The sequence below is a fragment of the Corallococcus sp. CA047B genome (assembly GCF_003612065.1).
GTDB lineage: Bacteria > Myxococcota > Myxococcia > Myxococcales > Myxococcaceae > Corallococcus > Corallococcus praedator.
Window position 1 is genome coordinate 1 of sequence record NZ_RAWD01000004.1, and the last position, 57,671, is coordinate 57,671.

At 69.1% G+C, this 57,671-nt stretch carries 37 protein-coding genes and 1 tRNA gene (1 of these 38 running past the window's edge); 24 read left to right on the plus strand and 14 right to left on the minus strand.

Going from position 1 to position 57,671, the window contains the following annotated elements:
* The 4 genes from D7X74_RS44935 to D7X74_RS01335 form a co-directional block, all read left to right on the plus strand.
* The coding region (locus D7X74_RS44935; protein WP_304984904.1) for a hypothetical protein at nt 1–560 on the plus strand (560 nt) is incomplete at its 5' end.
* Complete coding sequence (locus D7X74_RS01325; protein ID WP_120531065.1) at nt 557–2,203, plus strand: caspase family protein; 1,647 nt, start codon at nt 557–559, stop codon at nt 2,201–2,203. The genes D7X74_RS44935 and D7X74_RS01325, both read left to right, overlap by 4 nt.
* Nucleotides 2,203–3,123, plus strand: a complete 921-nt coding sequence (locus D7X74_RS01330; RefSeq protein WP_120531066.1) for a carboxypeptidase regulatory-like domain-containing protein — start codon at nt 2,203–2,205, stop codon at nt 3,121–3,123. Before D7X74_RS01325 ends, D7X74_RS01330 begins: the two co-directional genes overlap by 1 nt.
* A gap of 74 nt (nt 3,124–3,197) precedes the next feature.
* Nucleotides 3,198–4,127, plus strand: a complete 930-nt coding sequence (locus tag D7X74_RS01335; protein ID WP_120531067.1) for a DUF4382 domain-containing protein — start codon at nt 3,198–3,200, stop codon at nt 4,125–4,127.
* Between the two features lie 18 nt (nt 4,128–4,145).
* On the opposite strand, the gene D7X74_RS01340 is transcribed toward D7X74_RS01335, so the two are convergent.
* The gene (locus D7X74_RS01340) at nt 4,146–4,697 is read right to left on the minus strand and encodes a YceI family protein (protein WP_120531138.1); all 552 of its coding nucleotides are present in this window, start codon (nt 4,695–4,697) and stop codon (nt 4,146–4,148) included.
* 133 nt (nt 4,698–4,830) lie between these two features.
* On the opposite strand from D7X74_RS01340, the gene D7X74_RS01345 reads away from it, so the two are divergent.
* Both D7X74_RS01345 and D7X74_RS01350 read left to right on the plus strand, forming a co-directional pair.
* A complete protein-coding gene (locus tag D7X74_RS01345) occupies nt 4,831–5,739 on the plus strand; it encodes a LysR family transcriptional regulator (protein WP_120531068.1) in 909 nt (302 codons plus the stop codon).
* 108 nt (nt 5,740–5,847) lie between these two features.
* On the plus strand, nt 5,848–6,543 hold the full coding sequence (locus D7X74_RS01350) for a pirin family protein (protein ID WP_120531069.1): 696 nt from the start codon (nt 5,848–5,850) through the stop codon (nt 6,541–6,543).
* Nucleotides 6,544–6,597: 54 nt separating this feature from the next.
* On the opposite strand, the gene D7X74_RS01355 is transcribed toward D7X74_RS01350, so the two are convergent.
* A complete protein-coding gene (locus D7X74_RS01355) occupies nt 6,598–8,172 on the minus strand; it encodes a fibronectin type III domain-containing protein (protein WP_120531070.1) in 1,575 nt (524 codons plus the stop codon).
* An 8-nt stretch (nt 8,173–8,180) separates the two neighbouring features.
* Complete coding sequence (locus D7X74_RS01360) at nt 8,181–8,723, minus strand: DUF2378 family protein (RefSeq protein ID WP_120531071.1); 543 nt, start codon at nt 8,721–8,723, stop codon at nt 8,181–8,183.
* A 295-nt stretch (nt 8,724–9,018) separates the two neighbouring features.
* Here D7X74_RS01360 and D7X74_RS01365 point away from each other — a divergent pair, with 295 nt between their 5' ends.
* Nucleotides 9,019–9,381, plus strand: coding sequence for a cytochrome c oxidase assembly factor Coa1 family protein (locus tag D7X74_RS01365; protein WP_120531072.1), 363 nt, complete (start codon nt 9,019–9,021; stop codon nt 9,379–9,381).
* A gap of 9 nt (nt 9,382–9,390) precedes the next feature.
* Here the strand turns inward: D7X74_RS01365 and D7X74_RS01370 are convergent, their stop codons facing one another.
* On the minus strand, nt 9,391–10,503 hold the full coding sequence (locus tag D7X74_RS01370) for a mannosyltransferase family protein (protein ID WP_158622154.1): 1,113 nt from the start codon (nt 10,501–10,503) through the stop codon (nt 9,391–9,393).
* Between the two features lie 139 nt (nt 10,504–10,642).
* Here D7X74_RS01370 and D7X74_RS01375 point away from each other — a divergent pair, with 139 nt between their 5' ends.
* Both D7X74_RS01375 and D7X74_RS01380 read left to right on the plus strand, forming a co-directional pair.
* Nucleotides 10,643–12,562, plus strand: coding sequence for an SIR2 family protein (locus D7X74_RS01375; protein ID WP_120531073.1), 1,920 nt, complete (start codon nt 10,643–10,645; stop codon nt 12,560–12,562).
* The gene (locus D7X74_RS01380) at nt 12,559–16,923 is read left to right on the plus strand and encodes a WD40 repeat domain-containing protein (RefSeq protein ID WP_120531074.1); all 4,365 of its coding nucleotides are present in this window, start codon (nt 12,559–12,561) and stop codon (nt 16,921–16,923) included. The genes D7X74_RS01375 and D7X74_RS01380 overlap by 4 nt, the downstream gene beginning before the upstream one ends.
* 7 nt (nt 16,924–16,930) lie before the next feature.
* Here the strand turns inward: D7X74_RS01380 and D7X74_RS01385 are convergent, their stop codons facing one another.
* The 3 genes from D7X74_RS01385 to D7X74_RS01395 form a co-directional block, all read right to left on the minus strand.
* Nucleotides 16,931–18,163 carry an ABC transporter permease gene (locus tag D7X74_RS01385; RefSeq protein WP_120531075.1) on the minus strand — a complete coding sequence of 411 codons (1,233 nt, stop codon included), beginning with the start codon at nt 18,161–18,163 and terminating at the stop codon, nt 16,931–16,933.
* 6 nt (nt 18,164–18,169) lie between these two features.
* Nucleotides 18,170–19,396: an ABC transporter permease gene (locus D7X74_RS01390; protein ID WP_120531076.1), complete on the minus strand. Its 1,227-nt coding sequence runs from the start codon at nt 19,394–19,396 to the stop codon at nt 18,170–18,172.
* 166 nt (nt 19,397–19,562) lie between these two features.
* Nucleotides 19,563–21,254, minus strand: coding sequence for a DUF6798 domain-containing protein (locus tag D7X74_RS01395; protein ID WP_147444275.1), 1,692 nt, complete (start codon nt 21,252–21,254; stop codon nt 19,563–19,565).
* 231 nt (nt 21,255–21,485) lie between these two features.
* On the opposite strand from D7X74_RS01395, the gene D7X74_RS01400 reads away from it, so the two are divergent.
* Nucleotides 21,486–22,862, plus strand: coding sequence for an MFS transporter (locus D7X74_RS01400; RefSeq protein ID WP_120531078.1), 1,377 nt, complete (start codon nt 21,486–21,488; stop codon nt 22,860–22,862).
* A gap of 16 nt (nt 22,863–22,878) precedes the next feature.
* On the opposite strand, the gene D7X74_RS01405 is transcribed toward D7X74_RS01400, so the two are convergent.
* Nucleotides 22,879–23,751 (minus strand): glycosyltransferase, encoded by an 873-nt coding sequence (locus D7X74_RS01405; RefSeq protein ID WP_233595497.1) that lies wholly within the window; start codon nt 23,749–23,751, stop codon nt 22,879–22,881.
* A gap of 141 nt (nt 23,752–23,892) precedes the next feature.
* Between D7X74_RS01405 and D7X74_RS01410 the strand changes: the two genes are divergently transcribed.
* The 14 genes from D7X74_RS01410 to D7X74_RS01475 all read left to right on the plus strand — a co-directional run bounded on the left by D7X74_RS01410 (nt 23,893) and on the right by D7X74_RS01475 (nt 53,520).
* Nucleotides 23,893–25,221 carry a hypothetical protein gene (locus D7X74_RS01410; protein ID WP_158622155.1) on the plus strand — a complete coding sequence of 443 codons (1,329 nt, stop codon included), beginning with the start codon at nt 23,893–23,895 and terminating at the stop codon, nt 25,219–25,221.
* Nucleotides 25,222–25,521: 300 nt separating this feature from the next.
* The gene (locus tag D7X74_RS01415; RefSeq protein ID WP_370450700.1) at nt 25,522–31,923 is read left to right on the plus strand and encodes a MupA/Atu3671 family FMN-dependent luciferase-like monooxygenase; all 6,402 of its coding nucleotides are present in this window, start codon (nt 25,522–25,524) and stop codon (nt 31,921–31,923) included.
* A gap of 10 nt (nt 31,924–31,933) precedes the next feature.
* Entirely contained in the window at nt 31,934–36,517 is a 4,584-nt protein-coding gene (locus D7X74_RS01420) for a type I polyketide synthase (protein WP_199741742.1), read from the plus strand.
* Nucleotides 36,518–36,527: 10 nt separating this feature from the next.
* Entirely contained in the window at nt 36,528–40,916 is a 4,389-nt protein-coding gene (locus D7X74_RS01425; protein WP_120531082.1) for a type I polyketide synthase, read from the plus strand.
* A 26-nt stretch (nt 40,917–40,942) separates the two neighbouring features.
* Nucleotides 40,943–41,719 carry a thioesterase II family protein gene (locus D7X74_RS01430; protein ID WP_120531083.1) on the plus strand — a complete coding sequence of 259 codons (777 nt, stop codon included), beginning with the start codon at nt 40,943–40,945 and terminating at the stop codon, nt 41,717–41,719.
* Between the two features lie 39 nt (nt 41,720–41,758).
* Nucleotides 41,759–42,076 (plus strand): hypothetical protein, encoded by a 318-nt coding sequence (locus tag D7X74_RS01435; RefSeq protein WP_120531084.1) that lies wholly within the window; start codon nt 41,759–41,761, stop codon nt 42,074–42,076.
* Nucleotides 42,077–42,095: 19 nt separating this feature from the next.
* On the plus strand, nt 42,096–42,965 hold the full coding sequence (locus tag D7X74_RS01440) for a cupin-like domain-containing protein (protein ID WP_120531085.1): 870 nt from the start codon (nt 42,096–42,098) through the stop codon (nt 42,963–42,965).
* 144 nt (nt 42,966–43,109) lie between these two features.
* Nucleotides 43,110–44,960 (plus strand): sigma 54-interacting transcriptional regulator, encoded by a 1,851-nt coding sequence (locus D7X74_RS01445; protein ID WP_120531086.1) that lies wholly within the window; start codon nt 43,110–43,112, stop codon nt 44,958–44,960.
* Between the two features lie 32 nt (nt 44,961–44,992).
* The gene (locus D7X74_RS01450) at nt 44,993–48,520 is read left to right on the plus strand and encodes a serine/threonine-protein kinase PknK (RefSeq protein ID WP_120531087.1); all 3,528 of its coding nucleotides are present in this window, start codon (nt 44,993–44,995) and stop codon (nt 48,518–48,520) included.
* Between the two features lie 31 nt (nt 48,521–48,551).
* Nucleotides 48,552–49,076 carry a hypothetical protein gene (locus D7X74_RS42565; RefSeq protein WP_147446428.1) on the plus strand — a complete coding sequence of 175 codons (525 nt, stop codon included), beginning with the start codon at nt 48,552–48,554 and terminating at the stop codon, nt 49,074–49,076.
* Entirely contained in the window at nt 49,073–50,314 is a 1,242-nt protein-coding gene (locus D7X74_RS01460; RefSeq protein WP_120531089.1) for a YcaO-like family protein, read from the plus strand. Before D7X74_RS42565 ends, D7X74_RS01460 begins: the two co-directional genes overlap by 4 nt.
* Nucleotides 50,311–51,066 (plus strand): TfuA-like protein, encoded by a 756-nt coding sequence (locus D7X74_RS01465; RefSeq protein ID WP_120531090.1) that lies wholly within the window; start codon nt 50,311–50,313, stop codon nt 51,064–51,066. The genes D7X74_RS01460 and D7X74_RS01465 overlap by 4 nt, the downstream gene beginning before the upstream one ends.
* A 257-nt stretch (nt 51,067–51,323) precedes the next feature.
* Complete coding sequence (locus D7X74_RS01470; RefSeq protein ID WP_147446429.1) at nt 51,324–52,775, plus strand: hypothetical protein; 1,452 nt, start codon at nt 51,324–51,326, stop codon at nt 52,773–52,775.
* A 58-nt stretch (nt 52,776–52,833) separates the two neighbouring features.
* Nucleotides 52,834–53,520 carry a hypothetical protein gene (locus D7X74_RS01475; protein ID WP_120531092.1) on the plus strand — a complete coding sequence of 229 codons (687 nt, stop codon included), beginning with the start codon at nt 52,834–52,836 and terminating at the stop codon, nt 53,518–53,520.
* 73 nt (nt 53,521–53,593) lie between these two features.
* Here D7X74_RS01475 and D7X74_RS01480 read toward each other — a convergent pair.
* The 6 genes from D7X74_RS01480 to D7X74_RS01505 form a co-directional block, all read right to left on the minus strand.
* A tRNA-Leu gene (locus tag D7X74_RS01480) sits at nt 53,594–53,675 on the minus strand.
* A gap of 84 nt (nt 53,676–53,759) precedes the next feature.
* Nucleotides 53,760–54,191, minus strand: coding sequence for a preprotein translocase subunit SecG (gene secG, locus D7X74_RS01485; protein ID WP_120531093.1), 432 nt, complete (start codon nt 54,189–54,191; stop codon nt 53,760–53,762).
* A gap of 85 nt (nt 54,192–54,276) precedes the next feature.
* Nucleotides 54,277–55,047 carry a triose-phosphate isomerase gene (gene tpiA / locus D7X74_RS01490; RefSeq protein ID WP_120531094.1) on the minus strand — a complete coding sequence of 257 codons (771 nt, stop codon included), beginning with the start codon at nt 55,045–55,047 and terminating at the stop codon, nt 54,277–54,279.
* Nucleotides 55,048–55,097: 50 nt separating this feature from the next.
* Nucleotides 55,098–56,291, minus strand: coding sequence for a phosphoglycerate kinase (gene pgk, locus D7X74_RS01495; protein ID WP_120531095.1), 1,194 nt, complete (start codon nt 56,289–56,291; stop codon nt 55,098–55,100).
* A gap of 67 nt (nt 56,292–56,358) precedes the next feature.
* On the minus strand, nt 56,359–57,369 hold the full coding sequence (gene gap, locus D7X74_RS01500; protein ID WP_120531096.1) for a type I glyceraldehyde-3-phosphate dehydrogenase: 1,011 nt from the start codon (nt 57,367–57,369) through the stop codon (nt 56,359–56,361).
* A 100-nt stretch (nt 57,370–57,469) separates the two neighbouring features.
* Nucleotides 57,470–57,671, minus strand: partial view of an N-acetylmuramoyl-L-alanine amidase gene (locus tag D7X74_RS01505; protein WP_120531097.1) — the end only. The gene runs 2,675 nt beyond the window's last position; 202 of the gene's 2,877 nt are visible here — the last part of the coding sequence; its start codon lies beyond the right edge, outside the window; the stop codon is at nt 57,470–57,472.

Genomic DNA, 57,671 nt, shown 5'->3' on the forward strand with positions numbered 1-57,671 from the left:
TCGCCGCCCCCCCGGCGCGTTACTGGGGCTGGATGGCCGGAGCGCTCGCGGCCTCCGTGCTGCTGGTGGTGCTGGTGCCCCTCGTGAAGGGCCCCGTCCCGGGCCCGGTGTCCGCCGAGGAAGGCCTCAAGGGTTCGGGGCGCCTCTCCCTGGAGCTGGCCGTGGTGGCCCGGGGCCTGGACGGCGGGCTGCGCCGGTTGGATGCCGGCGCCGACGTCGCGAAGGACGAGGTGCTGCTCGTGCGCTACCACGCCACCGAGTCCGGCACCGCGCTGCTCTACCAGCAGCGGCCGGGCCAGCCTCCGGAGCTGCTGGGGCACTTCCCCCTGCAGGCCGGCACGCACGACCTGGAGGGCCCTGAGGGGCTCGCAGGGGTGAGCCTGGAGGCGGACGAGGGCCCGCTGTCCCTGGTCCTGGTGGCCTTCACCTCCTGGGAGCCCGCCTCGGAGGCGGATGCGCTCGCGGCCCTGGGAACGGACGCGGCGCAGGATTCCCACCCCGGAACGGTCGCGCGGTTCGACGTGCGCGTCCAGGCAGGTCAGACTTCGCGCCAACCGTGAGGTGCCTCCTCCTTCTGCTCTTCGCCACCCTCACCGCCTGCGCGGGTCCCTCCGCCACGGCCGGTGACAAGGGTGGGCTCGTGCCGCTGCGGCTCGACGCGGCGGACCTGTCGCGCGCGTACACGCCCCGGCGCTTCGCGCTGCTGGTGGGCGTGTCGTCGTTCGACGATGCCCAGTGGCGCGCCCTGCGCTTCTCCGCCAAGGACGCCACCGACCTGGGGCGGGTGCTGAAGGATCCCTCGCGCGGCCACTTCGATCAGGTGCGCGTCCTCACCCGTCCGGAGGAGACGACGAAGGAGGCCATCCTCGCGGCGCTGGGCCAGCTGCGGCGCGAAGCCACCCGCCCGGATGACGTGGTGCTGGTGTACCTGTCCGCGCACGGCACGCTCGCGCGCGACGGCCGGGGCGAGCTCACCCGCTACCTCGTCACGCGCGACGCGGCCTTCCGCGCCATTCCCCAGACGGCGCTGTCCATGGACGCGCTGAAGGCGGAGTTCGAACGGCTGCCCAGCCGCCGGCGGCTGCTGGTGCTCGCCACCTGCCACAGCGGCAGCGGCAAGTCGCTGTTGCCCCGCGAGCTGGAGGTGGAGCTGGCCGGCATCAAGGACGGCTTCTACGCGCGCCCCCTGGAGGAGTCCTCGCGCGCCTCCATGGTGTTCGCCGCGAGCGACTGGGGTGAGACGGCGCGCGAGGACGCGGGCCTGCGCAACGACATCTACACGTACTTCCTCATCGAGGGCCTGGGCGGCGCCGCGGACCGCAACGCGGATGGCGCCGTCACCGCCACGGAGGCCCACGACTATTCGCGCCGCCGCACCTTCGCCTTCACCCAGGGCCGGCAGCGGCCGTCGGCGGAGATTCTGGAGGTAGGCGCGGATCCGGTCATCCTCGCGGGCCGCATCGACCGGACGGGCCAGCCGGAGCTGTTCTCCTACAACCCGCGCCTGGACGGCTTCACGCTCAAGGTGGACGGCGAGGCGCGCCTGGAGCTGCCCGGCGGCGCCGCGGTGGGAGCAGGCCGGCGCACGGTGGAGCTCACCAAGGGCGACGCGGTCCTCGTGCGGCGCGAGGTGGACGTGGCCCGGGGCGAACGCCTGCCCCTGGAGCGCCTGCTGTCGGACGCCCTTCCGCGCCGCGCGCTGTCGCTCGTGGGCGGGATGGTGTCGTTCGTTGACGGCAAGAGCCGCCGCGAATTGCTGCCCGCCGCGCCCCAGGTGGGCGTGGTGCTGCGGTTGGAGGACGCGCCGCTCCAGGACCTGGGGCTGCTCCTGGACGCGAGCCTGGGCCGGGGCCGGCGCACGCTCCAACTGGCGCCCGGCAGCGAAATGCCCTTCGGCTACACCACGCTCACCCTGGGCGTGGCGGTGCCGTACCTCTGGCGCTGGGAGCGGCTGACGCTCTTCGCGGGGCCGCGTGTGGCCGCGCTGTACCTTCGCAGGTCCTTTGAAGTGGAAGCCTTCTCTGGGGGCCAGCGCTACTTCACCGTCAGCCCGGGTGTGGTGGGCGGACTGGCCTGGCGCCTGGGCGAACGTCTGGAATTGACCGCGCAGGGCCACGGCATGCTGACGTACGTGGTGGTGGACGGACAGGGACAGGCCGTGGGCTTCATCGGCGGACACGCCGGCGTGGGGTACCGCTTCTGATGCGTCGCGCACTCTTGCTCCTGAAGCTCACCTGTCCCGTGCTCGCGCTGGGCCTGGGCGCCTGCGGCAACCTGGACAACACGCCGTTCCGCGTGGGCACCGTGCACGGCCGGCTCACGGAGTTCGACCCGGCCGTCGCGCTGGTGTCCCTGGTGGGCGCGCCCGACCTGCGCGCCACCGTGGAGCCGGACGGCCACTTCACGCTGGAGGACGCGCCCGCGGGCCCGGGGGAGCTCTTCATCGTGGCCACCGCCGACAAGGCCGCGCGCGTGCCCCTCACCGTGCAGGGCGGACAGTCCGTGCAGGTGGCGGACGTCGCGCCCCAGCCGGCCCACACCCTCTCCGTGAAGGTGAAGTCGCGGGGCAGCCTGAAGGTGAACGAGGCCCGGCTGTCCGTCGCGGGCACGCCCTATGAAGCGCTGCCGCTGGACAGCGGCAGCAGGCGGCGCGTGGGGCCGCTGCCGGACGGCTGCTACGACGTGCGCGTCTCCGCGCCCGACTTCACCACGGCGGTCGGCCAGGGCTGCGTGGGCCCGGGCGAACAGAAGCCCTTGAAGCTGGAGCTGGTTCCCAAGGAGGCCTGGGGCCAGAAGGGCTGCGCGGAGACCGGCTGTGATGCTGACAGCCATTGCGCGCCCAACGGCCGGTGCGTGGGGTGCCTGGATGACTCGCAGTGCGCCGCGCCGCTCGCCTGCCGGGGTCAGCGCTGCGAAGGCCCCGGGGCCGCCTGCGCGTCCTGCGAGGGCACCTGGCAGTGCGCTCCGTCCACGCAATGCGAGGACGTCCCGGGCGACCTGATGGCCTGCGTGGCGGAGTGTGGCGTTGGCATGCCCCCGTGCGCGGAAGGGCTGACGTGCCAGGACGGCCGCTGCCTGCCGGATCCGGCCCGCTTCGCCACCTGCGCGGAGTGGCCGCGGTAGACCGTGGGACGTGGCCGTTCCCGGCCGGGGCGGGTCCTTTGGGTGCGTTCTCCCCTTTCTCCCAAGGTTCCTGCATGCCCTCCTTGCGTCAACTGACCTCTTCCCTCCTGCTGGCCACGGGGCTGCTGTTCACCGCGGCCTGCGGCGACGACACGGCCCGCGTCACGCTGAAGCTGACCGATGCTCCGGGCGACGGCATCGAAAAGGCGGTCGTCACCATCTCCAAGGTCTACCTGAAGGGCAGCGTGGACGGCGAAGAGGGCAAGGGCGACGTCGTCCTGCTGAGCGAGCCCGTCACCACCGACCTGCTCACCCTGGCCAATGACACCGCGGACCTGGTGAAGGACGCGGAGGTGCCCACGGGGACCTACAAGGAGCTGCGCTTCGTCATCACGGGCGGCTACATCCAGGTGAAGCAGGACGGCCAGAGCCGCATCTTCGCCACCTCCGCCAACTACGAGGGCCTGCCCGAGGGCGCCCAGGTGGACGGCGACCTGCAGATGCCGAGCGCCAGCAGCTCCGGCCTCAAGGTGAAGTTCGACAAGGACGCGGACGTCACCATCACCAGCGATGACGACCAGAAGGTCATCCTGGTGGACTTCGACGTCGCGCAGAGCTTCGGCAAGGAGGCCGGCAACTCCGACAAGTGGGTCATGCGCCCCATCATCAAGGGCGCCGACATGCAGTTCTCCGGCAACGTGGAGGTCACCCTCCAGTTGGGTGGCGGCGTGTCGTTCCCCGTGCCGGGAACGACCCAACTGTCCAGCTTCTCCGCGGTGCTCATCAACGCCGACGGCAGCCGCGAGACGATGCCCTTCACCCTCACCACGAACTCCGTCGCCGTGGCGGACTTCAAGTACCTGCTGCCCGGCACCTACCAGGTGGACGTGGTGGCGCCCACGGGCGTGAGCTTCACGACGGACATCGCGCGCCCGGCGGCCACCAGCGTCAGCTCGGGCGTCGAATCCGACGTGCACTTCACGCTCACGTCCCTCGACTTCTAGTCCGCTGTCCGTTCCGGCTCAGGCGGCCTTGTCGGTCGCCTGGGCCTTCGCGGCCTGGACTTCGAGGGCAATCTCAATCTTCTCGCCCACCAGCACGCCGCCCGCCTCCAGCGCCTGGTTCCACGTCAGCCCGAAGTCACTGCGATTGATGGACGTCTTCGCCTCGAAGGCGGCCTTGGTGTTGCCCCAGGGATCCTTGGCCACCCCGAGCTGCTCGGCCTCCAGGACGACCTCGCGGGTGATGCCACGGATGGTGAGGTTGCCCGTCACGCGCAGGCCGTCGCCGGACGCCTTCTCCACCTTCGTGCTCTGGAAGGTGATGGCCGGGAACTTCTCCACGTCGAAGAAGTCCGGCGAGCGCAGGTGGTTGTCGCGCTGCTCGACGCCCGAGTGGATGCTCGCCGCCTCGATGCTCACGGACACCGAGGACGCCGTCGGATCCTGCTCATCCAGCGTCAGCGTGCCGCTGAACTTCTGGAAGCTGCCGCGCACCTTCGCGACCACCATGTGCCGCACGCTGAAGTGGATGCCCGTGTGGGTCGTGTCGATGTTCCAGAGGGTCTGAGCCATGGTCATGTTCCTTTTCGTCGGAAGGGGTGTTCAACGAGGAGCAAGGTAGCGGCGCGGGGGCATCCGGATTAGACGGCACGAACAGGATGGACTGTTCCACCCCTGGGACAGTGCCCGCGTCCCGGAGCGCCCCATGGACCTCAACGAACTCCTCGTCTTCGCCCGGGTGGTGCAGGCCGGCAGCTTCACGGCGGCGGCGCGCGCGCTGCGCATGCCCAAGTCCACCGTGAGCCGGAAGGTGTCGGAGCTGGAGGAACGCGTGGGCGCGCAGCTGTTGCAGCGCACCACGCGCCAGCTTCACCTGACGGAGGTGGGCCGGGCGTACTACGCGCACTGTGAGCGCATCGTCGCGGAAGCGGAGGCCGCGGAGCTGGCGGTGACGCGCCTGCAGGCGGGCCCGCACGGGCTCTTGCGCGTGACGACGCCGCTGTCCCTCAACTTCCTCGCGCCGCTGGTGTCGAAGTTCCTGGAGCGCTACCCGGACGTGCAGATGGAGCTGCTGTGCACGGACCGGGCGGTGGACCTGATGGAGGAAGGCTTCGACCTGGCGGTGCGGGCCGGGCGCCTGCCGGACTCCTCGCTGATGGCGCGCAGGCTGGGCGACATCGCGCGCGTCGTCGTCGCCTCGCCGGAGTACCTCCAGCAGAAGGGCGAGCCCCGGACGCCCGCGGACCTGGCGAAGCATGACTGCCTGCTCTTCGGCACGGAGCTGCAGGGGAACGTCTGGACGCTGCATGCGGGGGGGCGGGCCGTCGAGGTCAAGGTCTCCGGGCGGCTGGTCGTGAACGAGCCGGACATGCTGCACGCGGTGACGCTGGCGGGCTCCGGGGTCGCGCTGCTGCCCGGCCTGCACTGCGTGGAGGACCTGGACTCCGGGAAACTGCAACGCGTGCTGCCGGACTGGAGCTCGGCCGGAGCGCCGGTGCATGCCGTCTACCCGCCCACGCGGCACCACGTGCCCAAGGTGATGGCCTTCGTGGAGGTGCTGCGCGAGCACTGGCCCACGCTGCGTCAGGAGTCACCGAAGCGCGCGAAACGCTGAGACAGCGTCCGCGTTTCGTTCCATGGGTGGAACGATGTGTCCCGGGGTTCGAGTCTGGCCAGGTGGGGTGCGCAGGCGCATTGTGTTTCTCGAAAGGAAGCACACACCATGATCAACGTTCGACCCTCTGAAGCGCGCGGACATGCCAACCACGGCTGGCTGGATTCCCACCACACCTTCTCGTTCGCCAGCTACTTCGACCCCGACCACATGGGGTTCCGCGCCCTGCGCGTCATCAACGAGGACCGTGTCACGTCCGGCGAGGGCTTCGACACGCATCCGCACCGGGACATGGAGATCATCACCTACCCGCTCAGCGGCGCCATCGCGCACCGGGACAGCACGGGAGGCAATGGCCTGCTGCGCGCCGGTGAGGTGCAGCGCATGACGGCCGGCACGGGCGTGATGCACAGCGAGATGAACGGCTCCAACGAGGACGTCCACTTCCTGCAGATCTGGATCATCCCCGACAAGAAGGGCCTGAAGCCTGAATATGAGCAGAAGTTCTTCCCGGAGAACGACAGGCAGGGCCGCTGGCGGGTGGTGGCGAGCCCCGACGCCCGCGATGGCAGCCTCACCGTGCACCAGGACGTGCTGCTGTCCAGCACGCTGCTGAGCGCGGGGCAGAAGGCGGAGTACACGCTGCCCAAGGGCCGTCACGCCTGGGTGCAGGTGGCCCGGGGCGCGGGCACGCTCAACGGCGTGGCGCTGAAGGCCGGCGACGGCGTCGCCGTGTCGGATGAGTCGAGCCTCGTGCTCGTCGCCTCCGAGCCCATGGAGGCCCTGCTGTTCGACCTGGCGTGAGCCCGGGACGAAGAAGGCCCCCGGATCCCTGAGGGATCCGGGGGCCTTTTGTCTTTACGGCGTGAAGGACGTGGTGTTGGGCACGGGAGGAATCGCGACGGCCTGCCCGTACACGAGCGTGTTGCCCGTCACGGTGCCGGTCGCGTTGAGCTTGCTGGCATCCAGCAACGTTCCGCGAAGCCCTTCCGCGTTGAAGGTGCACCCGGCCGAATCACAGTCATAGGCGACCAGCTTCGCGGCGTTGCTGGAGTAGACGGCGATGTTCTTCGCCGTCGTGGCCCCGGAGTGCATGAAGAAGTGGCCGTCGCGCGGCTGGTAGCTGGACACGTTCTCCACGCGCGGGCCCGGCGTGACGGACTGCCACAGGCGGAAGTTGCGCTTGCACTCCGCGGCGACGGTGTTCCGGATGAGCATGTTGCGCACCTTGGTATCGACGCAGCCATCCTGCGAGCCCCGGAAGTAGCTGTCCTCCAGGAGGACGTCGCTCGCGGAGCTCTCCCCGTCGATGCCGTCCCCCTGCGTGTAGCCCGTCTGCATGCCGATGACGTTCATCACGGTGGCGCGGCGGAGCGTCACGTTGTTCGTGGTGTCGTAGAGCGCGATGCCCACGGGGTAGTCACTCCCCTGCCCGCCAATCTGCTCCGGCTCCATGTCCACGTAGACATCCTCCACCAGCGAGTGGTTCGTGCCGGAGGCGAGGAAGATGCCGCCGCGCGTGAACTGGAGGATCATCGCGTCGCGGATGGTCATGTTCGTGAAGGCCGCGGTGCTGGAGCGCTCCACGTCCACGCAGGTGGCCAGGTTCTCCGCGCGGAACTGGCTGAGCGTCACGTTGGACACGGGGTATGCGCCCTTGAACGCGAAGCACGTGCCCAGGTGGCGGAACTCCAGGTTGTGGAAGACCAGGTTGCTGGCGCGCACCTGGAAGGCCACCGGCCCCGACTTCGCGCGGGTGGAGGCCTCGAAGGTGGACTGGAAGAGGGGCCGCCCCTCCACGCCCTTGACGGTGACGGGAGCGCCCACCGCGCCGCCCTGGGACACCGTGGTGCCGGTGCCGTAGGTGCCCCCGTGGATGCACACCGTCCCGCCCGGGCCCACCGCCTGGATGAACGTGTTGAGGTTCGCGAGCGTGCCCGCGCTCTGCGCCGTCAGGCCGTCCTTCGTCCCCGCGCCGGTGACGGTGATGTGGCGCACCGCCGTCCCCGTGCACTCGTCCGCCGTCGGGGTCGCGGACAGGCCATTGGAATACGTGGAGGTCGTCTCCCCGGTGGATCCCTTGATGCGCACGTGGAACTCGTAGCGGGTGCCATTGGTCAGCCCCGTCACGGCGAACGTCGTCGCGGTCCCCGCGCCCCGGTAGGCCCAGCTTCCCCCCGCCACGCGGAAGCGCACCTGGTAGCCCTGCGTGCCCGCGGGACCCACGCTCCAGCGCAGCGTCACCTGCCCATCGCCCGGCACCGCCTCCAGGAGCGTGGGCGCGGTCAGCGCCGCCTCGTGGGTACCGTACGTCCCGTCCGCTTCGACGGGCCCCTCCCCTTCCGCCTGGGGACCACAGGAGAGCGAGAGCAGGACCGCTCCCGTGAAACACAGCATGCGACCGCGGGTCTGGAAACGTTTCAAGGACTTCATGGAAGTGCTCAAGGGTCCCAGCGAACGCGGTAGGAGCAGGCCTGACCGTCGAAGTCGAAGTGCTCCACGCGCAGGTTGCGGGCCCCGGCCCGGGCCAGTCCTGCTTCGAGGATGCCCCGCAGGTAGCCCGGGTTCCCGTTGCACTCGCTCACGCGGATGAGGTGGTGCGCGGGGCCCTGGGTGAGCAGCTCGCTCTTCTGGTAGTTGTTCACGTTCTCGAAGCTCTCCTGGATGCGGACGACCACCCGCTCGGGCCCGAAGATGGGCCACATGGAGATGAGCGCCTTGCCCAGTTGGGTCTGCGCCATTCCCTGGATGATGCCGCTGCCGATGCGCCGGTAGCCCTCCTCCACCTCGACGTCCGGATGCAGGTGCTGCACGGTGATGCGCAGGGCTTCGGCGAACACGGTCCGGGAGGTGTTGCTGGGCGCATCCGCGTCCAGATCCAACCCTGCCTCGCTCAGCTTGTCTTTCAGGTCTGGCGTGAGACGGTCGCCAATGGAACGGAAGAGCCCCTCAATCGTATGGCGATACACAATCTCTTCAGCCACGTTTCACCTGTCCACTTCGCGGCGGTCCCAGTTCCGCCGTACCCGGCCCCAGCGTAGCGCATTCCCGCCGGGATCCCGAAGGGGCCCCGTCAACACGGAGGCCCCGAAACACCAAGGCTCGCGCACGGGGCCGCCGGGGGACAGGACGTAGCGGATCTGGTTACAAGCGCGCCCCCTCGGGCCCTTGTGTACAACCCGATTTTCGTCGTTTCCGGCACGCACCTATAGGGTGTTCCCGGAAACCCTGGAGTTCCGCAGCGCTGTTGTCACGCACCGACCGGGTCAGGAGCAGGGAATGTCGCCAACGGTGAAGTGGGTCCTCGGAGCCCTCGTGGGGTTGCCCCTGATGTGCTGCGGCTGCGGGGGCATGTGGTTCAAGAGCCAGTTCCCCTACGACGAGGCGCTGGCCCGGGTGACGAATCATCCGTCGGTCATCAAGTCCCTGGGTGCTCCCGTCAGCGGCGCCTTCTTCTTCTCGGGCAACACCCGTTCGCGAAACGACGACGCGGTCGCCGAGATGAAGATCGACCTCTCCGGTAGCAAACAGAACGCCGTGCTGGAGGTGAGGGCCGTGCAGACCAGCAAGGTCTGGGGCTTCAGCCGGCTGCGCGTGGTGCCGCGGAACGGCGACGTGATCAACCTCGTCGGGGGGCCCTGACCGCCGCGTTCAATAGGCCCACCGGCCAATGGCATACGCGTGGGTGACCTTGTGGTTGAGCCACACGCACAGCACGGCCACCGTCCAGCGCACCCATGCGGGTCGGGTGGCCAGCCAGTCCCCCGCGAGGAACCACACGGGGAAGAGCACCGCGCCGAAGCGGAACGCGTTGCCCAGGTCGCCCTGGGGCAGCATCACCAGCAGCGACAGCAGGGCATACAGGCCCAGGGCCCGGTCGCGGCGAAGCAGCGCCAGCGCGGCGACAAGCCACAGCGCGCCGAAGACATGTCGCAGCAGCAGCCAGCCATTGAATCCCTTGTGCCAGGGATTGCCCAGCCACAAGCCCCGGACGGCGCCCCACACGGAGTCGACGTGGTTCCATTCACGCTGCGCCTTCATGAACATGAAGGGATCGCCGGCCCTCGCCCACTCGAAGGCCAGCAGGCCGCCGAAGGCCAGCAGGGCCAGGGCCCCCAGCGCTGCGAAGCGCAGGGCACGGCTCCGCCATGAGGGCTCGCGTCCAGCGAGCAGGAGCGCGGCGGTGATGGCCACGAAGACCCCCTGGTTGCGCGTCCACACGCACAACGCCACCAACACGGCGGAGGAAAGCAGGGCCCCGCGTGCGGCGAACGCCAGCGCGCCAAAGGACAGCAGGAGGAAGAGGCCCTCCGTGTGGTGCGAGTGCAGGGTGAAGCTCGCGGGACTGTAGAGCAGGAGGAACCAGCCCCAGCCCGTGCCGGCGGTCAGCGCGCCCACCAGCCTTCCCTGGCGGCTCCAGCGCGTGTTCCAGGCGACGAAGGCGAGGAGGCACGGCGTGGACAGCAGACAGCCCACGAGCTGCGGCGGGAGCGTCCCTCCCAGCCCCTGACGCAGCAGCCACACCGTGCCCGGGTAGAGCGGCAGGAAGGCCCAGAGGGGCCACGTGTAGCCTTCGGTGACGAGTCGGCTGTAGAGGTTCGAATCCCAGCGATCCAGCATCTGGAGCAGCGGGATGCCACGGCTGGAGGACGTCCAGGCCCACAGCCCGAAGTGGTGGACCAGCATCGCCACCGTGAGTCCCCATGGGGCCCAGACGGAAGGCGTGGCGACCCGTGGCGAAGGGGCTTGCGGCGAAAGACTCATGCGAGGGGCTCCACGAACGGCCAGCGTGTAGCCGGGGCATTGCTCCAGCACAAGCGTTCCCCATGGGAGAAAGGCCCGCCCGAAAACCGGAAAGGAGAAGCGGCCGGACCGGGCTATCGTGCGACCCAAGAGGGGCACCATGAACTTCCCGAGGGAGCTGGTCGAGGCGGTCCGCAGGCACCAGGTCGTCCCATTCGTGGGCGCCGGCATCAGCATGGGGGTGAAGCGGGGCATGTTCCCCTCCTGGCCCCGCCTGCTGGAGGGGCTCGCGGAGCGGATGCAGGAGGAGTCCCTTCCGGAGCCGGCCATCAAGGAGGTGAACCAGCGCATCGCGCAGGGGGACTACCTCACCGCCGCGGAGCTGGCCTTCAAGGACCTGGGGGCCTACCGCTTCAACCGCTTCCTGCGCGAGCGCTTCCGCGTGCGCCGGCCGTCCGACGCGGACCTCTCCGTCATCCAGGCCCTCTGGAAGCTGCGTCCCCCCGTGGTGATGACGCCCAACTACGACGACGTGCTGCTCTGGGGCCGCGAGGACGCCGAAGCCGTCTCCAATGATCAGGACGACGAGCTCAACCTGATGGACGCCGAGGCGTCCCCTGAGACTCCACGCGTCTGGTATCTGCACGGCACCGTCCACCGGCTGGCCACGCTGGTGCTGGCCGGCGCTGATTACAAGCGTTTGTATGGGGATGGCACCCAGCCGACCGGCTATTCGCAGTACACGAACGCGCTGGTGCGCCTGCGGGAGTGGATCCGCTCCAAGCCATTCCTCTACATGGGCTTCAGCTTCAGCGACCCGTACGTGCTCAAGCAGCTGGAGCACGTCATCGGCATCACGCGGGGCCGGCAGATGCCCAGCTTCGCGCTGATGAAGAAGGGGTCCATCGACCGTGGGGCGCTGTGGCCGAAGTACAACATCCAGCTCGTGGAGTACGAGGACCACGGTGCGCCGCTCGCGGAGTTCCTGCGCGGCCTGGGGGAGGCGGCCTTCGGTCCCAGTCGGGTGAGCCTGAGCACGGACCTGGAAGCGCTGCCTTTTGGAATCGCGCCGGCACCGCCGCAGGCCATGTCGCCCCCCATCCCGGGGCCCGCGCCCGTGGTGCCCACGCCGGAAGCGCTGCCCATCGTGGCCCGCCCTGCCCTGGAGCAGGAATACGCGCGCATCCTCCAGGGACAGCACCGGCTGGTATTGCTCTCCCCGGAGGACGGAGGCACCCGAGCGCTCGCGCGCCGCGTGGCGGCCCGGTACGGCAACCGCGTCACCTGGCTTGCGCCGCCCAACGTCCCCGACTGCACCGAGGCGGAGTACTGCCGCGCCCTGGTTGGGGACGACACGGGTGCGAACACGGTGACGAGCTTCGACGCGTTGGTGGAGCACCTGCGGGCGAAGGCGGCGCGGCTGGGCCGGGAGCACCTGATCATCCTGCGTTACGAGTGGGGACCGTTCGACCACCTGACGGCGTTGGGACGGCACCTGCGGCGGATGATGGATGAGCCGTCCAAGGTGCAGTTCCACTTCCTCATCGCGGGCGGCGAGCGCTCCGCGTGGCTCCTGCACAACATGCAGAGCTTCTCCGTGTTCAAGGACGCGCCGCGCCGCGAAGTGCCGGACCTCACGGTGGAGGAGATTCGCCAGTTCCTGGACAGCGGAGGGCACGGAGGAGCGCGCTGGGCGCAGGGGCTCCACGAGGCCACCGGCGGGCATCCGGGACTGTTGCGCGAGGTGATGATCACCGACGGTGCGCTGGACGCGGAGTCCATCACCGGGAAGCTCGTGCGCGGTCCGTCGCTCCGGGGCGCCGTGATGGAGTGCCTGCGCCAGGACGAGCGCAACGGATACACGGAGGAGCGCGGCTGTCAGTCCGTGCTCACGAAGCTGTTGGCCGGACAGCGCGTGGAGGACCTGGAGCCGCTCGACCACCGGGTGGAATACCCGGAGGTCCGGCTGTACTTCGCGGGGCTGGTGCGCAGTGATGCGGCGGGCAGGACCGTGCCGCGGTGCAAGGCCGTGGAGCAGGTCGCGCGCAAAGTCCTCGCACGCAAGGATGCCAGGCCTTGAGCCGATACCTCTGGGCGCTCTGCATCACCGTGGTGTTGATGGCCACGGGGGCGGCGGCGGAGACACTCGAGCCGCTCGTTCCGGAGGGTGAGCCCGAAAGCATTCTCAAGGGGGCGGAGTGGTCTTCCGTGGGAGCCGTTTTCTCCGTGGCCTTCAGTCCGGACGGAAGCATCCTCGCTTCGGGCTCCCTCGACCAGACAGTCCACCTGTGGGACGTGGCCACCGGACGCGAACTGCGGTTCCTGAAGGGACATACCGCGAGTATCCGCTCCGTGGCCTTCAGCCCGGACGGGCGCACCCTTGTCTCAGGCAGTCGTGACAGGACCGTTCGTTTGTGGGATGTGGCCACGGGCCGGGAACTGCGACGTCTGGGGGAAAGCCAGGAGCCCATCCTCTCGGTGGCCTTCAGCCCGAACGGAGCCACCGTTGCCATGGCGGGCGAGAGCAACACCGTACGTCTGTGGAACGTGACCACGGGGACTGAACAGCAGCGGATGGAAGGGCATCTCGGGTTCGTCCGCTCCGCGATCTTCAGCCCAGACGGAAGCGAACTCGCAACCAACGGTGATGACCAGACGATCCGCGTGTGGGACGTGGCCACGGGCCGTGAGCGCAAACGCTTGTTAAACACCCCCCCCCAGGTCACATCGATCGCCTTCAGTCCAGATGGGTACACACTCGCCTCCGGCAGTCGGGATGGCACGGTGCGACAGTGGAACATCGCCGACTGGGACATGGTGCAGCGGCTGTGGGGACATTTCGGCGAGGTGTCCTCGGTGGTCTTCAGTCCGGACGGACGCACCTTCGCCTCCTGCGGCGATGACAAGACCGTTCGACTCTGGAACGTCGCCACCGGACGCGAGATTCGGCGCATGGAGGGACACGCCGCGTCTGTCTATTCCGTGGTCTTCAGCCCGGATGGGCGCACCCTTGCATCAAGCAGCAAGGATCAGACGGTCCGGCGGTGGGACGTCGCTACCGGCCGTGAACTCCAGAGGCTGGAGGGACAACACTCCGCCGAGGTCTTCTCCCTGGCTATCAGCCAGGACGGGCGCACCCTTGCATCGGGCAGCGATGACAACACAGTCCGGTTGTGGGACATGATCACCGGCCGCGAGTTGCACAACCTGACGGGCCATTCCGCCGACGTCCATTCCGTGGCCTTCAGCCCGGACGGGCGCACCCTCGCATCGGGCAGCGATGACAAAACAGTCCGGCTGTGGGACGTGGCAACCGGACGCGAACAGCCTTCGCTGGCTGAGTTCTCCTCATCCATCCAATCGCTCGCCTATAGCCCTGACGGACGTCTCCTCGCCACGGACGACGGAGAAGAGGCGGTGCAACTGTGGGATGTGGCCACCCACGGTGAACTGCGACGATTGGAAGGTCATTCTGCTACCATCAATTCAATAGCCTTCAGTCCCGATGGGCGAACCCTGGCCTCGGGGAGCGCTGACAACACGATCCGGCTGTGGGACGTGGCCACGGGGCGCGAGCTGCGACGCATCGAGGAACTCGCATCCATCTTCGGGACGCTGGCCTTCAGTCCCGACGGACGAACCCTGGCCTCGGGGAGCGCTGACAACACCGTCCGGCTGTGGGACGTGGCCACGGGGCGCGAGCGTCGGCGACTGAAAGGCCATGCCAACTTTGTGACCTCCCTCCGCTTCAGTCCGGACGGGCGAACCCTGGCTTCATCGAGCCTCGACAAGACCATCAAGTTCTGGAACACCGCGACCGGAAACAACTCGCGAACCCTGACGCTGACCAGCCATGTCCTGGCGCTCGCCTTCGCGCCCGATGGAAACACTCTGGCTTCAGGCGATAGCGACGGAGCGGTGCGCCTGTGGTCTACCCAGGGCGGAAAGGCCCTCCGGGGCCTGATGCGGGGAGCTAGCAAGGGATGGCTGGGCCACATTGAAGGCCAACCTGTCTTCCGTCATGACGACGGTCGATTCCTCTACCAACGACAGGCGGATGGCGCACTCGAACCCATCGCGCCGCCAGAGTCCCCAATGCGCCCCCGCCTTTCCACGCACGCCGTGCCTGGCAAAGCTCCGGGAGATTTCGGGGATGCCGGAAGCATCACCGTTACCCTTACCAACGCTCTGGGCGCGGAGCGAGCCTACTGGCTCCGGATCGAGCCCGTGGAAATCCCTGCCGGATTGATCCTCCAGACGCCGCCCCCTCTGCTGCGTCTGGACGCCGGTAAGTCCGTGGAGCTTCAGGTGGGGCTCTCTTATTTGAGGCCCGAGGGCAGTGATTTCCCTCCGGTCTCGCTCGCCCGCTTCAGAGTCGCCCACGCCTTCGGGACGGAGCCTGCGGTCGAGGTCCGCATCCCGTTGCGTACGCCCCAGTTGGAGCTGACGAATGCCCCCTCCATCGAAGACAAGACCCTGAGCGTCAGCATCAAGAACACGGGGACACAAGCCGTCGGGCCGCTTCTCTTCAAGAGCACCTTCGCGGTGGGCGAGACGACGCAGGCCGGTCCCCAGCAGGAACTCAGCCTCGGGGAAGACCAGGAACAGACGCTGAAGTTCGCCGTCCCGCCTGCCTTCCTGGAGAAGGGCCGGTTCTCCTTCAACCTCGACGCGAGCTATCAGCAGTGGCCCCGCACGTGGACCTTCTCGGAACCCGACGTGAAGGTCACCCGTCCCTACACGCTCTATGTGGCGCTGGCCCTGGGGACGCTCCTCCTCTTCGCTGGCGTGTACTACGCGCGCGTCTACCGCAACCCCCTGGTGGTGGACGCCCAGCGCTCTCCCTCCGCGATCAAGGGCTATCCCCTGGAGCAGATGGTCGCGGCGGACCAAGCCTTGCGGCGAGCAAAGCGGCTCGACTCCGTGGTGACCGCCGCCGGCATCCCCGCGACCCGGTGGGAGCGTGCACTCCGAGGCTCCAAAGAACCTCAAGTCGTGGCCACAGCCTTCGCGGAAGCCATTGGCGGCAGGCTCGGCCCGAGCCTGGGCACGAACACCTGGGCGCTCACCCTGCCCACCCTCCGACTGCGCTTCTCGCGGGACACCGCCGTCGTCGTCATCGATGGGACGCGCCTGGAGTCTGGCGAGGCCGAGCGCCGCATGGCGGATGTCTTCCAGGAGGGCCAGGGTCCCAGCCAGGTGCTCGTGTTGGACCGCACGGAGTCGCAGAACGCACGTCAGGTGCTCGAAGGCGTGCCGGGTGTCCGCGCGGTCGTGCTGTCCGCCAACGCCCTGCGGGACCTGCTCCTCGCGGATGAACCCGTGCGCCTGCTGGAGACCACCATCTCCGAACAGGTCGCCGTCTCCGAACTGTCGCCCTATCAGGTGGCTGGCGGCGTGAAGGTGGACCACCTCTTCTTCGGCCGTGAGCGTGAGGTGCGCGCCATCACCGATCGCACCGTCCGCAACTTCCTCGTGGTGGGCCAACGGCAGATGGGCAAGAGCAGCCTCCTGCTCGCCTCGCTCCGGCGGCTTCAGGCGCGCTCGGACCTGGACGCCTGCTACGTGGAACTCGCGAACGCGGATCTGCACCGCCGAATCGTCCGGGAACGCGAGCGCATGCCGCCAGCCGGTGCCGCCCTCCCCTCCTTCGAGGATGTCGCCGCCGGAACCATCTCACGGCCCCGCGTGTGGCTCATCGACGAGGCCGACGACTTCATCAAGACCGAAGCCCAATCAGGCTTCCCGGTGTTGCAGGCCATGCGCGCGCTGGCCGAGGAAGGCCGCGCTTACTTCATCCTCGCGGGCTTCTGGGACCTCTACCGGGCCGTGGTGCTCGACGAGAAGCAGCCCCTGCGCAACTTCGGTGAACACCTCCGCCTGGAACCGCTGGATCCACGGTCGGCGTTGTCACTCGTCACCAAACCCATGGTCGCCCTGGGCCTCCACTGGGATGCCCCCTCCACCCCCGAACACCTGCTGGAACAGGCCGGGCGTCGGGCCAACCTGCTGGTGCTGGCCTGCAAGGGATTGGTCGAATCCATCCCCTCCGACCTCCACACCCTCACGCGCGAGCACCTGGAGCGCGTCCTCCGCGAGGACGAGGACCTGCGCGACCAGGGCCGGCGCTGGCGGGGAGACCACCCGCTTCACCGCGCCGTGGTGCGACAGGCCCTGCTGCTGGGACGCCCCACGCGCGGAGAAGTACGACAGGCCCTGCTCGCCCACGACGCGGACATCCGCGCGGTGGACTTCGACGAGGCCATGGACCATCGCGAGCTGAGCTACGTCCTGGTGCCGGACGGAGACGGACGTCTGTACTGCCCCGTGCCGCTCATGCAGCGCTACATTGAATCCGAGCGGAGCCTGGAGACAGGACTCACCGAGGACCTCAAGGACCTGCGCAGCAAGGGACTGGCCGAAGTGCCCAAGCCCGCCTGACGCACGCTCACTCCGCGCGCATCGCCTCCACCGGATCCAACTGCGCCGCCCGCGCCGCCGGGTAGATGCCGAACAGCAGCCCCACTCCGGAGCTCATGAACAACGACAGCGCCACCGCCCAGGTGGGCACCACCGCCGGCACGCTGATGACCCACTTGGCCAGCATCGTCAGGCCGTAGCCCAGCCCCACGCCCAGCAGGCCCCCGAGCAGCGCCAGCATCACCGCCTCGGTCGCGAACTGCGCCAGGATGCGTCTGCGCTTCGCGCCCAGCGCCTTGCGCACACCAATCTCGCGCGTCCGCTCCATCACCGACACCAGCATGATGTTGAGGATGCCGATGCCGCCCACCAGGAGGGACAGCAGGCACACGCCGAAGCTGGCGGCGCGGATGACCGTGGACAGCTCGTTCACCATCCGCGTCATCGACTCGTTGGTGTGGATCTCGAAGTCGGAGGGCAGGCCCTCGTGCACGGCCCGCCTGCGCCTCATCAATACCGTCACCTCGTCCTGCGCCCGGCCCATCACCTCCGCCGAGTGGGCCTGGATCTTCACGTCCAGCGAGCGGTCCTTTCCATAGAGCGTCTGGAAGGTGCTCATCGGGATGAAGACGATGTTGTCCATGCTCATCAGGCCCAGGTAGCTGCCTCGCGCCTGCAACAGCCCCACGACCGTGAAGGGGCGGTTCTGGATGCGCACGGTGCGCCCCAGCGCGTCGCGCTTCTCCGGGAAGAGCGCCTCCGCCACGTCCACGCCCAGCACGGCCACGTAGCGCGTCTCCTTGTGGTCCATGTCGTTGAGGAAGCGCCCATCCGACACCGTCAGCGAACTCGTATCCGCCGCTTCCGGCGTGGCGCCCTTGATCTCCACCGTGGGCCGCGTCTGCGCCGACGCTGACGCCACCTTCTGGCCCCACTGCGGAAGGCTGGCGGACGCCTGCGCCACCGACGGGCAGGACTCGCGGATGGCCTCCACATCCTCCAGCGTGACGTTCTTGCGCTTCGCGTACTGCTGCCAGTCGTAGCGCCCCAGCCCCAACGGCCACTTGTTCAACTCGAACGTGTTGGAGCCCAGCTGCGCCAGGTCTCCGTTCACCTTCAGGTGCAGGCCCTCGATGAGCGCCATCATCACGATGACGGTGGTGACCCCGATGACGATGCCCAGCAGCGTGAGCAGCGAGCGCAGCGGGTTGCCCAGGAGCGTCGAGAGCGCGAGGCGCAGGTTGTCCAGGAGCACGGGCATGGGTGCCTACTCGTAACGGAGGGCTTCCACCGGATCCAGGTTCGCGGCACGCGCGGCCGGCCAGATGCCGAACAACAGCCCCACCACGGCGGAGAAGAGGATGCTGCTCACCACCGTGAGCGGCTGGACCGCCGCGGCCAGCGGACTGAAGAGGGACACCAACTGCGCCGCCGCCAATCCCACCGCCGTGCCCAGCGTTCCGCCCAGCGCGGACACCGCCGAGGCCTCCATGAGGAACTGCAGGATGATGGTGCGCCGGTGGGCTCCCAGTGCCCGGCGGACGCCGATCTCACGGGTCCGCTCGCGCACGGACACCAGCATGATGTTCATGATGCCAATGCCTCCCACGAGCAGACAGATGAGGCCCACGCCCACCGCCACGCCATAGAGCGCTCCGGTGAGCTGCGCGTAGGTGTTCGCCAGCATCTCCGGACGGTTGAGCGTGAAGTCATCCGGCTGCCCGGGGGGCGTGCCCCGCACGCGGCGCAGGATGCTCACCAACTGCTGCTCCGCCTGCTGCACATGCTCGGGCCGGTCCACCTTCATGGAGATGGACAGCGACTTCTCCTGGCCAAAGCGATCCACGAAGGTGCGGAAGGGCACGAACACCCGCAGGTCCTGGTTCGTGTCCAGCATCCGGCCCTTGGGCGACAACGTCCCCACCACCCGGAACGCCCTGCCCTCGATGCGCACCTGACGCCCCAGCGCGGGCACCTTCGGAAACAGCGCGGCCACCACCTCCGAGCCGAGCACCGCCACCGCCTGCCCCGAAGCGTCGTCCTCCGGCGTGAGGAAGCGCCCCGTCTTCACCTCCAACGCGGTCGTCTCCTGGTAGTCCTGCGTGACGCCCGCGATCTCCACCTTGGAGACCTGCTCGCCGTCCGCGGCCACGTCCGCCTGGCGTTGAACATGCGGCGAGGTATGGCTGATGAACGTGGCCTGCAACCGCACCTGCTCCACCTGCTGCACCGTGAGCGGCTTGCGCTTGCGGTACATCCACCAGTCCCCGGTCATCACCCAGGGAAAGCGAGACGCGACCACGGTGTGCGGCCCCAGCGAGGCGAGCTGGCGCTCGAAGGAGCCGTTGAGGCCCTGGATGATGCCCACGATGGCCAGGAGCGTGGCCACGCCAATCCCGATGCCCAGCGTCGTGAGCCCCGTGCGCAGGCGGTTCGCCGCCAGGGAGAAGAGCGCGATGCGCGCCCCCTCATAGACATCCACCCGCAGGCTCATGAGGAGACTCCCGCACGCCGAGCCGGCCGGACGCGGCGCACCGTCAGCGCCAGGGCCCTGTCACCACCTGCCCTCGGGGCTCGTCTCTTCTCGTGTTCCATGAAATCCGCGACAACGTATCAGTGACGGGGAGGTGGGACCAGCGACCGTGGCCGCGCGTGAAGCTTCACGGCGTGAGCTGGTAGAGCCGGTACTCGTCATCGGAGTACAGCAGGGTGAACTCGGGGTGCGCCGGGTCCGTCGCCTCGAACACCGCGTGCGTGGCGCCGTAGCGGGAGCCCAGCCCCCTCAGGCGCGCGGCGTCCGAGTTCTGGTAGCCCTGCTTGAGCACCGCGCGCATCGCGTTCACGCGCTCCTCCCAGGTCTTGCCTCCGTTGTCGCGCGTGGCGAGCACGTCGAAGGGCTGGCACCCGCAGAGCGCTTCCATGCGCTGCTTCCAGTCCAGCATGAAGGCCAGGCTGAAGGAGCCCTCCGCCCCGTCCTTGTACGTGGTGAACGTGGCGCGCTTCGCCCCGAAGCGGAACGCCAGGTCCCACTCGTGGAAGAAGGGGGGAAGCACCACCAGCGCGTCCTTCGGCAGGTGCTGCTCCGACCACGCCATCATCCGCCAGCCCTTGTACATGTCCAGGCGGGGCAGGAAGTTGGGCGGCACCTTGAAGTAGTAGATCCGGATCGCGAGGATGAGCGGCGCGGCGATGACTCCCAGCGCCACGGGCCAGCGCAGCCCCATGGGACGGGGAGGCGTCCGCGCGGCGGGCCGCAGCAGGAAGACCGCCAGCATCGCCGGGAAGGACACCTCCAACTGGACGGTGGAGAAGCCCAGGTACAAGAGCGCCGCCGCCACTCCGGGGAGCTTGCGCTCGCCGGGCGCGGGCCATGTCTCCAGGAGCCACGCCGCGCCACAGACGGCCGCGAGGTAGGGCACGAAGCGCAGGACCTCCAGCAGGTGCAGGTGCAGCGCCGTGGGCAGGTGCAGCACCTCCGTGCCCAGCACGCCCAGGACACAGGTGAAGGCCACGCCGCACAGGTACGCCTCCACCGGGCGGCTGCGGTGCGCGCGCAGGGACAGGCCCAGCACGACCAGGGGCACCAGCAGCTGCAACCACACGACGGCGGTCCAGTCGCGCGGATAGTGGTGCCAGCTCACCAGCACGCGCGTCAGCAGCACCCATTCGTCGGGCGGCGGGAAAGGCACCCCGGCGGCGGCCCCCTGACGCAGCATGGGCACCAGCAGCGGTGAGGCCGCGAGCATGCACAGCAGCGGGCCGGTGACGATCGCCAGGCGCTTCTCGCGGTCGAAGAGCGCGGCGAACCACAACAGGATGGCCGCATGGATGGCCGTGGTGGGGTGGATGAGGAACACCAGCCCCGTGAGCACGAAGGCGGCGCCATAGCGGCGCTTCACCCCCAGCACCAGCGCGAACAGCAGCGGCCCCAGCGACACGGTGCGGTTGAGCACCAGCTCGTCCAGCATGGGGATGCCCGCGTAGCTGCGCGGAATCAACACCGACAGCATCGCGACCGTCGCCACCCACTCCGAATACCGGCCCGGATAGAGAGCGCGCGCCAGGGCAGAGGTGCCCGCCAGCATCAGCGCGACGGACGCGATGTGGACGACGGCGTACAGCACCTCCACCGGAACGTGGCGCACCAGCGGCACCTGCAGCGTCCAGAAGAAGCTCGGGTGGTTGGCCGCCGCCTCGATGAGCGGATCCCCCTTGAGCAACGACGGATCCAACTCCCGCAGCAGGAAGCCCAGGTGGATGGCGTGGTCGACGATGCCGAAGGAGTAGCCGTTGATGACGAACCAGGTGCAGGTGAAGAGCGCCAGCACCGCCAGCCGGAACCCCCAGCTCACCCGTTCCTGAAACACTTCTGGCCGAGGGACTTCCGCTGACATGACTTGCGTTGCTCTCCGGCAGCCAGGCACGTGCCCCGAACCGCTCCATCTCTCTACCGCAAGTTCGCGGGTATCGGGGAGTATCTGGGGCTTCCGGGCCTTCCTTTTTTGTGAGATGCAGGGAGGGCTTGTGCGTGTGACACGCGGCGAGGCATTCGTCGCGGAGCGCCGCCCTCCTGGAAGACTCGCATGACCGAGCCCGTCGGCCACTCCCGCCGTTTCCTGTTGCTCTGGGTCGCCCAGACGGTGTCGCTCGTCGGCTCGCACCTCACGGCGTTCGGCCTGGGCGTCTGGGTGTATCAGAGCACCCAGTCGACAATGATGTATTCACTGGTGGCCCTGGCCAACCTGGCCCCGCGGGTGCTCTTCGCGCCGCTGATGGGCGGGTTCGTGGACCGCCGCGACCTGCGCTCCGTGTTGATCGCCGGCCATGTCGGCGCCGGGGTCTGCTCGGTGGCCATCGCCCTGCTCTTCTTCACCGGGCGGCTGGAGGTCGCGGCCATCATCGGCCTGTTGACGCTGGCGGCCGTCTTCAACGCCATCCACCTGCCTGCCTTCAGCAAGGCCACGGCCCTGCTGGTGCCGCCCGAAGGCCTGGGCAAGGCCAACGGGCTCACGCAGCTGGGGGTCGCCCTGGGGTATCTGGTGGCGCCGCTGATGGCGGGCATGCTGATGCCCCACATCGGGGTGCTGGGCATCCTGCTCATCGACCTGACGACCTTCGTGTTCGCCGTCGCCGTGCTGGGCGGCCTGCGGCTCATCCCCTTCGACACCTCCGTGGGAACCCAGGGCCATGCGTCCGACCCGCTCCTGTTCCTGCGGGACGCGGCCGAGGGCTGGCGCTACATCCGCGCGCGCCGGGGGCTGCTGGTCCTGCTGCTGCTCATCACCGCGATGAGCTTCAACCTGGGGATGATCCAGCTGCTCATCACCCCGCTGATGCTGTCCTTCGCCAGCGTGCCGGTGCTGTCCCTGGTCCTCTTCACCGGAGGCATGGGCATGGTGGTGGGCAGCGTCGCCATGATGTCGTGGGGTGGCCCCCGCCGTCGCGCCCAGGGCGTGCTCGGGTTCCTGCTGCTCCAGGGGGTGTTCCTGCTCGTCGGCTCGCTGCGGCCCCTGGCGCCGCTGGTGGCGGCCGGGGCCTTCGGGGTGCTGCTCACCGTCCCGCTCATCACCGCGTGCGACCAGTCCATCTGGCAGCGGCTCATCCCCACGGAGATCCACGGGCGCGTGATGGCCGTGCACTCGGCGGTGTCCGGGGCGTCGGTGCCGGTGGCCTACCTGCTGGCGGGTCCGCTGGCGGATCGCGTCTTCGAGCCCTGGATGATGCCGGGAGGCCTCTTGGCCGGAAGCGTCGGTCCCCTGATTGGCGTGGGTCAGGGCCGGGGTATCGGGCTCATCTTCGCGGTGCTGGGCTTCGCCACGTTCCTGTTCGTCGCGCTCGCGGCCCTCTCCTCCAGCCTGCGCCGCGTCGAGGATGCGCCCGCGGTGCCCGTCGCCTCCGCGCCGCCCGCGGAGGACAACCCGCCAGCTCTGGCCAAGGCCGCGGGCTCGGAGCGCTCCTGACCGGAGGCCGCCGCGCCTACCCGCGCGAGGCCTGCTTCGGCTGGGAGACCGGCGAGAGGGGACGCACCTCGTCCCGCATCGGGAGCGACACCGTCCGGCCCTGCGCTTCCGCGGGAAGGGCCACGTCCGGCAGGCGGTCCAGGCGCTGCCGCAGCCGCGCCAGACCCCAGAGCATGCGCAGGGCGTCCATGCCGGGGACGATCTTCGAGCCTTCAACGTCCGCCCAGTCGATGGGGACCTCCAGCGCCCGGGCCTGACGCCGCTTCATCAACGCCAGCAATTCCACATCCAGCAGCCAGCGCTCTTCCTTCAACACCGGCAGCAGCGGCTTGAGCAGCGAGGCGCGGAAGAACTTCACCCCGCATTGGGTGTCATAGAAACGCAGCTGGAATTGTAAATCTGTGAAGGTCGCGAAGAGCCGGCCCTGGAGGTGACGGAAGAGATTGCGGCTCACCTGCCGCCCCGCCATGAGGATGCGAGACCCGGCCAACACATCCACGTCCGGGGACGCCGCCGCCAGGGCCGCCAGCCGGAAGAAGTCCGCCGCGCCCACCGAGCCATCCGCGTCCAGGAATGCCAGCCACGCCGCCTCGGGTGAGACACTCCGCCAGCCGCGCCGGATGGCGGACCCCTTGCCACCGTTGCGCTCGGCGGCCACGTAGGAGACGCGATGGGGGGAGCCTGCCCGTGCCAGCATCGTCTGGGCGGCCGTCACACAGGCGCGCATCCGCTGCGCGTGCTCCGGGGTGCTGCCATCGTCGGAGACGATGATCTCCACCACGGGGAAGGGCTGTCCGATGCCCGCCTGGACCAGCTCCCCCACGTAGGGAGGAAGCCGCTCGCCTTCATTATATGCAGGGATGATGACGCTGACGGTGACCGGGCTCACGTCATCAGCATACACACCTCTTAGACTGATTTCTCCTGTTTTATGAAATAAACCGGTTGAGACAGGAGTCTGCATATTCATGGGAGGTGGCGGAAGACGCCGATAGCAAGTCTCTCTGAATGTCCCGTATTATCGATGTCCATGATGGACACCGAACGGGCCCCCGCTGGCGCCCTCCCGCATTCACCGGAGGCCGCGTCGCCGCCTCTTTTTACCTCCTGGATTGGCTCGCGCGCCGAAACCCTGGGCGCCGCCGCGATCATCATCCTCACGTGCCTGTGGGCCTTCCTGCGCCTGCGCAACGGCGAAGTGGCCGCGGACGAAGGGGTGCATGGCCTGCAGATCGTGACCCTGGCGGGTGGCAAGCTGGAGATCGCCAAGGGCCTGACGATGTTTCCCGGGTATCACGTCGTGCTGGTGCTGCTGGCCGGGCTGACGGGGGCGCGCACCTCCACGGGCATCCGGACGCTGAGCATCCTGGTGAGCCTGCCCGTCATCCCCGTCTTCTACCTGCTGATGCGACAGGTGAACCCCCGCTTCTCCGCGGTGGCGACGCTCCAGCTGGCCTTCCTGCCCATCCTGTTCCCGTTCTTCTTCCTGCTCTACACGGACGCGTTCTCCCTGCTGCTGGTGCTGGTGTCGGTGCTGCTGGTGTTGCGCCAGCGCCGCAAGGCCGCGGCCGCCGTCGCCATCTTCTCCGTGCTCGTCCGGCAGACGAACATCATCTGTCTGGCGTTCGTGCTGGGGCTGGCCTACCTGGAGGATCACGGGCTCACGTTGTCCCGGCAGCAGCTGGTGTCGTTCCTGCGCCGGCACCTGCTCTTCGTCGTCGGACTGGCGGGGTTCGCCGCCTTCGTGGTGTTCAACGGCGGGGTGGCCGTGGGGGACCGTTCCGCGCACCCGCTCAAGTTCACCCTGGGCAACGTGTACCTGTTCCTCTTCCTCTACTTCTTCCTGTCGCTGCCCACGAACCTGGCGGCCCTGCCCGCCGCCCTTTCGGGCCTGAAGGACAAGCGCGTCCTGGCCTTCGCGGTGCTGCTGTACGGGGTGTTCATGTACACATTCGTGAATACCCACCCCTACAACCAGCTCAGCGTGGAGGCCTTCCGCTTCTCCGACGACGCGAAGTTCGTGGGACAGGCGCCCTTCCTGCGCAATCAGTTGCTGCACATCGCGACCCAGGGGGCCCTTCCCAAGACGCTGTTCTTCATCCCGGTGCTGCTCTCCAGCCTGCTGCTGCTGAAGCTGAAGCTGGTGCAGCCGCGCTTCCTGCTCATCTACCCGCTGACGCTCCTGCTGCTCACGCCGTCCTGGCTCATCGAGCAGCGCTACTGCCTGGTCCCCCTGGCGCTGTTGCTGATGGCCCGCGAGCGCACCTCCCCGAAGCTCGAATACGCCACCGCCGCGCTGGCCTTCGTGGGCGCCGTGTTCTTCGCCTACGGAATCGACCAGTACCTGTTCTTCCTCTGAGAACAGGGCCCACGGGCCTTCACGTCACATCGGGGTGAAACGGCGAAACCCACTGAGACGTTTTTCCGGTGAGTATTGACAGTCCAGTGAGACCCGGTTTATCAGAATGACTTGGTGTGCCATCACCGGGAAGGGTGCTTCTTCCCGGTGCTGCGACGACATCCTCACGCCCCTCCGACAGGCATTTACCCCGTCACCTGGGAGCGGCTCCTGTCGCCGACTCTTGGGGATTCGACCCTTCGTCCCGCCGTGATGCGCGCCCCCAGCCCCGATCCCGATTCGTTCGCGACCCTTGTCGACGTGCTTCGCTTCCGGGCGGAGCACCAGGAAGGGGCGCTGCTCTACCGCTTCCTGGAAACCGGAGACGTGGACGGTCCGACGCAGGAGTGGACGTTCTCGCACCTGGACCGGCTCGCGCGAGGCATTGGCGCGATGTTGCAGGAGGCGGGGGCCACGGGGGAGCGGGCCCTGCTGTTGTTCCCTCCGGGGCTGGAGTTCGTGTCGGCCTTCATGGGCTGTCTGTACGCGGGCGTGGTGGCGGTGCCCGTGTATCCGCCGGAGCCGGGCCGCCTGGAGCGCACCCTGCCCCGCCTGCGCGCCATCGCCCAGGACTGCGGCGCGCGCTACGTGCTGACGACGTCCTTCCTGCGGGAGATGGCGGAGGTGATGTTGCCGCAGGCGCCGGAGCTGGCGTCGCTCACGTGGCTGGCCACGGACGCGACCACCGACGCGCAGGCGGAAGGCTGGCGCAAGCCGGACGTGGGCGCGAACACGCTCGCGTTCCTCCAGTACACCTCCGGCTCCACCGGCACGCCCAAGGGCGTGATGCTGAGCCACGCGAACATCCTGCACAACGAGCGGCTCATCCGCCGGGGCTTCGGGCACGACGCGAAGCACGCGGTGGGCATGGGCTGGCTGCCGGTGTTCCACGACATGGGGCTCATCGGCAACGTGCTCCAGCCGCTGTACCTGGGCTTCCCGTGCACGTTGATGTCGCCCATCGCCTTCCTCCAGCGGCCCCTGCGCTGGCTGGAGGCCGTGTCCCACTACGGCGCCACGACGAGCGGCGGTCCCAACTTCGCGTATGACCTGTGCGTCCGGAAGGTCACCCCCGACGTCCTGGAGCGGCTGGACCTGAGCCGCTGGACGGTGGCCTTCAACGGCGCCGAGCCGACGCGCGCGGAGACGCTGCGCCGCTTCACGGAGACGTTCGCGCCCCGGGGCTTCCGCCCCCAGGCGTTCTACCCCTGCTACGGCCTGGCGGAGGCGACGCTCATCGTCACGGGCGGCACCGCGATGGCCGGGGTCCAGGAGCTGACCGTCGACTCCGACGCGCTGGCGCACGACGAGGCGCGGAAGGTGGCGCCGGAGGACGCGGGTGCGCGCGTGCTCGTGTCGGTGGGACGCAGCGCGGAGGATCAGCAGCTGCGCATCCTGCACCCGGAGACGCGCACCGCCTGCGCCCCTGGCACGGTGGGGGAGATCTGCGTCGCGGGCCCGAGCGTGGCCCTGGGCTACTGGAACCGTCCTGAGGAGAGCGAGCGCGCCTTCGGCACCCGCCTGGAGGACGGCAGCGGCCCCTGGCTGCGCACGGGAGACCTGGGCTTCGTCCTGGACGGCGAGCTGTTCGTCACCGGCCGCCTGAAGGACCTGATCATCCTGCGCGGGCGCAACCTCTATCCCCAGGACATCGAGCTCACCGCCGAGCGCGCGCACCCGGCGGTGCGTCCGGGCTGCACCGCCACCTTCTCCGTGGATGTGGAGGGCGAGGAGCGCCTGGTGCTGGTCACCGAGGCGGACCTGCGCGCGAGTCCCACCGGAGCCGTCGGCGTCATCGAGGCCATCCGCGGCGCCATCGCGGATGAGCACGCGGCGCAGGTCCATGCCGTCGTCCTGGTCGAGCCGCGCACGATCCCCAAGACGTCCAGCGGGAAGATCCAGCGCCGCGCGTGCCGCGACGCCTTCCTGCAGGGCACGCTGGAGGTGGTGGAGCAGGCGGTCGCGGCGCCGGCGGAGTCCGCGCCCCAGGAGAGCGCCAGCGAGGTGCTGGCGCCGCTGCGCGAGGTGCTGCCCGCCACGCCGGAAGGTGAGCGGGCGGAGCGGGTGGAGGCGTTCGTCCGCGCCGAGGTGGCCCGCGCGAGCCGCGCGGCTCCGGCGAGCCTGTCGCGCGACGTACCCCTGGCCGGACTGGGGTTGGATTCGCTGGCGGTGATGGAGTTGCAGGGGCGCCTGGAGGCGTCGCTCGGCACGTCGGTGCCGGCCACGTTCCTGTGGGAGCATCCGACGCTGGCGGCGGTGTCGTCCGCGCTGCTGGCCACGTGGGAGCGCTCCCAGCTTGGCACCGTGGTGGAGGGCCCGGCGTTGCGCGCGGGCCCGCTCGACGGCGACCTGCCCCTGTCTCCCGGCCAGTTCCGGCTGTGGTTCCTCGACCGGCTGATGCCGGGCGTGCCGCTCTACAACGTCCAGTTCGGGCTGCGGATGGAAGGCGCCCTGGACACGGACGCGTTGCAGCGGGCCCTGGACGCGCTGGTGCGCCGGCACGCCATCCTCCGCACCGTCTTCCCCGAGGTGAACGGCGAGCCCCGCCAGCGGGTGCTCTCCCCTGCCCCGCTGTCACTGGGCCGGCATGACCTGACGGCCGTCGCGGCCGAAGCGCGGGAGCAGGCGCTGCGCGAGCACGCGCTGGCGCTCGGGCAGCGGCCGTTCTCCCTCACCGAGGGCCCGCTCTTCCACGCGGAGCTGGTGCGGCTGACGGACACGGAGCACGTGCTGCTGCTCACCCAGCACCACCTCATCACGGACGGGTGGTCCATCGGGGTGCTGGCCGGGGAGCTCGCCGCGCTCCACGGCGCCTTCGCGCGTGGGGCCGCGGATCCGCTGGCGCCGCCCGCGCTCCACTACGCGGACTATGCGCGCTGGCAGCGGGCACTCGTACCGACCCTGGCCGCGCAGCGCACGTTCTGGGCGCGGGGACTCAACGCGCTGCCGCGCCTGGAGCTGCCGACGGACCACGCCCGGCCCCGGGAGCAGGGCTCGCGCGGTGCCACCGTCACGTTCCAGTTGCCGCGCGACCTCACGGACTCGCTCCGTGCCCTGGGCCAGCGTGAAGGCTGCACGCTCTACGTCACGCTGCTGACCGCATACGCGGCGCTCCTGCACCGCTACACGGGTCAGGAGGACTTCGGCGTGGGCACCGTCGCGGCCCATCGCGAGCGCACGGCGGTGCGGGAGCTGATCGGGTTCCTGGCGAACACGCTCGTCATCCGCTGCGACCTGTCCGGCGGCCCCACGTTCCAGCAGTTGCTGAAGCGCGTGCGGGAGCAGGTGCGTGAGGCGCTGACCCACGGTGAGCTGCCCTTCGAGGAGGTCGTGGCGGCGACGAACGCCTCCCGCTCCGGCGACGGAAGCCCGCTGGTCCAGACGAGCTTCATGCTGGAGAGCCTGCCGGCGGTGACCACGAACGTGCCGGGCATGCGGTGGCGGCCGGAGCTGTCCACGCCGGATGGCGCCGTGGCGGGGACGTCCAAGTTCGACCTGTCGCTGGTGTTCGCCGAAGGCCCTGACGGGCTCGCTGGCGCGCTGGAGTTCCGGACGGACCTCTTCGAGGAGGCCACCATCCGCCGGCTCGTCGGGCACCTGGAGGTGCTGCTGCGAGGCGTGGTGGACGCGCCCGGACTTCCCGTGGGCGCGCTTGCGCTGCTGACCGGCCTGGAGCAGCAGCAGGTGCTGGAGGAGTGGAACCACGCCACGGACAACCAGGGTGGCGTGGCGTGCATCCACGAGCAGTTCCTCGCGCAGGCGCAGGAGACGCCCGACGCCATCGCCGTGGTGCACGACAACGAGTCGCTCACCTACGCGCAGCTGCGCCGCCGCGTCGGGGTGCTCGCTGCCCGGCTGCGGGCGCTGGGCGTGGGGCCGGAAGCGCGCGTGGGCATCAGCGTGGAGCGCTCGCTGGACACGGTGGTGTCGCTGCTCGGCATCCTGGAGGCCGGTGGCGCCTATGTGCCGCTGGATCCGGACTACCCGCGTGAGCGCCTGCTGTACATGCTGCGCGACTGCGGCGCGAAGGTGCTCGTCACGCAGTCGCACCTGGCGGGAGCGCTCGCGGGTCCGGACGTGACGGAAGTCCTGGTGGACGCCCTCGAGGATGGGCCCACGCTGGCGACCCTCGGTCGCTCCGCATCGCCTTCCAACGTCGCCTACGTCATCTACACCTCGGGCTCCACAGGTCAGCCCAAGGGCGTGATGGTGCCGCATGAGACCGTTGCCCGCTTCTTCGCCGCCATGGATCAGCGGCTGGACGGCACGAACGCGGGCGCATGGCTGGCCGTCACCAGCATCTCCTTCGACATCTCCGTGCTGGAGCTGCTGTGGACGCTCACGCGCGGCTTCAAGGTCGTGCTCCAGGGTGACGAGGCCGCCACCCTGCGCGCCCGCCGCCGCAAGGGGAGCGTGGCGAAGCCGCTGGACTTCAGCCTCTTCTACTTCGCGGACGACTCGGATCAGCCGGGAGACCGCTACCGGCTGCTGATGGAGGGCGCGAAGTTCGCGGACCGCAATGGCTTCGCGGCCATCTGGACGCCGGAGCGTCACTTCCACGCCTTCGGTGGCCTCTACCCGAACCCCTCCGTCACCGGAGCCGCCGTGGCCGCCGTCACGGAGCGCGTGGGCATCCGAGCCGGCAGCGTGGTGCTGCCCCTGCACCACCCGGTGCGCGTGGCCGAGGAGTGGTCCCTCGTCGACAACCTCTCCCGGGGCCGCGTGGGCATGTCCATCGCCTCCGGCTGGCACGCGGACGACTTCGTCTTCGCTCCCGAGCGCTACGCGAAGCGCAAGGAGGTGATGATGGAGAGCCTGGACGTCATCCGCCGCCTTTGGGCCGGAGAGACGGTCCGCTACCCGGGCGGCGCGGGCACGCCGGTGGATGTGCAGCTGCGCCCCCGGCCCGTCCAGCGCGAGCTGCCCGTGTGGCTCACCGCCGCCGGCAACCCGGAGACGTTCCGGGCCGCGGGCGCGGCGGGCGCCTTCGTCCTCACGCACCTGCTGGGCCAGGGCCTGGAAGAGCTGGGCGGGAAGATTGCCCTCTACCGCGAGGCGTGGCGCGCGGCCGGACACTCCGGCGAAGGCCACGTCACGCTCATGCTGCACACATACGTGGACAACGACGCGGAGCGCGTGAAGGCCCGCGTCGAGGGTCCCTTCAAGGCGTACCTGCGCAGCTCGCTGGACCTGATGTCGGGCATCGGGCGCAGCCTGGGGATGGACGTGGATGCGAAGTCGCTGCGGCCGGAGGACCTGGACCGCATCGTCACGCACGCGTTCGACCGCTACTTCGAAACCAGTGGTCTCTTCGGCACCCCGCGCGGCTGCCTGGCCATGGTGGAGCGGGTGCGCGAGCTGGGCGTGAACGAGCTGGGCTGCCTCATCGACTTCGGCATTGACGCCGACGCGGTGTTGGAGAACCTGCCCGCGTTGGATCAGCTCCGCCGGCTCGCCGAGCGCGATGGTCGCCGGAGCAGCGACGTCCCCACCCTGCCCGAACAACTGCGACGGCACGGCATCACCCACTTCCAGTGCACGCCTTCCCACGCGCGGGCCCTCACGCTCGACACGGAAGCCGTGGAGGCGCTCTCCGGACTGCGCCGGATGTTGGTGGGCGGCGAGGCCCTTCCCACCGCGCTCGCGAACACGCTCCAACAGGCCGTGCCCGGCGGCGTCGTGAACATGTACGGCCCCACGGAGACCACCGTCTGGTCCTCCACGCACGACGTGCGCGAGGCCACGGGCCCCGTGCCCATTGGCCGGCCCATCGCGCGCACGCGGATGTACGTGCTGAACCGGTTCCTCCAGCCCCTTCCCGCGGGCGTGCCCGGCGAGCTGTTCCTCGCGGGCGGCGGCGTGACGCGCGGCTACCACGCGCGGCCGTCGCTCACGGCCGAGCGCTTCGTGCCGGATCCGTTCAGCCAGGAGCCCGGCGCGCGCATGTACCGCACCGGTGACCTGGCAAGGTGGCGCGCCGACGGGACGGTGGAGTTCCTGGGCCGCGTGGACCATCAGGTCAAGGTGCGCGGCTTCCGCATCGAGACGGGCGAGGTGGAGACGGCGCTCTCGCGTCACTCCGGCGTGCGCGAGGCCGTGGTCGTGGCGCGCGAGGATTCGCCAGGGGATGCGATGCTCGTGGCCTACGTGGTGGGCACGGCGGAAACGGTTCCCGAGTCCTCCGTGCTGCGAGCCTTCCTCCAGCAGCACCTGCCCGAGCACATGGTGCCGTCGCTCTTCGTGGCGATGGAGCGGCTGCCGCTGACGCCCAATGGGAAGGTGGACCGCAAGGCGCTGCCCGCCCCGTCGCAGGCGCGGCGCGACACGGCCACCACCTACGCGGCCCCGCGTGGACAGTTGGAGGAGCGCATCGCCGGGGTGTGGCGCGAGGTGCTGCGGCTGGAGCGCGTGGGCATCCACGACAGCTTCTTCGACCTGGGGGGCCACTCGCTGCAGATGGTGCAGGTGCACCACCGGCTGAAGGCGGACCACCCGGAGCTGCAGCTGGTGAAGCTGCTGGAACATCCCACCATCGCCTCGCTGGCCACCTGGCTGGGTGAGGCTCCGACCGCGCGGGTCTCCATCGAGAGCGCCCAGGACCGGGCCCGCCGTCAGGTCGAGGTCCTTCGTCGCCAGCGCCAGCGAGCCACTCGGAAGGAGTGAGCGGCCCATGATGGACGAGCAGAATCCCCCGGACGCAATCGACGAGCTGGCCATCGCCATCGTCGGCATGGCCGGTCGCTTTCCCGGGGCCTCCGACGTGGAGGCCTTCTGGCGCAACCTGCGCGACGGCGTGGAGGGCATCCGCGCCTTCACGGACGAGGAGCTTCGGGCCCGGGGCGTGCCGGAGTCCGCGCTGCGCTCGCCGGACTTCGTCAGGTCCGGCGCGGTGCTGGAAGACGTGGACCTCTTCGACGCGGGCTTCTTCGGGTACTCGCCCCGCGAGGCCGCGCTGATGGATCCGCAGCACCGCGCGTTCCTGGAGTGCGCGTGGGAGGCGCTGGAGCGCTCGGGCTTCGACCCCGAGACGTCCCGCTCCGTCGGCGTCTTCGCCGGCACCAGCCTCAGCACGTACCTGCTCTTCAACCTGCTCACGCACCGCGAGCTCATCGAAGCCGGCGACACCTTCCAGGTGATGATCGGCAACGACAAGGACTTCCTCGCCACGCGGCTCGCGTACCACCTGGACCTGCGAGGCCCCAGCCTCGACGTGCAGACGGGGTGCTCCACTTCACTGGTGGCGACCCACCTCGCGTGTCAGGCACTGCTGGGCTTCCAGTGCGACGTGGCCGTCGCGGGCGGCGTCTCCGTGGATGTGCCCCAGCGCACCGGCTACACGCATCAGGCGGGAGGCATCGCCTCTCCGGACGGCCACTGCCGGCCCTTCGATGCGCAGGGACAGGGCACCGTATTCGGCAGCGGCGTGGGCATCGTGGTGCTCAAGCGGTTGGAGGACGCGCTCCGGGACGGCAATCCCATCCACGCCATCATCCGTGGCTCCGCCATCAACAACGACGGCGCGTCGAAGCTGGGCTTCACCGCGCCCAGCGTGGAGGGCCAGGTGGAGGTCATCGCCCGCGCCCAGGCCATGGCCGGGGTCACGCCGGATCAGATTGAGTACGTGGAGACGCACGGCACCGGCACGCTTCTGGGAGACCCCATCGAGGTCTCCGCGCTGACCCAGGTGTTCCGCGAGTCCACCGATGCCACCCGGTTCTGCGCGTTGGGGTCGGTGAAGTCGAACATCGGGCACCTGGATGCCGCGGCCGGCGTGGCGGGCCTCATCAAGGCCACGCTCGCGGTGGAGCACGGCCTCATCCCCCCGACGCTGCACTTCCAGACGCCCAATCCCAACATCGACTGGGAGCACAGCCCCTTCTTCGTCAACGCCGCGCCCCACGCGTGGAGCGCGAAGAACGGCCCCCGCCGCGCGGGCGTCAGCTCCTTCGGCATTGGCGGCACCAACGCCCACGCCATCCTGGAGCAGCCTCCCGCGCTGCCCGCCAGCGGACCGGGCCGGCCCTGGAAGCTGCTGGTGCTGTCCGCGAAGACAGAGGCCGCGCTGGACGCCGCGACCGTCCGGCTGGCGGAGCACCTGGAGCGTCACCCCGAGGTGGAGCTGGCCGACGTGGCCCACACGCTCCAGCGGGGTCGCAAGGCCTTCGCCCACCGCCGCTTCCTCGTGTGCGAGGACACGCGGGATGCCGCCGCGGTGCTCGCGTCGGGAGATCCGGAGCGGCTGGTCACGGCGAATGACCGGCTCGAGGACCGGTCGGTGGTCTTCATGTTCCCCGGCGGCGGCGCGCAGTACCTGCGCATGGGCGAGGCGCTGTACGCGCAGGAGCCCGTGTTCCGCGAGCACTTCGATGCGTGCGCGGCCCTGCTGAAACGCCACGCGGGTCTGAACCTGCACGACATCGTCTACCCTGCGAGGACGGCCGAGGAGACGGAAGGCAAGCTGACGCGGACCTCCACCGCCCTGCCCGCGCTCTTCGTCGTCGAGTACGCGCTCGCGAAGCTGTGGATGTCCTGGGGCATCGAGCCGCAGGCGATGATCGGCCACAGCGTGGGCGAGTACGTCGCGGCCTGCCTTGCCGGGGTCTTCTCGCTGGAGGACGCGCTCAAGCTGGTCTGCGAGCGCGGGCGGCTCTTCGAGCGACTGCCCCGGGGCGAGATGGTGAGCGTGTCCCTGTCCGAGGAGGCCATGCGGCCCCTGCTGGGAGACCACCTCTCGCTCGCGGCCCTCAACGGGCCGGAGCAGTGCGTGGTCGCGGGAGACAGCGCGGCGGTGGAGCGGCTCGTCGCGGAGCTGGGCACGCGGGGCGTCGAGTTCCGCCGACTGCACATCGACGTGGCGGCCCACTCGCACCTCGTGGAGCCCATCCTGCCGGCCTTCGGGACGTTCCTCGCGAAGCTCAAGCTGGGAGCGCCCACGCGGCCGTTCGTCTCCGGCGTGAGTGGGACGTGGATCACCCCGGCGGAGGCGACGAGCCCGGACTACTGGGTGCGCCACCTGCGCCACACGGTGCGGTTCGGCCAGGGGATTCAAACGCTGCTCACGGAGCCGAAGCACGTGCTCCTGGAGGTCGGCCCGGGCCGCACGCTCAGCTCCCTGGCGCGCTTGCAGATCGACCGCGCGTCCACGGTCCTCACCGCCGCGTCCATGCGCTCCACGCGCGAGACGCAGCCGGATGGCGCCTTCCTGCTCACCACCCTGGGTCGGCTGTGGCAGGCCGGCGTTCGCATCCCGTGGTCGCGCGTCCACGCGGATGAACAGCGCCGCTACGTGGTGCTGCCCACCTACCCCTTCGAGCGGCGTCGGCACTGGATGGATCCGCGTCCCGTGCACACGGCCACTCCGGTGGCCACGCTCCAGAAGCGGCCGGACATCGGAGACTGGTTCTACCTGCCCTCTTGGAAGCGGGCCCTTCCGCCCGCGCCGCCCACGGAGTTCGTGTCCCAGCGCTGGCTGCTCTTCGTGGATGCGCAGGGGTTGGGACAACAGTTGGCCCACCGGCTCCAGGAGGCAGGCCACAGCGTCACCACCGTTTCGGAGGGCACGTCCTTCGGCCGCGCGGGGGAGTCGGCGTATGAGCTTCAGCCGGACCGCCGGGACGACTACGCGTCGCTGATGGCTTCGCTCACCGAGGAGGACCGGCTGCCCGAGCGCATCGTCCACCTGTGGAGCGTGGACGGCTCTTCTGAGACGGAACGGGAGCGCGTGCAGCAGCTCGGCTTCACCAGCCTGCTCCTGCTCGCGCAGGCGCTGGGGTCGCTGTCCCAGTCCGTGCGCCATCTCGATGTCCTCTCCACCGGTGTGCAGGCCGTCACCGGACATGAAGCGCTGTGCCCGGAGAAGGCCACTGTGCTGGGGCCGTGCCGCGTGCTTCCTCGCGAGATGCCGCAGTTGACGTGCCGGAGCATCGATGTGGAGCTGGGGCGTACGGAGGCACTGGTCGAGCGACTGCTCGCGGAGCTGGCGGTCCCGGTGGCGGGCGCGACCATCGCCCTCCGGGGACACCACCGCTGGGAGCAGGGCTTCGAACCCGTGAAGCTGCCTCCCACGGTGTCCCGGCTGCGGCAGCGCGGCACATACCTCATCACCGGTGGACTCGGTGGCATCGGCCTGGTGCTCGCGGAGCACCTCGCGCGCACGGTGCAGGCGCGGCTCGTGCTGCTCGGACGCTCCGCCTTTCCCGAACGTGCGGAGTGGGCGGGCTGGCTCGCCACGCACGGCGAGGCGGACGCGACCAGCCACCGCATCCAGCAGCTCCAGGCACTGGAAGCACTTGGCGCGGAAGTGCTCGTGCTGCGCGCGGACGTGGGCGATGCCTCGCGGATGGAGGCCGTGCTCCAACAGGCGCGGGACACCTTCGGCGAACTCCACGGTGTCATCCACGCGGCGGGCGTTCCGGCGGGCGGACTGAGCCAGTTCAAGACGGCCGACTCCATGGCCACGGTCTTCCGGGCGAAGCTCCAGGGCACCCGGGTACTGCATGCGCTGCTGCGCGGCACGCCGTTGGACTTCTTCATGCTGTGCTCATCGCGCACGGCCATCGTCGGGGACTTCGGCCAGGTCGAGCACTGCGCGGCCAATGCCTTCCTGGATGCCTTCGCCCAGGAGCGCGCGGCGGAGGGCGACGGACCGGTGTTCGCGGTGGGCTGGGACACGTGGCAGGAGGTGGGCCAGGCCGTCACCACCGCGATGCCGGACTCGCTGAAGCACCTTCGTGACGCCCTGTTGGAACACGGCCTGAAGTCGGACGAGGGCCGTCGGGTGTTCGACCGCGTCCTGGGCGCGAAGCTGCCGCAGGTGCTGGTGTCCACGCAGGACCTTTCCGCCGTGCTCGCGAACAACCCCAATCCCTTCCAGGTCCAGGACCTGATGCCCTCACTCACGGACGCGCTGTCGTCCGCGGCGGCCGCCGGGGACGTGGAGGTCGCGGGCGGGGACACGGGGCAGAAGCTGGCGTCCATCTGGCAGCGGCTCCTGGGGGTGGAGCGGGTGAACCCCCACGACAACTTCTTCGACCTGGGCGGCAACTCGCTCATCGGGTTGAAGGTCATCGCGGAAGTGAAGCGCTCGATGGGCGTGGACCTGCCCGTCGTCAAACTCTTCGAGAACCCCACCCTGGGCGCGCTGACCCGGTTGCTGGGCGGCGGCCCGGAGCCTGAAGCAGCCCCCACCTTCACGGAGCGCCGCACGCGCGGCGCCCAGCGCAGGGAGCGGTTCCAGCGCAAGCTGGATCCGAAGTAGGAGTCACCTCATGGCGGACACCTTGACCGGCGCTGAAGTCGCCATCGTCGGCATCGCGGGACGCTTTCCCGGCGCGAAGGACCTGGACGAGTACTGGCGCAACATCTGCGACGGCGTCGAGTCCATCGTCCGGTACACGGATGAAGAGCTGCTCGCGCTCGGCGCGGACCCCACGCTGCTGCGCACGCCAGGCTTCGTGAAGGCGGCGGCACGGCTGGAGGACTGCACCCGCTTCGACGCCGGCTTCTTCAGCTACACCCCGCGCGAGGTGGAGCTGATGGATCCGCAGCAGCGCCTCTTCCTGGAGTGCGCTTGGGAGGCCCTGGAAGGCGCGGGCCACCGGGGCACGCCGGACGAAGAGCTGCTCGTGGGCGTCTTCGGCGGCGCGGCCCTGAGCACCTACCTGCTGGTGAACCTGGCCTCCAATCCGACGGTGCTGCGCTCGGTGGATCCGCTCCAGCTCAACCTGGGCAACGCCGGCAGCTTCCTCACCACGCGCGTCTCCTACAAGTTGGATCTGAAGGGGCCCAGCTTCAACGTGGAGAGCGCCTGCTCCACGTCGCTCGTCGCGGTCCACGTCGCCTGCCAGAGCCTGCTCAATGGCGAGTGCGACCTGGCGCTCGCGGGCGGCGTCTCCATCAACCTCACGCAGCAGTACGGCTACCCGTTCATCGAGGGCGGCATCCTCTCACCGGACGGCCACTGCCGGCCCTTCGACGCGGACGCGCGGGGCATCGTCTTTGGCAGCGGCGCGGGCGTGGTGGCGCTGCGCCGCCTGTCGGATGCGCTGGCGGACGGGGACTTCATCCACGCGGTCATCAAGGGCTCGGCCGTCAACAACGATGGCGCGAACAAGGTGGGCTACACCGCGCCCAGCGTGGACGGACAGGCGGAGGTCATCGCCGAAGCCCTGGGCAGCGCGGACGTCTCCCCGGAGTCCATCGCGTACGTCGAAGCGCACGGCACCGGCACCTCGCTGGGAGACCCCATCGAGGTCCAGGCGCTCAACAAGGCCTTCGGTGGCACCGATGCGCCGAAGCGCTCCTGCGCCCTGGGTTCGGTGAAGGCGAACATCGGTCACCTGGATGCGGCGGCCGGCGTCGCCGGATTGATCAAGACGGTGCTGGCACTGCGTCACCGCAAGCTGCCGCCCAGCCTCCACTTTGAACAGCCCAACCCGCACATCCCCTGGAACAACGGCCCCTTCTTCGTCAACACGGACCTGAGGGAGTGGAAGGCCGGCAAGGAGCCGCGCCGCGCGGGCGTCAGCGCGTTCGGCATGGGTGGCACCAACGCGCACCTCGTGCTGGAGGAGGCTCCGGCCAGGGACACCGCCCTGGCCGCGCGCTCGACGCAGTTGCTGGTCCTGTCCGCGAAGACGCCCACGGCGTTGGACGCGATGACCGCGAACCTCGCCGCCCATCTGCGCGCGCGGCCCACGGCCTCCCTGGCCGACGTGGCCCACACGCTCCAGACGGGGCGTCGGCGGTTCGCGCACCGGCGGGCGGTGGTCTGCGACAGCGTGCCGGACGCGGTGGAAGCGCTCGCGGGCGAGTCGCGCGCCCGCCGCCAGCTCACCGGCACCGAGGAGCGCACGGCGAGGCCCGTGGTCTTCCTCTTCCCGGGACAGGGCACGCAGTCCGTGCGGATGGCGGCGGACGTGTACCGGGGCGAGCCGGTGTTCCGCGAGCAGGTGGACGCCTGCGCGGCGCTGCTGAAGCCTCACCTGGGCTTCGACCTGCGGCAGGTGCTCTACCCCGCCACGGAGGCCACGGCCGACGCCGCACGCCAGCTCGAAACGACGCGGGTGACGCAGCCCGCGCTGTTCACCGTGGAGTACGCGCTCGCGAAGCTGTGGATGTCCTGGGGCATCGAGCCACAGGCGATGATCGGCCACAGCGTCGGTGAGTACGTCGCGGCCTGCCTCGCGGGCGTCTTCTCCCTGGAGGACGCGCTCAAGCTGGTGGTGGAGCGCAGCCAGCTGATGCAGGACCTGCCGGGCGGCACGATGCTGTCCGTGGCGCTGCCGGAAGCGGAGCTGTCGCCGCTCCTGCCCCCGGACGTGTCGCTGGCGGCGGTCAACGCGCCCTCCTTCTGCGTCGTCGCGGGCCCCACGCCCGCGGTGGAAGCACTCCGGGTCCAGCTCGTCGACAGGAAGGTGGCCTGCCGGGTGCTGAAGACGTCGCACGCCTTCCACTCGGGGATGATGGAGCCCCTCCTGGAGCCGTTCGCCGCCCGGGTGCGCAAGCTCACGCTCAAGGCCCCGCGCATCCCCTACGTGTCCAACGTCACCGGCACGTGGATCACCCCGGCGGAAGCCACCTCCCCGAAGTACTGGGCCACGCACCTGCGTCAGGCCGTGCGCTTCGCCGCGGGCCTGGAGACGCTGCTCCAGCAGCCCGACCGCGTGCTGCTCGAAGTCGGGCCGGGCCGCACCCTCACCACCTTCGCCAACCAGTTGGGGAAAGTGCGAGGCGTCCGCGTATCGGCCATCACCACCCTGCGCCATCCGGACGACGCGCAGTCCGACCTGAACGTGCTGCATGGGGCGATGGGCCAGTTGTGGATGGAGGGCGTGGAGCCGGACTGGAAGCGCTACCACCGGGGCGAGTCCCGCCGCCGCATGCCGCTGCCGACCTACCCCTTCGAGCGGCGCCGCTACTGGATTGAGGCCAGCCACGTCCCGACGGTGGCCACCGGGGTGTCGACGGAAGTCTCCGCGGCCACCGTGGTTCCGGATGTGTCCGCGACCCAGCACCCGCGTCCCGCGCTGCGCACCACCTACGTCGCGCCCCGCACCGAGCAGGAAGGCGCCATCGTCCGCATCCTCCAGGACGTGCTGGGCATCGACCCGGTGGGCATCCACGACAGCTTCTTCGACCTGGGGGGCCACTCGCTGCTGGCCACCGCCGTCGTCGGGCGGTTGCGCGACACCTTCGGCGTGACGGTGCCGCTCCAGTCGCTGTTCGAAGCCCCTACCGCCAGCCAGCTCGCGGCGCTCCTGAACAACCTGGGCGTGGCCCAGGAGCCCCGGAACGAGGACGCGGCGAAGGATGCCCTCGTGCGTGCGCTGACCGCGCTCCAGGAGCAGCAGGCCGCGCCCAGGGAGCCGGAAGCGCCCACCGGCGTGGCCGTCCAGACATCCGCAAGCACCCGGCCGCTCCACGTGCTCATCCTGGCCATGGAGTACACGCCCAACATCGCGGGCGGCGTGGGCACGTATGTCTATGAGCTGGCCAACGGGCTCGCGCGCTCCGGCCACCGGGTGACGGTGCTGTCCTATACGCCCGGGGAAGCCCGCGTCGTGCGCCAGCCCAACGGCGTGACGGTGCACATGGTGCCGCCCGGCAAGGCGAGCTTCGCCCAGGCGGCGCACCTGACGCTGGTGCAGGGCATCCGCGCCTTCAACGAGGACCTGTACCAGTACGGCCGCGCGCGCATCGCGGAGGAGAAGCCGGACCTCCTGCACTTCCACCAATGGCATACACACGAGGCCGCGCGCCGGCTGGGCCGTGAGTCAGGCGTGCCCGTCATCGGCACCAGCCACTACATCTCCGAGCCCGTGGAGCGGTGGTGGGGACAACAGCCGGACCCGGAGATCGTCGAACAGGAGCGCAGCTTCTACGACGGCGGCACCCACGTCGTGTCCGTGAGCGCCTCCATGAGCACGCTCATCCGCGAGCAGTACCGCCTGCCTTTGGAGAAGCTCCACACCATCCACTGCGCGATGGAGCTGGAGCCCTTCATGAAGTCACCGCACGGCGCGGACGCCTTCGCGAAGCTGCGCGCCACGGTGGCGGGGCCAGAGACGCGCGTCGTCCTCTACACCGGGCGCCTCCACCCGATGAAGGGCATCCCCGCGCTCTTCGCCTCCGCCGAGCGCGTGCTCGCCGCGAGGCCGGACACCGTCTACCTGCTCGCGGGCGGCACGGACTCGCGCGAGTCCACGCAGATGGTTCACCAGTTGCGCGAGCAATACGCGCCCCTGCTCGGCCGCATCAAGCTGCTGGGCAAGCTGCCGCGCTCGCAACTGGGGCTCCTGCACCGCATCGCGGACGTAGCGGTGGTGCCGTCCATCTACGAGCCCTTCGGCTACACCGCCATCGAGACCATGGCCTCCGGCGTCCCGCTGGTGGCCACCGACGTCGGAGGGTTGTCGGAGATCCTCCAGCACGGAGAGTCCGGCCTCCACGTCCCCGTCCGCCCCGTCTCCGGCAGCGAGCTGCATGAAGTGGAAGTCGCGCAGCTCGCCAACGCCACGCTCGCCCTCCTGAACGATCCGGCACGCGCCCGGAAGCTGGGCGACGCAGGCCAGCGCCGCGTGGCCGACCTCTTCGGCCTGGAGCGGATGATCACCGCCAACATCGCCCTCTACCGCCGCGTCCTCGGCGCCCCCTGAACCGCCCCGCCCTTTCGAGATCCGCCATGGAGCCCACCCCGAACGCCACCGAGTCCTGGCTCTCCCACCACACCCCGAGGCCGGAGGCGCGCGTGCGCCTGTTCTGCCTGCCGCATGCAGGCGGAGGGGCCTCGCTGTTCCGCACGTGGGCACCGCACCTGGCGCCCGACGTGGAGGTGCTCCCCGTCCAGCTCCCGGGCCGGGAGAACCGCCTGCGCGAGACGCCCCTCACGGAGGTGCCCGCGCTGGTGGAGCAACTGGTGGACGTGGTGCGAGCGCGGCAGGACAAGCCCTTCGCCCTGTTCGGTCACAGCATGGGGGCGCTCCTGGCCTTCGAGCTGGCCCGGGCTCTGCGCCGCCACGGGCTCCCCGAGCCGCTGCACCTGTTCCTCGCAAGCTACACCGCGCCGCAATTGCTGACGCGCACTCCGCCCAAGGCACGGACGCACGAGGCGGATCCGGAAGTGGTGCGGGCCCTGCTCACCGAGCGGGGCATCCCCGAGTCGATGGGTGAGGAGCTGAAGCAGTTGGTCCTGCCGTCGCTGCTGGCGGACACGGCCGTCTGCGAAAGCTACCAGTACACCGAGGAGGCACCGCTGGAGTGCCCGGTGTCCGCGTTCCGGGGCAGCGAGGACTACGTGCAGGAGCACCACCTGGAGGGCTGGCGCGAGCAGACGCGCGGCCCGTTCACGGCCCGCTCCTTCCTGGGCGACCACTTCTTCCTCCGGGACACACCCCGAGGACTTTTGCAGGCCCTGCGCCGAGCGCTCGCGAGCCCCGCGGGTTCCGCCCGGGCGGCCTGAAGCACCCTTCCCCTTCCTCAACTCAAGGAGTCTGCAGCGATGAAGTTCCTCATCTTCGCCAAGGATCGTCAGAGCGGCCCGCAGCCCCCGGATCCGGTCGCCCTCAACCGCGACGTGCGCGACTGGGTCGGCGCGCGGCTGATGGATGGCACCATGGACTGCGCGTACTACGTGCTGCCCAAGATGGGCATGTGCATCCTCAACGCCGAGTCCCACGAGGCGTTGTTGACGCGGCTGCGCGAGTGGCCCTCGTTCCCCTACCAGGAGTTCGAGGTGCACATGCTCGCGGACGTGCGCCACGGCATCGACAACAACTTCGAGCGGCTGAAGAAGGCCGCCGCGCCGCAGGAAGCCTGAGAAAGGCCGGGAGCCCCCCATGAGCACCAGTGCCGCGATGAAGCGCCCCGAGCCGCAAGCGCCCGAGCGCATCCCGATGATGTCCCGCCAGGAGTTCTACGCCAGCATCGGCGGCCTGGATAAGCCGGTCATCTTCGTGGACGCCATGAAGGACTGGCCCTCCACGGCGAAGTGGACGTTCGACTACTTCCGCGACGCGCACGGCGACAAGGAAGTGACGGTGGAGTGGCTCAAGTACGCGCACGGGGACAAGACCTCCGTGAAGCGCACCGGCACGGTGAAGAAGGTGAAGCTGCGCGAGTACGTGGACGCGCTGAAGGCCCGGAACGAGCCGGAGGTGGGCTACCTCATCGGCAAGGACATGTACGCCGTCCTGCCGGAGCTGCTGGGCGACCTGCGCTTCCCCAACTACGCGTCCCAGAAGCGCCTGACGGAGCAGCTCTTCTTCATGGGGCCCAAGGGGTCCTTCACGCAGCTGCACCTGGACCGCGCGCACAACCTGCACGCCCAGGTTGTCGGCAGCAAGCAATGGCAGCTCTACTCCCCGGCGAGGGACGCGCAGCTGCGGCCCCGGAAGCTGGACTTCGTCTGGTCGGTGGTCAGCGAGTACGACCTGGTGCCCGGCGGAGGCAATCCAGACGTGCTGCCCAACGGCGTGGCGCCGGACTACGACTTCACGCTGGAAGCCGGGGAGATTCTGTACGTGCCCTACGGCTGGTGGCACCGGGTGCTCACCACGGAGGCCTCCATCTCCACGAACCTGTGGTGGTGGACCTATTCGATGCTGGGCCGGATTGGCCCGGTGCTCGTGCCGTCACTGGCCAAGGGCTTCGTGAAGGGCCTGAAGAAGAAGTCCATCCGCCGTGGCTACTACGGCGACAAGGGCTGACGCGGCCCCCAATCGGACAACTGAGACATCCAGGACCCGATTCCACCTTGACCCGGTGGAACGGGCCCCAGGCACACGGCTGTGTTTCGAGGCCGTTCTCAATTCCTGATATAGGGGGAGGCACTCCTGGAAGGGGGGCCAAACATGCCCGTGGGGGACCCACGACAGGCATCAGCTGCCACGGAAACGGGAACCATCACGAACGACGCGGAGGTGGAGCTGCCGGAGGGCCAGGAGCAACGGCTCGCGGTCGTCGTCCAGCATGAGCATGGCGCCGAGCTGGGACTGCTGACACCCGACGTTCCCTTGACCATCGGCCGCGGCGAGCCCTCCATCCTGCGCATCAATGACCGTCGCCTCTCGCGGGTCCATGCGCGCTTCGTGCTCTCCGACCACCGCGTCACGGTCGAGGATCTCGACTCGAAGAATGGCTCGCGGATCGCGGGTCGGCGCATCGACAAGGCCTACCTGGAGATCGGCGACGAGGTCCGGCTCGGAGGGTTGCCAGCGCGGATCCACGCGCTCGGCAGTACGGGGCAGTCACTGCGTTTCGAGGGAGATGAACCCTTCCGGCGCGCGGTGGAGGAAGAGTCAGCCCGAGCCCGGCAGTTCCACCGCCCCTTCGCGCTGCTCGTGGTGCGCGCCCCCCGGGTCCAGAGAGGAGGCGATTCCGCCTCGCATGAGGAGCATGTCCACCGATGGCTGGAGCGCGTGCATGACCGGCTGCGTCCCGTGGACCGGATCGCGCCGTATGGCTCCAACGCCATGCAGCTCCTCCTTCCGGAGACCGGGCCCGAGGAGGCGCTTCGCATCGCGCGCGCCATCGCCACCGCGCCTCAAGGCTCAGGGCCGTCGCTTGTCGTGGGCGTCTCCCTGTATCCGGGTACCGCAGGCACCGTGGAGGAACTCATCGAGTTGGCGCGCGCGGCCGCCAACCGCGCCGGCTCCGAACACCCCGTGGAGGTGACATCGACGGCCCCCTGGTTCGACAGCAGCACCGTGGCCGGGGACACCGTCATCGCCGGAGCCGCCATGCGCGGACTGCTGGACACCGCGCATCAGGTCGCGGCGTCGCGGGTGCCGGTCATCCTCCAGGGAGAGACGGGCACGGGCAAGGAGGTGCTGGCCCGCTTCCTCCATGATCAGGGGCCTCGGCGCGCCCAGCGGATGGTGCGGGTCAACTGCGGTGCCATTCCCAAGGAGCTCGTTGAGAGCACGCTCTTCGGTTACGAGCGCGGGGCGTTCACGGGCGCCGGGCAACAGAAGCAAGGCGTCTTCGAGGAGGCCCACGGCGGCACCGTGTTCCTCGATGAGATTGGCGAGATGCCACTCGCGGCGCAGGTGGCGCTCCTGCGCGTGCTTGAGACCGGCTCGTTCTCAAGGGTGGGCGCTAGCAAGGAAATCACCGTCGACGTGCGCATCATCGCCGCGACGCACCGGGACCTCGAAGGGATGGTGGCGGCTGGGAGTTTCCGGGAGGACCTCTACTACCGGCTCAACGCCATCCTCCTGGCCATTCCCCCGCTGCGGGAGCGCGCGGACGAACTCGAACCGCTCGTGCACCGGTTCCTGAGGCTCGCCAACGAGGGCAACGGCCGCAATGTGCAGGGGTTCGAGTCCGCGACGCTGGAGCTGCTGCGGGCCTACTCCTGGCCCGGCAACGTGCGAGAATTGAAGAACGCCATCGAGCGCGCCGTCGTGGTCGCGCGTGGAGCGCTGCTGGCGCCTGGCGATCTGCCCGCGCGGGTCCAGGCGGCAGGCGCGGTGGCGGAGCGGCCTGTCAGCAAGCCGTCCCCCGCCGCGCGGGCAGCGCCCGGACTGGAGCCGGAAGGAGCAAGCCGGTCTCACGATCAGGTGCGGGACTATGAGGCGAACCTCCTCCGGGAGACCCTCGTCGCGACGGGCTGGAACCGCACCGAGGCAGCGAAGCGGCTTGGACTCCCGGTGCGGACCCTCTCCTACCGGATGCAGATCCTGGGGCTCAAGAAGCCCTAGGCCCTGCCGGGATTTCTTCGCTCCGGTACAGCATGACGGTCCTCTCCCATCAGGATGAGTCCTCCGCGGCACGGCCTTTCCGCGTCGGGCCCTACCGCATCACCGGCCTGCTCGGCCGCGGCGGAATGGGAGTGGTCTACCGCGCGGAGCATCCGGAGCAGGCCGCGCCGGTGGCCCTCAAGACAGTCCGGGCACCCTCCGAGGTGTTGCTCGCGGGCATCCGACGGGAAATCCACGCGCTCCGGCGGTTGGACCATCCGGGCATCGCCCGCATCCTCGACGAGGGCCTCTCCCACGGCCTCCCCTACTACGTGATGGAGCTCTTCGAAGGGGGAACGCTGCGAAGCCGCTTGGGCGCGCCTCGGTGGAGCAGGAGCCCTGAGTCCTCCGCCGGAGGCTCCACCGGAACGTGGCTGCCCACCTCCACCGACGCCACCATGACGAGCCCCCTGGCGGAGCCCCACTCCATTCCGGTGACGGCCTCCAAGCGCCCCAGGCTCGATCTCCCCGCGCTCCGCGCGCCGCTGTCCCTGGTTCGAGCGCTCTGCGCACCGCTGGCCCACCTTCACGGAGAGGGCCTCGTCCACCGCGACCTCAAGCCCGAGAACATCTTCATCCGGGACGATGGGCGGCCCGTGCTCGTGGATTTCGGGATCGCCGCCTCGTTCAGCGGCGCCGCGAGCCGGGAGGAACTCGCCGCCGAAGGGCGCGTCATGGGCAGCGTGGCCTACATGGCGCCCGAACAGCTCCAGCGAGAACTCGTGGACGCGCGCGCGGATCTCTACGCGCTCGGCTGCATTCTCTATGAGTGCCTCGTCGGCCGCCCGCCTTTCATCGGCTCGTGGGCGGGCTCCATCATGTTCCAACACCTGAACGAGGCGCCGGTGCCTCCCTCCCGACATGTCGAGGGTGTCCCGGAGGAACTCGAACGGCTGGTGTTGCGGCTCCTCGAGAAGCACCCGAACGACCGGCTTGGCTACGCCGAGGATGTCGCCGGGGCGCTCGATACGATGGGCGTCGAAGGCGATGGCCGCGAGGGTCTGCCGCGTCCCAGAAGCTACCTGTATCGCCCCGGGCTTGAAGGCCGTGCGGGTCCCATGGAGGAACTGGGGGACGCACTGGAGCAGCTCCGCCGGGAGCGGCGCGGGCAGCTCATCCTCCTGGAGGGAGAGAGCGGCGTGGGCAAGACGCGGCTCGCCCTGGAGCTGGCCCTGCTTGCCCATCGGCGTCAGGTGCGGGTGGTGACGGGACAATGCGCCCCGTGGAGCACGACCGCTCCGGAGCAGGACGGGGCGGCCGTCCCACTCCATCCCTTCCGCCCGCTGCTTCAACTGCTCGCGGATTCCTGCCGTGCGCGGGGAGCCACCGCGGCCGAGCGGCTGCTGGGCACGGGCGGCAGGTGGCTCGCCCTCTTCGAGCCCTCGCTCGCGGAGCTTCCGTGGGTGGAGGAGCAGCCAGAACTCCCGGCGCTGCCACCGGCCGCGGCCCAACAGCGCATCCTGGAGACGCTGCGCAAGGCGCTGCTCGGCCTCTGTGAGGAGCAGCCCATCCTCCTCGTCCTCGATGACCTGCAATGGGCCGACGAACTCTCGCTCGCGGTCTTGAAGGCGTTGGCTGCCCGGGGAGGTGAGCCGGGACTGCTCATCCTGGGAACCTATCGCCTGGGGGAGACAGGCATGGAGTTCACGGAGCTGCTGAGCGCGCCGGGGGCTCGGAGGATTCCGCTCGGCCGCCTTGAACGGGAAAGCGTCGCGGCGATGGTGGCCGGGATGCTGGCGCTCCGCGAGTCACCCGAAGCCCTGGTGGCCTTCCTGGCGGACAGCTCGTCCGGCAATCCCTTCTTCATCGCGGAGTACCTGCGCGCGGTCATCGACGAAGGGCTCCTAGCGCGGGACAGGACGGGGGCCTGGCACCTGCGCCAGCCTGATGAACGGGCGGACAGCATGGCGCGCCACGTGCTCCTGCCGCGCACGCTGGCCGAACTCATCGAGCGTCGCTTGTCCGCGCTCGGGGGTGACGGGCAACAACTGGTGGAGTGCGCGGCGGTGCTGGGGCGCGAGTTCGACGGCGCGCTGCTGCCCACCCTGGCCGGGCTTTCGGAGACAGCGGCACTCGACGCACTCGGGGAGCTGCGCAGGCGCCAGTTCATCGAGGAGACCCCGTCGGGGCGGCTCAGCTTCGTGCACGACAAGCTCCGGGAGACCGCCTACGCGCGCACGGCCCTGGAGCGGCGGCGCGAGCTGCACCTGCACGCGGCCCGCTGGCTCGAGGCACGCTCCCAGGACCTTCCGGATGCCTTCCCGGAGCTCGGGCACCACTTCTCGCGGGCCGGGATCCCCGACAAGGCGCGCCTCTACCTCGGCCGCGCGGCCGACCGGGCGCGGGTGACGTACGCCAACGGAGAGGCGATCCGGCTCTATCAGGCGGCGCTCAAGGAAGCGCCCGGGGCCCGAAACGAGCACTTCGCGCAGGAGGAAGGATGGCGAACGGAGGCCCTCCCGCTCCACGAGTCGCTCGGAGATGTGCTCGCGCTCGTGGGGCGGCACGAGGAGGCCCGGGCTGCCTACGCCCAGGCCCTGGCGTGCCCCCCGCGGGAGCGCGGGCTCGTGCTGGCGCGCCTGCACCGAAAGACAGGCAAGGCCTGGGAGATACACCACGCGCACGACGAGGCGCTCCTGGCCTACGGCGCCGCGGAGCAGGCGCTGGGCGCTCCCGCGCTCGAAGCCGAGGAGGCGTGGTGGAACGAGTGGCTGCACATCCAGATTGAACAACTGGCGGTGCACTACTGGACGGCGCGGCTGGACGTGATGGAGGCGTTGTCACGACGCATCGCGCCCACCGTGGAGCGCCACGGCACGCCGCTGCAGCGGGCCCGCTTCTTCGAGGTGCGCGTCCAACGAAACCTTCGAGCAGAGCGCTACCTGCCGTCCGCGGAGACCGTGCGCTTCGCGCGGGATTACCTGCGGGCCAGCGAGTCCTCGGGAGATCCGGACGAGAGCGCCGAAGCGGGTTGTGTGCTCGCCTGCGTGCTGCTGTGGCACGGCATGCTGGAAGAGGCCGGCGACCGGATACTCGCCACGGTGGAGCGGGCAATACACACCGGGGACATGGCCCTGGAGGTGCGGGGGCTCACCTACCTGACGCAGTTCCACCGGAGGCGGCGCGCCGTCGAGGTGACGCGTGACTGCGCCGAGCGGAGCCTGCGGGCCGCCGAGGCCGGCAGGATGACGAGCTATGTCGGCGCGGCCCACGCCAACCTGGGCTGGGTGGCCCTGCGCGCGGGACACCCCGAGGACGCGAAGCGCCACTGCCAGGCGGCGCTCCAGCACTGGGACACCACTTCACTCATCTACCCCTTCGAATGGATGGCCCTGCTTCCCCTGGCCCTGCTGGAACTCCGGAGTGGAAGGGCCGCGGACGCGGCGCTCCGGGTGGCGCGCCTGTTGAAAACAACACAGCAGCGACTGCCCGACACGCTCGCGGTGTCACTCCTGCAAGCCCATACGGCCAGGGACATCGAGAGCGCGCTCCAGGAGGCGGAGCGCGCCGGCTATCTGTAGCAACCCGCAGTTCCCAGAAGAGGGCTCACACATGAATTTCAAGAAGATAAATCAAGACTCGCAATTCCAAATCGATGTCGGTCCCGACGCGTCTCTCCATGGCACCCCGCAGGGGCACCTCTCGCTGGAGCCCCCCAACACCGTGACCCTGACCGCGATGTTCAATGGAAAACCGGTGTCGGCCAGGTGGACCGATTCGAGTAGACTCCTGACACCACCCCTGCCGTCAACCGTCGTGGCGACAGTGGATGTCTCCGGGTCTGGGTTTGGCAAGAGCACCGTCTTCGCGACCTTCACGGACAACGCAAACAAACTACACACCGCGCAGCAGGACATCTACGTTGGCACCGTGGTCATCGCGGGCGCCAATGGCAGCTTCTGGCAGGTCTTCTCCGATGGAGGCATCCGGCCCATCAGCGATACCGATGTCCATCCGGACGCCCAGACAATGATCAAGAACAATGCCATCTTTTCGGATTTGACGGGCAATAGCACGAGCACGGCCGTCACGTGCTACCTGCTGAACCTCAAGAGCTACACGATCAAGCCCTCGTGACAGCCCCCTCTTCCGGCACGCCCAAGAGATTCCTCACGGGGACCCATCGTCTCGTTGAGCCCGAGGCGACGATCGCACGGGTGAAGGGGCTGCGCCCCCTCCTGGGCATCACCCGCGTCGCCAACGTCACGGGCCTGGATGTCATTGGCATCCCGGTGGTGATGGTCATCCGGCCCAATGCGCGCTCGCTCTCCGTGTCCCAGGGCAAGGGGGGCGAGCCTGCCGCCGCGCAGGCCTCGGGGCTGATGGAAGCGATTGAGCTGTATCACGCGGAACACATCACCCTGCCCCTCAAGCTCGCGACCTTCAACGAGCTGCGGTTCACCCACCGGATGGTGGACATCCCGGCGCTCCCAGGGGTGTCCGTAAGCCAGTTCCACGGCCACTTCCGCACGCTCTGGATCGAAGCCAGGAGCCTCTTCGACGAAGGCTCCACCTGGGTGCCCTACGAGCTGGTCCACATGGACTACACGCTCCCGCTGCCGTCGGGGAGCGGCTCATTCCTGATGAGCTCCAGTGGGCTCGCATCCGGCAACCACCCGCTCGAGGCCGTGAACCACGCGCTCTGCGAGCTCATCGAGCGGGACGCCACCACCCTCTTCCGCCTCTCGGGCGAGGCGGTCCAGCGCACCCGCCGGGTCGACCCCGCCACCGTGGATGACCCGGGATGCCAGGCCCTGCTGGAGCAGTACGCTCGCGCCAGGGTGGAGGTTGGCATCTGGGAGATCACCTCGGACGTGGGCGTGGCGGCGTTCTGCTGCACCATCGTGGACTTGGATCCCGAGCCCCTGCGGCCCATCGGGCCCATGGGTGGGATGGGCTGCCATCCCTGCAGGACCGTGGCGCTCTCGCGGGCGCTCACCGAGGCGGCGCAGAGCCGGCTCACCGTCATCACCGGCGCACGCGATGACGTCCGCCACCTGGGGCCTCAAGGCTCCGAGGAGGAGGTGGAAGCCGCCCGGCGGATGCGGGACATGCTCGTGGCCGTACCGGGGACGCACCGCTTCCAGGACGTGCCCGACTTCCAGGGTGGCACGCTGGAGGAGGACCACGCCTTCCTGCTGGGCCGCCTGCGCGCGGCAGAGCTCAAGGAGGCCCTGGTGGTGGACCTGACGCAACCCTACTTCGGCATCCCGGTGGTCCGTGTCCTCGTGCCAGGACTCGAACCCCTCAATGACATTCCAGGCTACGTGCCGGGCGCCAGGGCCCGGCGCCGCCACCAGGAGAGCACGCCATGAAGGTGGTCATCTTCGCCGGGCCGACGCTCCACGGGGTGAAAGGCCGGGAAGAGCTCGAGGCCCTCTACCTGCCACCCGCGGCGCAGGGGGACCTCTACCGGGCAGCGCTGGCGAAGCCGGTGGCCATCGGGCTCATCGACGGCTACTTCGAGCGCGTGCCCTCGGTGTCCCACAAGGAGATCCTCTGGGCGATGAAGCAGGGCGTGCACGTCTTTGGCGCCGCGAGCATGGGCGCGCTGCGCGCCGCCGAGCTGGCGGCCTTCGGCATGGAAGGCGTCGGAGAAATCCACGAAGCCTTCGCGAGCGGAGCACTGGAGGACGACGACGAGGTCGCCGTAGTGCATGGCGACGCCGGGGAGGGCTACCGGCCGCTCTCCGAGGCGATGGTCAACATCCGCGCCACCCTCCAGGCGGCGGGGCGCGCGGGAGCGTTGGACCCGGAGACACGACACAGGCTGGAGCGGTTGGCCAAGGGGCTATTCCATGCCGAGCGGAGCTGGCCCGCGCTGTTCAAGCGAGGCCAGGAGGCGGGGCTCGACGAGGAAGGGCTCGCGGCCTGTCGGCGCTTCGTGGCTGAAAACCGGGTGGATCAAAAGCAATTGGATGGGCTGTGCCTGCTCCGCACCCTGCGCGCGAAGCTGGAGGCAGGCCTGCCACCGAAGCAGACCCGCTACCCCTTCTCACACACGGACGCCTGGGAGCACATCCGCCTGAAGGCGGAGGCCCTGCTCCCTCAGCGCACACAGGGCTAGCGCGCCGCGGGCTCCAGCGCTTCCGGCAAGAAGTTGCTGGGAGGCGGTGTCTGGCAATGCCTCTCGGCAAGAACTTGCCGTCGCGCTTGGCACCGCGGCCGCGGCCTTTGAAGACACCCGAGGACCTCCCTCTCGAACGTCGCCAGGGTTCATCCTGGTACGCCCGTTGCTAACGCATGGGTCCGGACTCACAAGCAACCGCTTGATGGGTTCACCGTCAACGCGTCCCCGAAGGGGCGCAACGAAAGGCATCCACCATGCAATCCATTCCTTACGATCCGGCTTTGGTTCTGGGCAATCTCGTGGACGAGACCGTCCTCAAGAGCGTCATCGCGATCTCCGAAGCGGCCGTCCCCGCCGACGACGCCCAGGAGGCCCTGAATTCGCTGATCCTGTCCAAGCGAAGCATCGACATGACCATCCAGGAACTCACGGGAATGGGCATCGACCCCAAGGATGTCATCGCCTCCTCCACGAAGCTGGGTGACCAAATCAGGACGGCCGCCGTGGCGTACGCAACCGCCTCGATGAAGGCGCAGGATGACATCATCAAGGCCAAGGCGGACCGCGCCAAGGGGCGAGCCGCGGTGGCGGTCAGCGCCAGCGTTGAAAGCCCCATCGACTACAACCGCACCCAGATCAAGCGGATGCCGTTGGCGGCGGACTCCATCAAGATGGATGCCCAGTACTTCTCCAATGATTCGAACACGCAGGATGCCAGCAACACGATCGCGACGATCAAGGACTACGTCTCCGCCTCGACCAGCTTCCTGGGCTCGTCGCGCAGCCTGGAGGCCAGCTCCGCCGCCCAGAAACAAGCGTCCCGGCAGTACCAGAACCACGACATCGCCGGCACGCTCGTCATCACCGTGGGCTGCACCCACAAGGACGCGGTCCTGCTCGCGCCGTTCGTCATCGACCCCGACAAGGCGATCCGCGCCTGGAATGCCCTGTTCTCCGGCGATCAGATCTCCACGGATCATCCGGAGAAGCTGGTCACGGATGTCATCAAGGCGAAGGGCGATTCCAAGAATGAACTGAAGCTCATCTCCGGCGCGACCTACGGCTCGAGCTTCGTGGGCATGGTCCACATCCTGCGCTCGGAGTCGACCACGAGCGACCAGGCGATGTTCTCCGCCGCGGCGAGCCTGCAGGCGACCATGAAGGCAGGCGGATGGTTCGCCAACGCCGAGGGCGGCTTCGGTGTGTCGGAGTCCTTCTCGAACGACGTGAAGCGGATGATGAGCCTTCAGCAGATCAGCAGTCACTGCAGCATCATCACGATGGGTTCCATCCCGTCGATCAAATCCAACATGGTGAAGGTGGGCGTCAAGGAGTTCGCCGACTTCGACCCCGCCGCGATGATGGATAAGCTGGCGACGCTGCAGAACGCCACGGCCACGGATCAGGACTCCGTTTCCGCGGCCGCCGCGGCCGCGCGCACCGGAAACCAGATGGTCCAGTTGCAGGCCACCCAGGTGAAGAGTGTCATGAGCGGCCTCGGCGACATTGATGATGGCCAGAACAAGATGCTGGACATCAACACGCTGATGAGCGCGTTCGAGGACTACGTCGAGAAGGCGCTCGACGGAAATATCGGCGTGCCGATCAACTACTACCTCAAGACCCTGCCCAAGGCCGCGCTGGCCCACCTGTGGGTCGCGAAGTACTACCCGGACTACCTGGCGATCAGCGAGGACGACAGCTAGACGACGTGATCTGGCAATTCCGTACCCTCAACCCCCATCCACACACAGGCGGAATCCCATGATCTACGGCGGAAGCAACGACATCCTCGACCCGAACAGCGCGGCAAGCCGAATACGCTTTCCTTCCAATGGCGCCGCCAGGAGCCCCTACAACGGAAAGTGCCCGGCGTGCGACAAGTCATGCGACACGCACAAGCCCTTTCCCTTCGTCTCGTCGGATGATTTCACCGAGAAACTGGCCAAGAAGCTCCAGGGCCTGCTGGACGCTGCGCGCGTGAGGGGCCTGCTCAAGGGCTTCGAGCTCTCCAAGGGGGCCTGCATGGTGGGAGCCGCCCGCGCGACCATCAACAGCAAGGTCTACACCTGGGTGACCATCTCGGGTGGCATCACGGACATGCTCGGGCAGTTCGACAACACCCTCGGCAAGGACGTCCAGATCGTCAAGACGGCCTCCGCCCTGCCGCTCAGGAACATCAAGGGGACGGCCGTCACCGGGACACCGGTGGCCTGGAATCGCAACCGTGACTATCCGGCTGGAGCGTGCGCGGCCCAGAAGCTGCTCATGGAGGTCTTCAATCAGGCCAAGGGGACGCCGGGCAAGATCTCCAAGCTCACCCTGGCCGAGATCCTCTGGTCCGATCCCGCAGGCAACGGCCACAACCGGGACTGGTCGACAGGACAGCTCGTGGAGTCCTGCGACACCTGCAAGCAGCTCATCCCGATGATGCTTTGCAGCGGTGGCTGAGGCCTGCCAGGCCCCCAAGGCCTGAAACGAAAAAAGCCCCCGAATCTTTCGATTCGGGGGCTCTTCTTCGGAGTGCCCAGGGCGGGACTCGAACCCGCACGCCTCACGGCGCCACCACCTCAAGATGGTGTGTCTACCAATTCCACCACCTGGGCCTGCTCGCGGGGCTCATGTACCGAACCCCGCTGACTCGCGCAACGACAAAATCACCGACGCGCGAGCCTGAAACGAACTGACGACTACGGCGCGGGCGTCGTCGGCGCGGGAGCCGGCTGGCCCTCGGCCGGCGGGGGCGCCGTGCGCTCCTGCTCGACACTGCCCGGAACCGCGGGCGCTGGCGTCGTCGCCGGTGCCGCACCCGTACCAGGGGCCGCACCCGGCGTCGCCGGTGCCGTGGCCGCCGGAGGAGGCGATGCGACCGAGCCCCCCGCCGCCACGGAACCGCGCAGGCCCACGAACGACAGGCCCAGCGACGTCAGGAAGAACAAGCCGGCGCAGATGCCCGTCAGCTTGCTCAGGAAGGTCACCGCTCCGCGCCCACCGAAGGCGCTCGTCGCGGCACCGCCACCCAGGGCGGAACCCATGCCGGCGTCCTTCCCCGGCTGTAGCAAGATGACGAAGATCATGAACACGCAGAGCAGGACGTGCACGATCGTAAAGAAGGTCAGCATGGGGCTTCCAGACGCTCCGTGGAAAGAGGGCGCACCCTACACAAAGTGGTCAACGGGTGACAACTTCCAACTGGGATAACTTCCTCTAGCCCGCTGCCTTCACGATGGCCACGAAGTCGGCCGCCTTGAGGCTCGCTCCCCCGACCAGCGCCCCGTCCACGTCCGGCTGTCCCAGCAATTCCGCCGCGTTGTCCGGCTTCACGCTGCCGCCGTACTGGATGCGCACCTTCCGGGCCGTCCCCTCGTCGTACAGCCGGCCCAGCAGGCCCCGGATCGCCGCGTGGACCTCCTGCGCCTGCGCCGTCGTCGCCGTCCGGCCCGTTCCGATGGCCCACACCGGCTCGTACGCCATCACGAACGTCGCCACGTCCGCCGCCGTGAAGCCCTCCAGCGCCCCGCGCACCTGACGCTCCACCACTTCCAGCGTCTGGTTCGCCTCGCGCTCGGCCAGCGTCTCGCCCACGCAGACGATGGGCGTCATGCCCGCGGCCTTCACGGCCTTCGCCCGCTTGTTCACCGTGGCGTCCGTCTCACCGAAGAACTGCCGGCGCTCCGAGTGCCCCACGATGACGTAGGCACACCCCAGCTCCGCCACCATCCCCGCGGAGATCTCCCCGGTGAAGGCGCCGGACGCCTCCCAGTGGCAGTTCTGCGCCGCCAACTGGATGGGCGCGCCCTCCAGCGCGATGTGCACGGGCTGCAACGCCACGAACGGAGGCGCGATCACCACCTCCACCGTGTCACCCAGCGCCGCCACCGCGCCGCGAAGCTCCCGCACCAGCGCGAGCGCCTCCGGCACCGCCTTGTTCATCTTCCAGTTGCCAGCGACGATCTTCCGACGAGCGTGGGCCGTCATGGTGTCTCCCCCGGTAGCGAGCGTTTGAGGAACTGCGGGTGCGTTGCCGCCTACTTCGTCTCCAGCGCCTTGATGCCCGGCAGCTCCTTGCCCTCCAGGAACTCCAGCGACGCCCCGCCGCCCGTGGACACGTGGCTCATCTTGTCCGCGTAGCCCATCTGCTCCACCGCCGCCGCGCTGTCGCCACCGCCGATGACCGTCGTGGCCTGCGTGTTGATGGACATGGCCACCGCCACCGACTTCGTGCCTTCCGCGAACTTCGCCACCTCGAAGACGCCCATGGGCCCGTTCCACACCACCGTCTTCGCGTCGCGGATGCGCTGCGTGAACATCGCGCGCGTCTTGGGCCCGATGTCCAGACCCATCATGTCCGCCGGGATGACCTGGTCGGGCGTCTCCTTGGCCACGCTGTCCGCCGTGGGCCCCGTGCCGACGATGTGGTCGATGGGCAGCACCAGCGGCGTCTTCAGCCGCTTCGCCGTGTCCAAGAGCTTCGCCGCCAGCGCCAGCTTGTCGCCCTCCTCCACCCGGCTCTTGCCCACTTCGATGCCCTGCGCCTTGAGGAAGGTGTACGCCATCGCGCCGCCCACGAGCAGCGCGTCCACCTTGGGCAGCAGGCTCTCGATGACCTTGATCTTGTCGCTCACCTTGGAGCCGCCCAGGATGGCCACGAAGGGCTTCGCCGGGTTCTTGAGCACCTTGTCGCCCAGGTACTCGATCTCCTTGCGCATCAGGAAGCCGGCCGCCTTCTCCTTCACGAACGGCACCATGCCCGCCGTGGACGCGTGCGCGCGGTGCGCCGTGCCGAACGCGTCGTTGACGTAGACGTCCGCCAGCGCCGCCAGCTCGCGCGAGAAGGCCTCGTCGTTGGCTTCCTCCTCCTTGTGGAAGCGCAGGTTCTCCAGGAGGACCACCTGCCCTTCCTTCAGCTCCTTCACCTGCTTCTTCACGCCGTCGCCCACGCTGTCATCCGTGAGGATGACCTCGTGCTTGCCGCCCAGCAGCTCCACGAGCTTCGCGGCCACCGGCTCCAGCGACAGCTTGGGGTCCGGGCCCTTGGGCCGACCGAGGTGGGACGCCAGGATGACCTTGCCGCCCATCTCCAGCGCGCGCTTGATGGTGGGAAGCGCCTCGCGGATGCGGGTGTCGTCGGTGATGCGGCGGCCCTCCATGGGGACGTTGAAGTCCACGCGGATGAAGACGCGCTTGCCGGTCAACTGCAGGTCATCGATGTAGCGGATCATCTTTTGGTGCCCCTTGCCCTGTCTCGGTCAGCCCAACGGTGCCGGAATGCGAAGCCGTGCCTGACGACTACAGGCCCTTGGACACGAGGAACTTCGCCGTGTCGACCATGCGGTTGGAGAAGCCCCACTCGTTGTCGTACCAGGCCATGACCTTGAGCATGGTGTCGCCCATCACGAAGCAGTTCGTGGCGTCGAAGATGGCCGAGTGCGGGTTGCCGTTGTAGTCCACCGACACCGTCTGCGCGTCGCTGAACTCCAGCACGCCCTTGAGCTGCGTGGCCGCCGCCTTGCGGAACGCCTCGATGACCGCCTCCGCGGTGACCTTCTTGGTGGTGTTCACCGTCAGGTCCACCAGCGACACGTTCGGGGTGGGCACGCGCACGGAGATGCCGTGCATCTTGCCCTTGAGCTCCGGGATGACCTCACCGATGGCCTTCGCGGCGCCGGTGCTGGTGGGGATCATGGAGAGCGCGGCGGCGCGGGCGCGGCGCATGTCCTCGTGGGTGAGGTCCAGGATGCGCTGGTCGTTGGTGTAGCTGTGCACCGTCGTCATCAGGCCGTGCTCGATGCCGAAGTTGTCCACCAGCACCTTGGCGATGGGCGCCAGGCAGTTGGTGGTGCACGAGGCGTTGGACACGATGTGGTGCTTCTTCGCGTCGTACTGGTCGTGGTTGATGCCGTACGCGATGGTCAGGTCCGGGCCCTTGGCCGGCGCGGAGATGATGACCTTCTTCGCGCCCGCCTTGAGGTGCTTCTCCGCGCCCTCGCGGCCGGTGAAGCGGCCCGTGCACTCCAGGACCACGTCCACGTCCATCGACTTCCAGGGCAGCGCCGTGGGGTCCTTCTCCGCGGTGACGGCGATCTCCCGCCCGTCCACCACGATGCCCTTGTCAGTCGCCTTCACCTCGCCCGGCCACGTGCGGTGCACGGAGTCGTACTTGAACAGGTGGGCCAGCGCCGACGGCTTGTCGAGGTCGTTGATGGCGACGATCTCGAGGTCTTCCTTGCGGCTGAGCGCGGCGCGAAGGATGCAGCGACCGATACGTCCGAAGCCGTTGATGGCGATCTTGGTGGCCATGGTGTCCGTTCTCCTGGTCAGCAGGAGTGGGCCCTCACGGCCCACCCGTCATGAGTCTCGTAAAGAAGGCGGGCGACCGTAGGCAGGCGCCCCCGCCGAGTCAACGCTTCGCGTGGGCCTTCGCGCGCGCACGCCGGAGCTGAACAATCACCCCGACCAACAGCCAGAGCCCGGAGGCCGTTCCCGCCTCCGCCGCCCCGCACCCACAGCCGGTGTCCGCCTTGCCGAAATATTCGTTTGGCAGCAACGGAACGACCGTCGGTTCGGGAGGGGGCGGCTCCACCGGCGGATCCACGGGAGGA

Bases quoted from the DNA above. Each gene is read 5' to 3' on its own strand.
- D7X74_RS01375 (WP_120531073.1), top strand. From the start codon at position 10,643: ATGAACTTCCCGAGGGAGCTGGTCGAGGCGGTCCGCAGGCACCAGGTC.
- D7X74_RS42565 (WP_147446428.1), top strand. From the start codon at position 48,552: ATGAATTTCAAGAAGATAAATCAAGACTCGCAATTCCAAATCGATGTC.
- D7X74_RS01410 (WP_158622155.1), top strand. From the start codon at position 23,893: ATGATGGACACCGAACGGGCCCCCGCTGGCGCCCTCCCGCATTCACCG.
- D7X74_RS01340 (WP_120531138.1), bottom strand. From the start codon at position 4,697: ATGGCTCAGACCCTCTGGAACATCGACACGACCCACACGGGCATCCAC.
- D7X74_RS01335 (WP_120531067.1), top strand. From the start codon at position 3,198: ATGCCCTCCTTGCGTCAACTGACCTCTTCCCTCCTGCTGGCCACGGGG.
- pgk (WP_120531095.1), bottom strand. From the start codon at position 56,291: ATGATCCGCTACATCGATGACCTGCAGTTGACCGGCAAGCGCGTCTTC.
- D7X74_RS01445 (WP_120531086.1), top strand. From the start codon at position 43,110: ATGCCCGTGGGGGACCCACGACAGGCATCAGCTGCCACGGAAACGGGA.
- D7X74_RS01475 (WP_120531092.1), top strand. From the start codon at position 52,834: ATGATCTACGGCGGAAGCAACGACATCCTCGACCCGAACAGCGCGGCA.
- D7X74_RS01400 (WP_120531078.1), top strand. From the start codon at position 21,486: ATGACCGAGCCCGTCGGCCACTCCCGCCGTTTCCTGTTGCTCTGGGTC.
- D7X74_RS01330 (WP_120531066.1), top strand. From the start codon at position 2,203: ATGCGTCGCGCACTCTTGCTCCTGAAGCTCACCTGTCCCGTGCTCGCG.
- D7X74_RS01390 (WP_120531076.1), bottom strand. From the start codon at position 19,396: ATGAGCCTGCGGGTGGATGTCTATGAGGGGGCGCGCATCGCGCTCTTC.
- D7X74_RS01355 (WP_120531070.1), bottom strand. From the start codon at position 8,172: ATGAAGTCCTTGAAACGTTTCCAGACCCGCGGTCGCATGCTGTGTTTC.
- D7X74_RS01365 (WP_120531072.1), top strand. From the start codon at position 9,019: ATGTCGCCAACGGTGAAGTGGGTCCTCGGAGCCCTCGTGGGGTTGCCC.
- D7X74_RS01345 (WP_120531068.1), top strand. From the start codon at position 4,831: ATGGACCTCAACGAACTCCTCGTCTTCGCCCGGGTGGTGCAGGCCGGC.
- gap (WP_120531096.1), bottom strand. From the start codon at position 57,369: ATGGCCACCAAGATCGCCATCAACGGCTTCGGACGTATCGGTCGCTGC.
- D7X74_RS01470 (WP_147446429.1), top strand. From the start codon at position 51,324: ATGCAATCCATTCCTTACGATCCGGCTTTGGTTCTGGGCAATCTCGTG.
- D7X74_RS01450 (WP_120531087.1), top strand. From the start codon at position 44,993: ATGACGGTCCTCTCCCATCAGGATGAGTCCTCCGCGGCACGGCCTTTC.
- D7X74_RS01370 (WP_158622154.1), bottom strand. From the start codon at position 10,503: ATGAGTCTTTCGCCGCAAGCCCCTTCGCCACGGGTCGCCACGCCTTCC.
- D7X74_RS01385 (WP_120531075.1), bottom strand. From the start codon at position 18,163: ATGCCCGTGCTCCTGGACAACCTGCGCCTCGCGCTCTCGACGCTCCTG.
- secG (WP_120531093.1), bottom strand. From the start codon at position 54,191: ATGCTGACCTTCTTTACGATCGTGCACGTCCTGCTCTGCGTGTTCATG.
- D7X74_RS01430 (WP_120531083.1), top strand. From the start codon at position 40,943: ATGGAGCCCACCCCGAACGCCACCGAGTCCTGGCTCTCCCACCACACC.
- D7X74_RS01350 (WP_120531069.1), top strand. From the start codon at position 5,848: ATGATCAACGTTCGACCCTCTGAAGCGCGCGGACATGCCAACCACGGC.
- tpiA (WP_120531094.1), bottom strand. From the start codon at position 55,047: ATGACGGCCCACGCTCGTCGGAAGATCGTCGCTGGCAACTGGAAGATG.
- D7X74_RS01425 (WP_120531082.1), top strand. From the start codon at position 36,528: ATGGCGGACACCTTGACCGGCGCTGAAGTCGCCATCGTCGGCATCGCG.
- D7X74_RS01435 (WP_120531084.1), top strand. From the start codon at position 41,759: ATGAAGTTCCTCATCTTCGCCAAGGATCGTCAGAGCGGCCCGCAGCCC.
- D7X74_RS01440 (WP_120531085.1), top strand. From the start codon at position 42,096: ATGAGCACCAGTGCCGCGATGAAGCGCCCCGAGCCGCAAGCGCCCGAG.
- D7X74_RS01420 (WP_199741742.1), top strand. From the start codon at position 31,934: ATGGACGAGCAGAATCCCCCGGACGCAATCGACGAGCTGGCCATCGCC.
- D7X74_RS01465 (WP_120531090.1), top strand. From the start codon at position 50,311: ATGAAGGTGGTCATCTTCGCCGGGCCGACGCTCCACGGGGTGAAAGGC.